Consider the following 57,671-nt stretch of genomic DNA (forward strand, 5'->3'; position numbering starts at 1 on the left):
CTTTGCGGCAATCCGCTCTGCTGCCAGCGCCTGCGCAAGATCACGGTCGCCGCTACGCAAAGCGGCCTCGATCAGCGTCAGGTCGATCACATCACGCTGGGCGTTGCTGCCCCCGAAGCGAGCCGCGATCGCCCGTACCGGCCGGATCAAGCTTATCGTCTCGGCATAATTGCCCACGCCGAACGCGGCAAAAGCCTTCATCAGGGGATAGCCCACCTCCTGTGAGAAGACGGCATTATCGCTTGCCGACAATGCTACGAAGGCCTGTGCCTCCAGCGTCGCCTGGATCAGGTCCCGGCGCCCCGCCCCGACGAAGGCCATGATCGCATGCAGGTCGTTGAAGGCATATGCGCCAGGTGCCCACATCGCTTGATAGCGCTCCGTGAGCCTGCGCCAGCGCCCCCCGAGTTCAACACCGCGTAGATGCAGCCGCCATAGCATCGCCGAGGCATCGACAAGCTCGAGCATCTGAGGTTCGGCCATGTTGGTGATTGGCCCGTCAACCAGTTCGAGCACTTCGTCGATCTGACCAAGTTCAAGATGGTAGAGCGCCAGATGCCACCAGTTGTGGACCGCAATGAAGCTGTCGATCGTCCAGCTCTGCAGGTCCTCACGCATGAAAGCGATGCCTTCATCGTGCCGGCCCTCCATTTCGAGGACATGGGCGACCGCGTGTCTGGCCCAGCCGTCGCGTGGCTCCTCAAGGATCGCCTGCCTGCCATGGCGCTCGGCCGCAGCGTACTGGCCGTTCTCTTCCAGTCCGAAGGCGTACATGGCCAGCACGGAATGACGGCCGGGCGTGCCGGGCGACCAGGCTGGCAGCGCTCTGGCTACGCGATCTCGCAGCATGCGGGCGTTGCCGGTGAAATAGTCGAGTTGGTGGCCGGCGATCAGAGCCAGCAGATCCCGCGGGTTTTCGATGGCGACGTCCTCGATTACCCGCGAGGCGTCGTGCAGGCGACCAGCGGCAAGATGATCGAGGGCCGCAAGATGACCACGTTCGCCGCGATTCATCGGCAGTGTTTTGGCGGCCTCGATCGTCTGCCTGGCGGCAGGGACTGCCGCCGGGGCCGATCCAAGCAGGTAGAGCCAGGCTTTCAACGCATGGCCCATGACGAGGCCGGGCTGCTGCTGAATCAAACCTTCAGCTGCGCTCACGGGATCTCCGGCGAAGATGGCGAACTGGTGGACCGCGTTCGAGTAAAGAAGTGCGGTGTCGGCCGTCGCACCCGTCAGGGCTTGGCCGCGAATGTCGTTGATGCACATGACGATCGACTTTTTGGATTGAGTGAGGTGGTGTGTGGCGGTCCCATCTCGAGAATGGGCCGCCGTCTTGGTGTTCAGTTGAGACCAGCCCGGCTCAGACAGCCCTTGGCCGCGAACGCGATGTCGAGGCGTGTCAGTCCGATGTCCTTCAGCATCCGGTCGTCGAGCCGGGACATTTCATGAACCGCGCGGCGCGCGTGTTGGCGTTGCACGAACGTGGTCAGCGCGGCGACCACGGGCGCGATCAGGCGGCGCGACGACCGCCGCGCTCGGTCCGGGACGACATACGGACCGTGAACCTCGTAGACGTACTGGTCGCCCCAGATCTGGCCTGCCGCCAGGCGGCCGATCAGGCGATCGAGCAATGTCTTCCGGCGCGGCCTGATGAGCTCCGACAGGTTGCCGGTTTCGAGGAGAAGGGGATGGGTGTGGGCGTTCATGATGGGGCTCCGCTCGTTATGGCCGCGTCGTGGGAAGCGCTTTCGCTGCGGCTTGAGAGGGATTTACGGGGGAGCCGTCCTTTCACCGTGGAACGCGCGTGAAACTTGCGTTAAATCGATGAGAATTCGTGCAGGGAGATCGTTTACCGGTGAGGGGCACGGCAGCGACCATCTTCCCGGGATATACGCTGGACCTTCTAGGCGGCTTCCAACTGCGGTCCTGCGATGGCCGGCTATTCGTACTGCCGACGCGCAAGGCACAGCTTCTGCTGGCCTATCTCGCGCTCCCGATCGGGCGAGCTCATTCGCGCGAGAAGCTTGCCCAGCTGCTTTGGGGAGATAGGCTCGACCAGCAGGCGCGTGGCAGCCTCCGCAACGCGGTGGCTGCGATCCGCGGTGCGCTTGGCACGGGGATACTGGCAGCCGAGCGCGATACGCTTGCCCTCGTAAGCGGGAGCCTGACGACGGACGTCGATCGGCTCGCAGCAGCGGCGCCGGACTGCATCTCGGACGAGGAGCTGGAAGCGATGCTTCGATCGCAACTCCTCGACGGCATCGCGTCGCCGTCGGAAGCCTTCGATGAATGGCTTGCTTTCGAAAGAGCCCGGTGCCGCACCCTGGCCCAGAGCGCCGCGCAGAAGGCGATCACCGCGCACGAGAAGGCCGGTCGCCTCGGCGCAGCAATCCTGCTCGCGCAGCGGCTGGTCGCGTACGATCCGCTGCGCGAGCAGAGTCATAGGCTTCTGATCCGCCTGCTAGCCATGTCCGGCGAGCGGTCCCAGGCCATGGCACAGTACAAGGCGTGTTGCGACATCCTGAAGCGCGAACTCGGTGTAGAGCCTTCTGCCGAGACGAATGAGACCGCCCGTCATATTGCATCCGAGGGCGACGCGGCGCTGACGCAGTCCTTGCTGCCGGTCGAAGCAGACGGACAGGCGCCAAGGGTGGCGCCACAGACAAGGGGCTTCGCCATCGCCGTACTGCCGTTCGCCAGCATGGCTGGTGAGCTCGACCGTACCTTTCTGGCGGAAGGGTTCACGGAGGACCTGATCACAGAACTGGCGCGCCATCGCGATTTTATGGTGATCGCGAAACAGTCGAGCGGCCTCTTCTCCGGCGCGCCGGCGACGGCCGCCGTCGCGGCCGCAGAGCTTTCGGTTCGCTACGCCCTGGCCGGCAGCTTGCGGCTTGCCTCCGGGCGACTGCGCGTTACGGTCCAACTCATCGACGCTCTCGGCAATCGCTGCATCTGGGCCGATCGCTACGACCGCGAACTGGCCGATATCTTCGCGCTGCAGGACGAGATTGTCGCAAGCATCGTCGGAAGCCTCGACGCCGAGGTCCGGCACGAGGAGCGAGAGCGCGCTGCCCGCAAGCTGCCGAGCGAGCTCGATGCGTGGGAGCTGTTTCACCGGGGGCTCTGGCATGCCTACCGCTTCACACGAGAGGACATCGAAACGGCGGAAGGTCTGTTCCGCCAGGCTATGCTTCGTGCTCCCGAGTTCGCCTTGCCGTATGCTGGGCTCGGCTATGCTGCCTTCGTCAAGGCCGTGTGGTATTTTGCGCCCGATCCTGCCGGCGCCATAGCAGACGGCCTTTCCTGCGCGCGCAGGGCGCTCCAGCTGGATGATGGCAATGTGTTCTGCCACGTCGTGCTCGGCCGTCTGCTGATCCTCACCGGAGACCTCGACGGTTCTCTCGTTCATCTGCGTCTCGCGACGGACCTGAACCCGAGCTACGCGCCGGCCCACTTCGGCATGGCCCAGGCGCTGATCTACTCGGGGCGATCGGCCGAAGCCCTCGCTGAGATTGAACTGGCGCTCCGCTTGAGTCCCAAAGATCCTCTGCTCAGCATGTTTCTCACATTACAATCATTCTGCCATTTCAGCCTCGGCAACTACGTCGAAGCCTGCAAAGCGGCACGTCTCGCAACGCAGCTTCAGGCAAGTGAGACATGGTCGCAGATTGCGCTGATCGCTTCTCTGGTAGAGCTTGGCCAGCTCGATGATGCGCGAGCTGCCGCACGAAGCATGCGCAGGGTGGAAAGCGGCTTTTCGACCAGCCGCTTCGCACAACTCGTCGCCCATGTGCCGTCGGCGCTCAGAGAACGGGTTAGCTCGCACCTGAAATCAGCCGGGGTTGCGGCGGGAAACTAGTGGTAGTGCAACATCGGCATGGCAGAAAATCTCAAATGCCAACTTCTCCGGTATCTCAATGCTGGCGATGGACACAGGCACCCGAGGTCCGAGGTCCTCGTGCAAGGTCCGGTCTCAGGCTGCCTATCAAAGTCCGCTTATGGCGCGTGGCCGCCTTCCATTCGATACGGCAGGCGAGTTCGTAATTGCGCCAGGAGCCGACATTCGCGGTATGGCCGCAAGCAGACCCTCATTGCTGGAGAACGCAATGTTGTGCAGCATTGGATTGCTCCAGCTCAACTATCGCAGTAGGCAGGAGGCTCAGTAAGACTTTGGTTGACCAAGCACTTTCTCAGCGATGAATGACAGGATCAGTTGCTCGCTGACCGGCGCGATGCGAGTCACGAGCACTTCGCGCAACAGCCGCTCGACCTGGTATTCCTTCGCGTAGCCCATGCCGCCATGGGTGAGCACGGCCTGTAGACAGGCATCATAGCCAGCGCGAGCGCCGAGGAACTTCGCACCATTCGCCTCCGCGCCGCAGGGTTGTCCAGCGTCGTAGAGCGCGGCGGCCTTCATCGTCATCAGCCAGGCGGCCTCCAAGGCCAGCCAGCGCTCGGCCAGGGGATGCTGGATACCCTGGTTCTGGCCGATCGGGCGGCCGAAGACCGTACGCTCGCGTGCATACCGGGCGGCGCGGGCGAGGGCGTCCTGACCGATTGCAATTGCCTCCACCGCAACGAGAATGCGCTCCGGATTCAGGCTGTCCAGCATATAGGAGAAGCCTTTGCCCTCCTCGCCGATCCTGTCCTCGTCGGGAATGAAGACATCGTCGATAAAGACCATGTTGGAATCGACAGCGGCGCGGCCATGCTTCTCGATGCTCTTGACCTCGAACTTGCTGCGGTCGAGATCGGTATAGAACACCGTCATGCCGTCGACCGGGCGCTTGCCCTCGTTCTTGGCGGTGGTCCGGGTCAGCAGCAGGATCTTGTTGGCGACCTGGGCGGTCGAGGTCCAGATCTTGCGGCCGGAGACCCGGTAGCCGCCTTCGACCTTCCTGGCGAAGGTGGTGATGCTGGTGGTGTCGAGGCCGGCATTGGGTTCGGTCACGCCGAAACAGACCTGGTCCTCTCCCGAAACCAGCCGCGGCAGCCAACGCTGCTTCTGCTCCGCGCTGCCGTGGACCACGATGGGGTGGGGGCCGAACATGTTGATGTGGATCGAGGAAGCGGCAGCCATCGCTCCGCCGCAGCCGGCGACGGTGTGCATCACCAGGGCGGCATCGGTGACGCCGAGGCCGGCTCCGCCATAGGCCTCGGGCATGGTCACGCCGAGCCAGCCATCGGCCGCCATAGCCTGGTGGAACTCGCGCGGGAAGCGGGCCTCGCGCTCGCATTGCGACCAGTATTCATCGCCGAAGCGCTTGCAGACCGAGGCAACTCCGTCGCAAAGCGCTCTCTGGTCGTCATTGAGCTCGATCATGGCAGGGACAGGCTCCGTTTCCGATCAGAAGGCGGTCTGGTCCGCGCCCTTCAGGCCCAGCATGGCGCGGGCGTCGGCGGGCGTGGCAACCTTGAGCGACAATTCTCCGAGAATGCGCCTGATCTTGGCGACCTGCTCCGCATTGGAGCGCGCCAGCACGCCCTTGCCGAGATGGATCGAATCCTCAAGCCCGACGCGCACGCAGCCGCCGAGGATCGCCCCCATGGTGACCAGGTTCATCTGGTGACGTCCGGCACCCAGCACGGACAGAATATAGTCGTTGCCGAACAGCCCGTCGGCAATGCGCTTCATATGCATCAGGTTTTCGGCGTCCGGGCCGATGCCGCCGAGAATGCCGAAAATCGACTGCACCAGGAAGGGCGGCTCGATCAGCTTCCGGTCCACGCACCAGGCGAGATTGTAGAGATGGCCGACATCATAGCACTCGAATTCGAAGCGCGTGCCATGGGCGCTGAGCTCAGCGATTCCCCGCTCGATCTGGGCGAAGGTGTTGGAGAGGATGAAATCCCGGGTCATGCCGAGATAGGCCGGCTCCCACGCATGTTTGAAGCTCTTGATCTTATCGAGCGCCGGGAAGAGCCCGAAATTGAGCGATCCCATGTTCATCGAGGCGAGTTCAGGTTTCAGCGTGTTGGCAGCCAGCAGGCGCTGGTCCAGGCTCATCCCCAGACCGCCGCCGGTGGTGATGTTGACCACGGCATCGCAGCCCTGGCTGATCCGCGGCAGGAAACGCATGTAATCGGCCGGGTCGGAGGAGGGCTGGCCATCCTCCTCCTTGCGGGCGTGGAGATGCAGGATCGCGGCGCCGGCCGTCGCCGCGTCCAGCGCCTGCCCAGCGATCGTCTCGGCCGTGACCGGCAGCGCCTCCGACATGGTCGGCGTGTGGATCGAGCCGGTGACGGCGCAGCTGATGATGACCTTGTCCAGATGTTTCACGGCGCATGCTCCCGGCAGGCCAGTGCGATGGCCTGCGCCATGTCGTCGACCGCCCGCTCGGCAAGGTCGACATGGTTGTGCAGCCGCGCGAAGCCATGGGTGAGGCTGTCCGCCCGCAGCAGCCGGACGGGCACGCCCGCCTGCTCGAGCGCCTTCGCATAGGCTTCGCCCTCGTCGCGCAGCACGTCATATTCGGCGGTGATCACCAAAGCGGGCGGCAGCCCGGCGAGATCGGCATGGAGCGGCGCGATATCAGGGTCGCGCCGCTGGTCGCGCGGCGCATACTGATCGAAGAACCAGATCATGTCCTCGCGGCTGAGCGGCATGCCCGCGCTGTGCGCGTGATAGCTCGGCCGCTCGAAATCACTATCGGTGACCGGGTAGAACAGGCCCTGGAAGATCGGCTCGACCCGGCCCTTCAGGCGACGCGTGGCGACGGTGGCGAGGTTGGCGCCGGCGCTGTCCCCTGCGATGGCGAGCGGCACGCGCGCCCCGCACAGCGCCTCGATTTGGGATGCGGCGAACGCCAGGCAATCCTCGCTATCCTCCAGCCCCGCCGGAAAGCAATGCTCGGGGGCGAGACGGTAATCCGGCAGCAGCACCGCGCAGCCGCTGCGGGCAACGATCAGCCTGGCCAGCGCCTCGAAATCCCGCGGCGAGCCCAACACCCAGCCGCCGCCATGCAGATAGACGACGAGCCCGGCCGGTCTGCCCGCCGGTTTCAGCAGCAGCGCGCCGATCGCGCCGCCGCGCGTCGGCACCAGGATCTCCGTGACGGCGCCGATGGCGGGCCCGTCTCCAAGGGCGGCGCGCGAGGCGGCGACGAGGGCGCGGCCCTGCTCCGGGGTGCCCGCCGACAGAGCGGGCCGGCCAGCCGCCGCGAGCTGCTTCAGCATGGTCTCGATGACGGGATGCAGCGGCATGATCGGGCTCAGGGCGTGAGCACGACGCGGCCGACGACCCGGCCGAGGCGCAGATCGGTGAGCGCCGCGGCGGCCTCGGCGAGCGGGCGCCGATCGATCGGGGTCGCGGGCAGGCCATGGCTGCGGACGAGATCCACGAGCTCGCGCAATTCGGCCGGGCTGCCGATATAGCTGCCCTGGATCGTCAGCGCCTTCATCGGGACCAGGGGCACGGGCAGCGTCATGGCGCCGCCGAACAGACCGACGATGACCAGCCGCCCGCCCTTGTCCAGGGTTTCGACCGCGAGCGTCGCGGTCTCGCCGCTGCCGACGAGATCCAGCACGCCGAGAACGCTGCCGCCGAGAGCCTGGCGCAGCGTCGCCCCGGCGTCGGGCGCCTTCGGATCGACCGTCGCGAGCGCCCCGGCGGCCATCGCAGCCTCCCGCTTGCGCGGATCGATCTCGACGACCACCGCGCCTTGGCCGCCGAGCATCTTCAGCACGCCGAGCGCGATCAGGCCGAGCCCGCCCGCACCGATGATGGCGATGGGCTGGCGCGCCAGCAAAGCTCCGAATTTCTTGAGGGCGCTGTAGGTCGTCAGGCCGGAGCAGACGAGCGGCGCCGCGGCGACCGGGTCGAGATCGCCGATCTCCACGATATAGCGGGGATGGGGCACCAGCACGTAATCCGCGTAGCCGCCATCGCGATTGACGCCGAGAAAACGCGGCGCTGTGCAGAGATGTTCGTCGCCGGTCTCGCAGGCGGCGCATTCGCGGCAGCCGATCCAGGAACAGACGATGCAGGTTGCCCCCTCCGTGACGTCATCGACCTCGGGGCCCAGAGCGACGATCTCGCCGGCGGATTCATGGCCAAGCGTCAGCGGCAGTTTGAGACGATCCGCGAAGGACAGCTTGCGGTCCCCGCCGAGATCGTAATGCCCCTCCCAGAGATGCACGTCGCTGTGGCAGACGCCGGCGCCGCCGATCTTGACCAGAACCTCAGTGCCAGTCGGCACGGGCCGCGGCTGCTCCCGGGCCGCAAGATCTTGGCCGAAGCCGGTCAGCTGATAGCAGCGCATCATTGGACGCATCGCGCTTCCTCCCGGTCGAGATCCCTGGCGTGGCGGCAGGCGGGGATCCCCGCTCCACGACCCCAGGGGTAAACGGGCCATGTTCAATCGTCAAATGGTTTGACCATTTAATCCGGCGTGTTACCACTGACGCCAGAAGCAGGTTCCCGCGGCCCGCAAGACCGGCTCCCGCGGCGAAAATCACCACGCAAAGGGAGCGAAGCATCATGTCGACCGAGGGCTCACAGCTGGATGTCTTCAAGAGGTTGCGACCTGCGCGGCTGCTGCCGGCCGTCGCGCTCCTGTCCTACGCCGCCGGTATGCCGGCGCTGGCGCAGGAGCCGTTCAAGATCGGCGCGCTCAGCGACATGTCCGGCGTCGTGGTCGATCTCTCGGGCCCGGGCACCGTCACAGCGATGAAGCTCGCGGTCGAGGATTTCGGCGGCAAGGTTCTCGGCCGGCCGATTCAGGTGCTCGAAGCCGACCATCTCAACAAGCCCGATGTCGGGATCGCCGCCGCCCGCAAATGGTATGATGAGGGCGTCAGCGCGATCTTCGACATCGGCATCACCTCGGTGGCGCTCGGCGTCCAGCAGCTCACCCGCGACAAGAACAAGATGGCGATCTATCTGAGCTCGGCATCCAGCGACCTGACGGGCAAGGCCTGCAGCCCCTATGGCATCCACTGGACTTACAATAATTACAGCCAGGCTCTCGGCGTCACCAAATTCTACAATGATGCCGGTGAGAAGAACTGGTACTTCATGACCGTCGACTATGCCTATGGCCACAACGTCCAGCGCGACACGGCGGCGATCATCGAGGGCGCCGGCGGCAAGGTGGTCGGCTCGACGCGCCACCCCTTCGACACCACGGACTTCGCCTCCGACCTGCTCAAGGCGCAAGGCTCCGGCGCCAGCGTGATCGCTCTGGCGACGACCACGGCGCATGTCGCCAACATCGTCAAACAGGCCGATGAGTTCGGCATCCGGCCGAAGCAGAAGCTGGCGGCGCTCAGCCTCACGCTGCACGACGTCAAGGGCATCGGCCTGCCCTCGGCGCAGGGGCTGCTCGTCACCGCGCCCTTCTACTGGGACCAGACCGACGAGACCCGCGCCTTCGCCAAACGCTATTTCGAACGCTTCAAGAAGATGCCCAATATGGTCCAGGGCAGCGCCTATGGCGCCGTGATGCATTACCTCAAGGCGGTCGAGGCGGTCGGGGCGGATGATACGGCGAAAATCGCCGCCAAGATGAAGGAAACGCCGATCAACGACTTCATGACCAGGAACGGCAAGATCCGCGAGGACGGCCGTGTCGTCCGCGACATGTATGTCTTCAGGGTCAAGGCGCCCGCCGCCTCCAAGGGGGAATGGGATCTCTACGAGCAGCTCTCGGTAATTCCCGGCGAGCAGGCCTTCCAGAAGGCCGACCCCGCCGCGTGCCAACTCGTCAAGGGCTGAGCGTCGGGCGCGTTCCGTCGCCCGGCCCGGCCGGGCGGCGGCACCGGCGCCCTTTCTCATCGACGGATCGCGTGCCAAGGATCAAACGCCGAAAATCACGGGCCGAGGATCGCGTTTGAACGATCGCGTTTCGGATCCCCGGCGATCGCCCGAAGCCAGGAGCCCCCATGATGAATCGCCAATGGCGCCTCGCCGCCCATCCGCAGGGAGCCGCCCAGCTCGACACCTGGAGCCTGCACGAGGCGCCAATGCCTGAGCCGGGACCGGGCCAGATCCTGATCAGGACGCAATGGCTCTCGCTCGATCCCTATATGCGCGGCCGCATCAGCCCGGCCGCCAATTATGCCAAGGGAGTCGGCATCGGCGAGGTGATGCAGGGCGGTGGGGTCGGCGAGGTCGTGAGCTCGAACCATCCCGACTGGAAGCCCGGCGACATAGCCGAGGCGATGGGCGTGGGTTGGCAGGAATATGCGGTCCTCACGCCGGACCTGCCCGGTGCGGCCAAGGTCAACAAGGTCGATCCCGAGCTCGCGCCGCCGCAGGCTACCCTGTCTTGGCTGGGCATGCCCGGGCTCACCGCCTATATCGGCACGCTGGAGATAGGCAGGCCGAAACCCAGCGACACCATGATCGTCTCGGCCGCATCAGGCGCGGTCGGCCAGATCGCTGGGCAGATCGGCAAGCTCTGCGGCGCGCGCGTGATCGGCATCGCCGGCTCCGACGAAAAGCTGGACTGGTGCCGCTCGGTCGGGTTCGACGCGACGATCAACTACAAGACCACCAACGACATGACCGCGGCCATCGCGGCGCTCGCGCCCAACGGCGTCGACGTCTTCTTCGACAATACCGGCGGCCCGATCCACGACGCGGTGCTGCGCAACCTCGCCGTCGCGGCCCGCGTCGTGATCTGCGGGCGCATCGCGCTCGCCAATGATTTCGAGCAGGAGGATATAGGCCTGCGCGCCTCGTCGCGGCTGGTGGTGACGCGTGCCATGCTGCAGGGCCTCGTCGTCTTCGACTGGTGGCATCGCCGTGACGAGGCCGGCGAACGCCTGCGCCTGTGGCATCGCGAGGGCAGGCTGCAGGCTAGAGAGGATGTGCTGGACGGGTTCGAACGCGTGCCTGAGGCCTTTTTGCGGATGATGGCAGGCCGCAATTTCGGCAAGCAGCTCGTGCGCGTCGGCTCGTGAGCCTGGATCCACAAGCTGATCGCGCGCCGATGGCCGGCGTGCGCGTGCTCGATCTGACCGCGATCGTGATGGGCCCGCTCGCCACCCAGCTCCTGGCCGATCTCGGCGCGGACGTCATCAAGATCGAACCGCCGGAGGGCGATGTGCTGCGAAAGGTCGGGGCGCCGCCGGGCTCCGATCGCGGACCCCTGTTTCTTCACCTCAACCGCAACAAGCGCAGCGTCGTCCTTGACCTCAAGGCGGCCGCGGATCGCGACGCCCTGCTGCGGCTGGCCGGGCAGGCCGACATCCTGGTGCATTCCATGCGGCCGCAGGCGATGGCGCGGCTCGGGCTGGATCATGCCGTGCTGGCCGCGCTCAATCCGAGGCTGATCTATGCCGGGCTGTTCGGCTTCGGCCAGAGCGGCCCCTATGCCGAGGATGGCGCGTTCGACGACCTCATCCAAGCGATTTCCGGTCTGGCGGATCTGATGGGCCGCAGCACCGATGGGCGCCCGCGCTATGTGCCCGCCAATCTCGCGGACCGCACGGTCGGGCTCTACGCTTTCGGCCTGATCAGCGCCGCCCTGTTCCGTCGCGAGCGGACCGGGCTTGGTTGCGAACTCGGCGTGCCCATGTTCGAAACGCTGGCAGGCCTGCTGTTCGGCGATCATCTCTTCGGCAACAGCTTCGTTCCTGCGCGCGGCCCGATGGGCTATCCGCGCCTGATGGTCCGCGACCGGGGGCCGTTCCCGACGCGGGACGGCCATATCTGCTGCATGATCTATACCGATGCGCAATGGCGCGCCTTTCTCAAGGCGATCGGCCGAGACGGCGATCTCGCTGCCGATGTGAGACTGACCGATATGGCGGCGCGGACCCGCCACAGCGAGGAACTCTTCGCGCTTATCGCCGCCGCCACTAGCGAGCATCCGACCGCGCATTGGCTCGGCTTGCTGCGCGGGGCCGGCCTGACCGTGGTGGCGATGCGCAGCCTCGACGCGCTGCTCGACGACCCGCATCTCGGCGCTACGGGCTTTTTCCAAGAGACGGTATTACCCGGGGGCGAAACCCTGCGCCTGTTGCGGCCGGCCGGGGATTGGAGCGATTGGCGCCACGTCACCCGCCGGGCGCCGCCGCATCTCGGCGAGCACACCCGGGACGTGCTGGGCGAGGGCAGGGGCCGAGGCTGGTCATGAGTGGGAATGATTTGCTCTTACCATTACCGCATTGTAGCTGTCTTGGCTGCTTAACCGAACGAGGATGGCGATGACGAAGCCCGAGAACGCCCCGGAGCCTGTGCTGGGACGGATTTCGGTCCAGAAATCCTATGAGATCCTCGCCGATCGGCTGCGCCAGACCATTCTGGACGGCGCCATGGTCGAAGGCTCGCGCCTGCCGACGGAGCGCGAACTGGTCAGCCAGACCGGGCTCAGCCGCGGCTCGGTCCGAGAGGCGCTGCGCAAGCTCGAGGTCGAGGGGCTCGTCAAAACCCGGCTCGGGCGTCTCGGCGGCAATATCGTCAGCCGTCCCGGCAATGAGGCGATGGCGCATTTCATCACCCAATTCGTGCGCGGACGCAGGCTGTCCTTGCGAGCCCTGCAGGAAACCCGCGAGACGCTGGAGCCGGCGCTGGCGCAATTGGCGGCGGAGCGGCGCAGCGAGGCGGATGTGCTGCGCCTGCGCGAGCTCAACGAGGAAATGGCGAACGCGCTCGGCGACCGCCAGCAATTCGCGGCGATCAACATCGAATGGCACAATGCCGTGGCCGCGGCGAGCCGCAACGACCTGCTCGCGGCCTTCCTCTATTCGATCTCCTATGGCGTCATGGTCTCGACCGTGATCGAGGAATACGACACGCCGAGCCTGCGCGGCGAGGTCGTCAAGGCGCATGAGAAGATCATCGCCGCGATCGAGGCCGGCGACGGCGCCGCTGCCTTCCGCCGCATGCAGCGCCATGTCCAGGCGACGCGCGCCATGTCGAAGGCCCGCGAGGACACCGAGCTTCCGCTGGAATAATCCGCTACGCCCCCGCCGCCGCCACGATCCGGCGTGCCAGTTTCAGATGCGGGATGTCGTACATCTTGCCGTCGATGCCGATGGTGCCGATGCCGGGATCAGCGTCGAACGCCTCCACTATGCGCTTGGCCTGGGCGAGATCTTCCGCAGAGGGCGAGAAGCAGCGATTGATCGTCTCGACCTGATCGGGGTGGATCGCGATCCGGCCGGTGAAACCGTCGCGCTGCGAGGCGAGGCAACTCTCCGCCAGGCCCTTGGGGTCGCGAAAATCGGCATAGAGCGTGTCGATGCGCGCGACCTCCGCGGCCGCGGCGGCGAACAGGCAGAGCGAGCGCACCACGCGATAGGGCTGGGTCCAATCGCCGTCCGGCTGCTTGTTGACGCTGGAGCCGACGATCGCGCCTAGATCCTCCGCGCCCCAGGTCAGCCCCGCCAGTCGCTCATGCGCCGGGGCGTAGCTGCCGAGATTGAACATGGCGGTAGCCGTTTCGGTGGCGACGACGATGATCTTGACGGTGCCGCGCGCCATGCCGCTGCGGGTTTCGAAGGCGTCGAGATAATGCCCGATGCGGAAGATGTCGGCGGCGCCATTGGCCTTGGGCACCATGATTCCGTCGAGCCCCGGCCGCACCACCGCAGAGAGGTCGTCCAGCGTCAGCCCGGTGTCGAGGGCGTTGACGCGGACCCAGAAGCTCCAGGGCCGTTCGCTGCCGGAACCCAGCATGTCCTGCACCATGGCGCGCGCCTGCGCCTTGCGCGGTGGGGCCACAGCATCCTCCAGATCGAGGATCAGCCCATCGGCGCCGCTGGCCTGGGCCTTGGCGAATTTCCGCTCGCTGTCAGCGGGGACGAAAAGCATGGACCGCAGCTTCATGATCTCGATCTCCCAGGTAGTCACAGGAACCGGCAGGCCGAGAGGGTTAGCGCGTTGCGAGACTAATCGTCAAATGGTTTGACCATTTCTGGATTTGCGCTAGCCTGCAGGTAACGACGACGCGACAGGCGTCGCATGGCCAGGGAGAAGCGGCCCATGACCCAGCCGAGCGAAGCCCCAGCGCGGCGCCCCGCCGACGCAGAGCAACTCGACGTTGCCATCGTTGGGGCGGGCTTTGCCGGCCTCTATATGCTGCACAGGCTCCGCAAGCTTGGCTTCAGGACGCGCGTCTTCGAGGCGGCGTCAGATGTTGGCGGCACATGGTTCTGGAACCGCTATCCCGGGGCGCGCTGCGATGTTGAAAGCATGCAGTATTCCTATTCCTTCGACGAGGAACTGCAGCAGGAATGGCGCTGGAGCGAGCGCTTCGCCGCCCAGCCGGAAATCCTGCGTTACATCAACCACGTCGCCGACCGCTTCGATCTGCGCCGCGATGTCGTGTTGGACACGCGCATCGCTTCGGCGCGCTTCGACGAGGCCACTGCGTGCTGGACGCTGCAGACGCAGGGCGGCGAAAGGATAGTCGCGCCGTTCTGCATCATGGCGACGGGCTGCCTCTCGGCGGCTCGCCTGCCGGATTTTCCTGGTATGGCCGATTATCGCGGAAAAATTTTGCATACAGGGCAATGGCCGCATGAGGGCGTCGCATTCGACGGGCTGAACGTCGCAGTGGTCGGAACAGGCTCTTCGGCCATCCAGTCCATTCCGCCTATCGCGGCGCAGGCGCGCCATCTCACGGTATTCCAGCGAACGCCGAATTTCAGCGTGCCGGCGCGCAACTGGGCGATGACTCCGGAGTATGAGGAGAGATGGAAGCGCGACTACGCCGCCCTGCGCCAGCGCGCCCGCGCCGAAACCCGCTCGGGCACGATCTACGAGTTCAGCGACAAGGGCGCGCTCCAGGTCGATGCGCAGGCCCGCAAGGCGGAATATGAGCGCCGCTGGCAGAAGGGCGGCGCCAATTTCATGCACGCCTTCAACGATATCTTGGTCGACCGCCAGGCCAACGACACCGCTGCCGACTTCGTCCGCGACAAGATCCGCGAAACCGTCGCCGACCCCGAACGGGCCGAAGCGCTACTGCCCCATGATCATCCGCTAGGGACAAAGCGGATCTGCGTCGACACCGATTATTACGAGACCTTCAACCGCGACAATGTCAGCCTCGTCGATATCCGCGCAACGCCGATCGAGACGCTGACGGAGGCGGGCCTGCGCGTCGGCGGGCGCGACTACGCCTTCGATGCGATCGTCTTCGCCACAGGCTTCGACGCGATGACGGGCGCGCTGGCCGCGATCGACATCCGGGGCCGCGATGGCCTTGCTTTGAAACAGGCCTGGGCTTCGGGCCCACGCACCTATCTCGGGCTGATGAGTGAGGGCTTCCCCAATCTCTTCACCATCACCGGGCCAGGCAGCCCGTCGGTGCTGAGCAACGTCATCGTCTCGATCGAACAGCATGTCGACTGGATCGCTGATTGCCTTGACCATCTCCGGCAGGCCGGCATCCGCACAATCGAGCCCGAGCCGGAGGCGCAGGAGGAGTGGGTCGCCCATGTCAACGAGGTCGCCCACCGGACGCTCTATCCGCAGGCGAACTCCTGGTACATGGGGGCCAATATCCCCGGCAAGACGCGAGTCTTCATGCCGTATATCGGCGGTGTCGGCGCCTATCGGCAGATCTGCGAACAGGTCGCGGCGAATGGCTATCGCGGCTTCCGGCTGATGCCCGCGCCGGGCGCCGACAGGCTCGAGAGCCTATCCGTCGCGAGCTGACCAGCGACAAGTCGACAATCAAAAAACCCGGGAGACATGCAGCATGATCACCGACATCACCAGGCGGCTCTGCATCGCGGCCCTCATAGCGGCCGCATCGACAGCGGCCTTCGCCCAAGGCGGCGCCTATCCGCAATCGCCTGTAACGATCATCGTGCCGTTCCCGGCCGGCAGCGCGACCGATGCGGTGGCGCGGAAGGTCGGGGAGGGGCTGCAGAAGCAGCTCGGCCAGAATTTCGTGATCGAGAACAAGGCCGGCGCCGACGGAATCCTGGCGGCGCGGGCGGTCGCCTCGGCGCAGCCGGACGGATACACCCTGTTCATCACCACCAACACGACCCATTCCGCCAATCCGGCGATCTACCGGCAATTGCCCTACGATCCCAGGAAGGATTTTGCCCCGGTCGGGGGCATCATCCGCATCCCTTTCATGGTCGCGACGCGGCTCGATTTCCCCGCCGACGACTTCGCCGGCTTCGTCAGCGCGGCCAAGGCGGCGAAACCAGCCCTGACCTATGGCAGCGGCAATACGGGCAGTCGCGCTTCGGGCGAGCTGCTCAAGGCGCGGCTCGGCTTCGACATGGTGCATGTGCCCTATCGCGGGTCGCCACAGGCACTGACCGACCTGATCGGCGGGCGGATCGACGTCTTCTTTCCCGATCCGGCCAGCGCGCTCGGCATGCTGCAAGAAAAGAAGTTCAAGGTCATGGCCGTGACCGGCCCAAAGCGCATCCCGACCCTACCGGCAATCCCGACCGTGATCGAGCTCGGCGTGCCTGATTTCAACATCGTCGCCTGGGTCGCGGCCTTCGCCCCGGCGGGCACGCCCTCGGCCGTCGTTCAGCGTCTCAACACGGCGCTGAACACGCTGCTGCGCGATCCGGAGATGGTCGCCTTCATCGACAGGATCGGCTCGGAAATCCTCTCCACCACCCCGCCCGAACTCGCCGCCTATGTCGATGAGGACGCCAAGCGCTGGGTCGATCTCGTCGAGATCGCCAAGATCGAGAAGAAGTGAGGCCCCCTCGGCCCGCGCCGGTCGTCGGGATAGGCGGCGCCGCATCACGCAGCAGGAGAATAATCGTGCCTAAGCCGTTGAAGGGAGTCAGGGTTCTCGACCTGACAAAGGTTCTGGCCGGGCCCCTCTGCTGCCAGTATCTCGGCGAAATGGGCGCCGAGGTGATCAAGGTCGAGCCGCTCGGCGGCGACGAGACTCGCGGCTGGCCGCCGTTCCGCGGCCCCGGGCTGGGTGCCGTCTTCCTCAGCGCCAACCGCAACAAGCGCAGCATCGCTGTCGACTTAAAGACGCAGGCCGGGCGCGACATCGTCCACCGGCTCGCGGAACGCGCCGACATCGCGATCGAGAGCTTTGGCACCGGCGTGGTCGAGCGGCTTGGTATCGACGCGCAGACTCTGCGCCAGCTCAACCCGCGGCTGATCTATTGCAGCATCTCCGGCTTCGGACGAACCGGCCCGATGCGCGATGCGCCGGGCTACGACGTCATCCTCCAGGCCTTCTGCGGGGTGATGGCGCTGACCGGCGACGCGGCGGGCGGGCATATCCGCAGCCCGATCTCGCCGATCGACCAGATGACCGGCACCCATGCGCTGAGCGGCATCCTTGCGCTGCTCTACCAGCGCGCAATGACCGGTAAGGCCGGCACCGTCAATGTCTCGCTCTATGACACGGCGATGGGGCTGCTCGGATACAATCTGCAGACCTATTGGGAGAAGGGCGTCCAGCCGCCCAAATGCGGCTCGAGCCATGAGGCGCTGTGCCCCTACCAGGCGTTCGAGGCGCAGGACGGGCCGATCATGATAGGCGTCGCCAATGATCATCTTTGGCGCAAATTCTGCGCGGCGGCGGGGCTGGAGGCGATCGTCGATCACCCACATTTCCGCAGCAATGCCGACCGGGTCCGGAACCGATCAGCGACGCTCGTCCATGTCCAGACCGCGCTCGCGGCACGAACGGTGGCGCATTGGCACGAGGCCCTGTCGCGAGCCGGTATCCCATGCTCGCCGATCAACTCGCTGGCGCAATTGCTCGCGCACCCCCACACCGCCGCGAGCGGCATCGTTTTGGATTACGAGCACCCAACCGGCGGCCGGCTGAAGGGCATCGGCCAGCCGGTGCGCTTCGACGGGGAGCCGGCGCAGCCGGGCCTGCCGCCACCCGATCTCGGTGCGCATACCGACGCCGTGCTCGCCGAAATCGGATTCTCGGCCGCCGACATCGCCTCGCTGCGCGATGAGCGGGCGGTCGCCTGAGCCCCCACGCTTGACGGAGTGCGCTCATGTCGATCGACCTGACCCGGGACGGATCGGTCGCGATCATCACGATAAACCGGCCGGAGCGGCGTAATGCCATGGATGCGGCGCATTACCGGGCCTTGTCCGAGGCTTGGATCGAGATCCGTGACGATGCGCGCATCCGTGCCGCCATCGTCACCGGCGCCGGCGACCAAGCCTTCACCGCCGGCGCCGACATCAAGAGCTTCACCGCGGCCGCGCCGCCGCTCGCCGAGCTGATGCTGACGCAGCAGGGCCAGCTCTTGAACCGGGGGCTCGAACTGTGGAAACCAGTGATCGCTGCCGTTAATGGCGATTGCCTCGGCGGCGGCATGACCTTGATGCTGGCGACCGACATCCGGATCGCCGCACCCCATGCCCGCTTCGGCGTGACGGAGGTCAAGCGCGGGCTGTTCCCAGCGAATGGCGGCACCCAGAGGCTGATCCGGCAATTGCCGCATGCGCTCGCGATGGAGCTGCTGCTGACCGGCGACAGCGTCGACGCGGCCTTGGCCGAGCGCTGGGGGCTGATCAACCGAATCGTCCCGGCTGACACGGTGATGAGCGTGGCGCGCAATTATGCCGACCGCATCTGCGCGAATGCGCCGCTCGCCGTGCAGGCGGCCAAGGAGCTGGCCCTGCGCAGCTGGGATGTCGACCTGCCGACCGGCCTGCGGCTCGAACAGCTCATGCTGCGCCTGCTCCAGACCAGCGAGGACATCCAGGAGGGGTCGCTGGCCTTTTCCGAGAAGCGGCCGCCGCGCTTCACCGGCTCCTGAGCCGCGATCCGCCACCGTCACATCAGAGAGGACGCCCGCCATGGCTGGCTTGTATTTCGACGACTTGTCCATTGGCCAGGTCTTCCGCCACGAGATCCGGCGGACGATCACCGAGGCCGACAACGTCTGGTTCAGCGCGCTGACGCATAACCCGGCCTATCTGCATCTCGACGAGGAGTATTGTCGGACGCAGACCGAATTCGGCCAGCGCATCGTCAACAGCGCCTTTACTCTGGGCCTGATGGTCGGAATATCGGTCGGCGACACTACGCTGGGAACCGCGATCGCCAATCTCGGCTGGGACGAGGTGCGTTTTCCCAAGCCGCTTTTCCACGGCGATACGATCCGCGTCGAGTCGGAGGTCGTGGAACTACGCGACAGTCGCTCGCGCCCGGATGCGGGCATCGTGACGTTCCTGCACCGGGCTTATAACCAGCAAGGCGATCTGGTTGCCCATTGCCGCCGCTCTGGTCTGCAGAAGAAGCGGCCGGCCGTGTGATCGCTGCAGGGAAAGCTAATTCTATCGGTCCGGACCATTCTGCTCATGGCCTGGCGTTCCAGCATGCCAACCATTACGGTGATTATACCTGCTGCACCGCGGATGCCGCGGCGACCAGGCACTCTCAATGTCAGCTAGGGGCCAACAGGAGTCAGTCCGCCACCCGGCAATGTCTGCTCCAGGGCAACGGCCCAATGGCAGCAGTTGGCGCAATAGCGACGAATTGCCGTGCAATTGCTGAGTCACGCCATCCAGCAGCTGCTTGCGAAGGGCCGCCTCTAATCGCGGAACTTGTATGAAATCCAGAGGTTTGGTCCATCAGCGACCCAACCAAGGATTACCGATGACCGTGTTTCCCACCACGCTGCGAAGCGTCTCTCTCGCCATGCTAATGGCAACGAGCGCGATGACCCCGGTCCCCGCGCAGACCGCGACGCCAACGCCGGCGGCGGCGACCGCAGTGGCGCCGCAACCCGACGCCGACATGGCCGAGGTCCTGGCGGTCCTGGGCGGCATGAACGGCAAGCCGATCGAGTCGGTGGAGCCGAGCGAGGCGCGCAAGCAGCCGACGCCAACCGACTCCGTGATGAAGATCATCAAGGATAAGAAGCTCGACGTGAAGCCGCACGAGGGTTTGAAGGTCTCCAACCAGCGCTTCGCCGACATGGGGAATCTCAAGCTGCGCTGGTACGTGCCAGAGAACGCCACAAAGGACTCGAACCTCCCGGTCATAGTCTATTTCCGTGGTGGCGGATGGGTGATCGCCGACCTCGACGTCTATGACGCGACGCCCTCCGCGCTCGCGAGGAAGACCGGCGCCGCCGTGGTTTCCGTGGATTACCCGATGGGTCCGGAGAGCAAGTTCCCCGCTGCCCATGACGAGGCGATCGAGGCCTATAAATACGTGCTGAAGAACGCGCAGGGCTGGGGCTACAACCCAAACAAGATCGCGCTGGTCGGCGAGAGCGCCGGCGGCAACCTGGCGATCAACACCGCCATCGCCGCCCGCGACCAGAACCTAACCAAGCCGGTCGCGGTCGTGTCGGTGTATCCGGTCGCGACGACCAGCATGGACACCCCGTCGAAGAAGGAGCAGGCGGCCGCTAAGCCGCTCAACACGCCGATGATGGCCTGGTTCGTCCAGCACGCTACCAATGGCGGCAGCGACACCCAGGATCCGCGGCTGAACCTCGTGGCCGCCAATCTGAAGGACCTTCCGCCGACGACGGTGATCAATGCCGAGATCGACCCGCTCAAGTCTGACGGCGACATGATCGTCGAGAAGCTGAAGGCTGCCGGCGTCGCGACGGAGCACAAGCTCTACACCGGCGTGACGCACGAGTTCTTTGGCATGGACGCCGTCGTCGCCAAGGCCAAGGAAGCGCAGGACTTCGCGGTAATGCAGATCAAGAAGGGTTTTGGTGGGATGTGACCCCATCGCCTTTCCGGGCCTTGGAGCCGACAAGGAGACGGCCCCCGCCAGATTAGGGCGCCGTTTTCAGTTGGTCAGGTCCATCCGGTTATAGCCCCCGGCGCATGTTCGGTGATATCGCCGACAACGGCAGCCTCTATCGATCAAGTCAGCCAATGTATCGTTCGAGAAACGTGGCCGTTCGGCTCGCCGCGTCGGTAAAGGCCGCGCCGCCGAAGCCGTGTCCCTGGCCAGGGTAGATCTGCCGCTCGACAACGCCGCCCCTGGCTTGCAACAAGGTCTCGATGGCAAAGGCGTTGGAGACCGGAACGATCCGGTCGGCATCGCCATGCAGGATCAACGTCGGCGGGAATCGGCGAGCAGCCCTGAGCTGTCCCGGCAGATAGCCGAAATAATTTACGATCGCCTTCACGCGTGCGTCCTGCGCCGAGAGCGCCAGTGCGAGCGCGCCACCGAGCGAGATGCCGACGACGCCGATGCGGTTGCGGGCGACGCCAGGTGCGGCGACGACCTGATCGAGGGCAGCGGAATTGGCCGCAAGCCAAGCCGGAAACTTCGATCCAATTTCACCATAGGCCGCACGACGGTCCCCCGTGCTCTCGAAGTAATGCGGCAGGAAAACGGTAAAACCGGCAGCCGCGATCGACCGCGCCGCGGTCGCGTAGCGGCCGGGATAGGACAGGCCGTCCGAGCCGTGCAACAGCATGACGACGGGATGGGGACCAGAACCCGGCGCATCGAAGCGCTCGATGGTGATACGGCTCGTTGGCGAACCTCGACGGGCCTGGGCATGAGCCGCCACGGGCATCATCGCGCAAGCAGTTCCAACGATGAACATTCGACGATGTATGTGACGCCTCCGTTCCATGTCGATGGCGCCATGCCCGTATTCGGCATGGCGCCGGTCATTCCGCAATCAGGCGTCGATGAAAGGCGTCACCGCCGCCATTACCTGCTGCTTGGTCATCGCCTTGTCGTAGGCGCCCTTCCAGGGCTTCACGCCGCGAACGAGTCGGACCTCGGCGGCGTGCCGCGCCTCGACCGAGTGGATGCGAAGCGCGGTCGTCAGGGCGGCGTTCGATCCCATCAGGGCGGGAGCCTGGCCGGCATAAGCCGCCACACCGGTGTCCTCAAAAGTCTGCGCCAAGGTGGCGAAGGTCTTGAAGTCGCGGAACACGTTTGCGTACTTGCCGCCTGCCGTAAAATCGAACTGCGGCTTGGCGACGGCACCGGCACCGAGCGTCGAGCTCAGCAGGGTGACGTGCGCGGCCTCATGCTCACTGATCTGTCGGAAAACCACCGAGAAGCGATCCGGCACGACGCCGGCTCGCAGACCCTGGCGATAGAACTCGTCCTCCAGGTATTCGAGCGTCAGCGCGAAGTTGAGAACCTCCGCGACCTGGGCGGGCATGCCCTGGCCGAACGCCTGGGTGGAGACGGCCGCCAGGACGACCGGAGCCGAGGCGACCGCGCCGAGCTTCATCGCCGTAGAGCGAAACAGGTCCCTTCTCGACGCAAGCGCGCCGGCGAGATCGGGATCGAGGGTGGAGAGCAGCATATCGTTGTTCATGGTGGGTGCCTTTCGAATGAGAGGTCGAACCGAGGAGCGCGCTCAGGGGAGCTGCGTCGCGGTGACCGGTGTTACGATGAATGGACCGGCGGCGCGAAGGACGGCCGAGGGCGGGTTCGAGACATCGACCCCGCCGCGCGAGACTACGTCGTCGCCGGCAAAGTATTCGGTGAAGGGGCGCAGCATGTCGCGGATCGTGGCCGCATGGCGCGCCTCGACCGAGACGATCGAGCCGGCCGCCGCCAGATACCTCGGGCTTTGGATCGCCGCGCCACCGCCATTATAGGCCGACACGCCAAGGTCCTCGAAGGTCATCGCCGTCTTCAGCACGCTCATACGGTCGCCGAAGTTGACCGCCGAGAAGTTGACCTCAAGGTCCGGGATGCGGTTTGCGCCGAGAGCCTTCTTGAAGAACTCGCGATGCGAGACTTCATGGGCGCGGATATCGTTCAACAGCGTCCGCTCATAAGCGTTCATGCCGGCGTAGGGGCTGGCGATGACCTGGGTGTAGAAGGCCGCTTCCAGCTGCTCCAGCGCATAGGCGTAGTTCAGGACGCCGAGATCGCCGCCGCCAAGATCCACAGCGCGGGACTGGGCGAAGGCTTCCCCGAGCTTGAGGCCGGGAACGTTCACGCCGAATGCGACGGCGGCCGCCGCGGCCACGCCGGACCACCGCAGGAACGCGCGGCGCCCTTCGACTGGCCTATGCTTCGCAATGGAAGGGTTTTGCTGTTCAGTCATTGTGCATCTCGACGGTTGGGTATTGATGCCGAACTGATTACGCTCTGTAATGTTCCTGATCTGAAAAGTATTTAGAGAATAATCTGAATAAATCCATTTTCAGTTTCAAGAAAATATCCGCCGCACAAAAAGTGCAGCGAAATTATATATCGACATGAATGCGACTACGCGCCTTTTCAAATTTTGGATGCAATCAGGATTTGCGACGCCTCTGTCGTGTGGGCGCCAGGGATAATTTTTGAGATATTGGAGAGGGCAAACATATGGATAGATGGCCAGATGCGGATGGTGCTATCGGCGTCCGCCTTCGCGAACGAGGCCGGGTCGATCATAGTCGGCTGGGCGATCGAGACGAACTTGACGACGATCGGCTGATCATTCGCTGGCAGGAGAGGGACGGGCCGCCGGTGTCGCAGCCGACCCGCAACGGGTTCGGTTCGAAGGTGATCACGCGTGGCCTGGCCCACGAACTTGAAGGCACGGTCGATCTGGACTACCGCGCGGACGGCGTCGTCTGCACGATCGACATTCCCGCGCCTAGAGCCCTGTCATGACCGACACGCTGCTATGGGGCGTCCGCGTGCTTGTCGTCGATGACGATATGATGCTGCTCATGATGATCGAGGGCATGCTGGAGGACATGGGTTGCGAGTCCGTCGTCGCGGTGGCGACCGTCAAGCAGGCCCTGGCCGTTCTCGACACCGGCACCTTCGACGTCGCGATGCTCGACCTCAACCTGAACGGCGACAGGAGCTATCCGATCGCCGACGCATTGGCGGCGCTCAACGTGCCCTTCCTGTTCTCGACGGGCTACGGCAGCGGCGTTGTGGGCGAGGGTTACCGAGATCGTCCCGTGCTGATGAAGCCCTACAGCTTTGATCAGTTGGTTGCGACCCTGGGCCGGCTCCTGCCAAGCGATAGATTGCTGCCGGAAGTCACTTAAGCCCGCGAATGTCCGATGATCTGCAGTCGGCCAGTCCCTTTTGGCGTTACGTCGCTGTGAATTTTGGCCGAAGGCTCTTTCCGGCTTTATGAAAGCTGATCCTGACGTCTATGAAACTGGGAGCAGGCCAGTGCCCGTCGTCTCTAGGATGAGTTGCACCGTCTCGTCTGTGCGGTCCCACATCGGGAAGTGACCACACTTTGAGAACCAGTGCATCTTGGCAGATGGAAATGCCTCTTGAGCGCGAGCAGCCTGTCGCGGCAGACACAGACGGTCTTGGCGGCCCCAGCCAATGACGAGAGGACGGGTAGAATCAGCCGCGGGACCTTTTTGTTCGGGCCCTGTCGCAAGATCGCGCACAAGGGCATCGAAGGATTTCGTGCTGGCAAAGCTTTGCAGTTCCGTTGCGACAACCTCGCCATCCAGGCGCCAGGGTCTCGCTGAGAGCTGCGCCAAAAGCGCGCTGCGCATCACCGCTGAGCGTGAGAGAGTTGGCAGTGCCGGACGCACTCCTCGGAGAAGACGGATTGATGCCGCGAGCGTCGTCCGGAAGTAGGTTCGCTCCCAGCCTCTCCAGAAACCGCCAGGGTCCAAAGCGACAGTAGCACCGACCCTGCCGCGGCGCGCCATCTCCAGGACGATCCGCGCCCCAAGCGAACTGCCGACGATGTCGATGCCGTCCAGCCCCTGCTCCAGGATGAAGCGCTCCACGCTGTCAGCAAGGCCGGCGAAGGTGCCGCTGTCTGCCGCCGCTGGTGTTTGGCCATGACCCGGTAGATCGATGGCGGTCACCTCACGCGCCTCCGCCAGCGGCGGGAGGATCGTGCTCCAGGACCGCCACGTCCCACCCAAGCCATGAACCAGCAGAAGGCGGGGGCCTTCGCCATGACGAACGAAGTGCAAAGTCACCGGCGTGTCCTTCTGGCTTGGCGCAATCGCGGAGCAGCCATCAGACTGAGCCGCTTCCACCTGAGGCAACGCATTGGTCAGTGTTTGGGTCCGAACTGTCTTGATGTTGCGATGGCTTGGCAACGTACCAAGGTCAACGAAGCGCTCTAGTCGACTGAGTGCTTCCAGCGTCCGCTTTTTGGCGATCGCCTTGAGTCAGCTTATGGCGCCGCCCGGCCGCCGTTCCTCCACTCAGTTGAGGTGGCCGGATCGGGCCGGGAAGCGTCTAATCAGGTGCCGGCTGCACGTGCCTCGTACCTTGCTCACGGGGAGACGGCGTGCCCGATACGCGAGCGCTTACGATGGCGCAAGAACGTCGGTGGCTAGGTGATCGCCCAAGACCCCGTCGATGATGATTACGGCTCCGCAAGCGTTGCGCGTACGAAGCCCGATGATGGCTTGGTACTCTCTCGACGCGTACCAGGCCCGGGCTGCGGCTCTGTCCGGGAAGGCGATAGCGATAAGATCGCCCGACCATTGTCCCTCCAATAGTCATTGCGGCGCGGCGCGGCGAACCGAGGCCGAAGACCGGATCGCGCGAGGATTCATAGCGCGCCCTGAACTCGCCGCCCGGCGTCAGATACACCGACCCGTCGCCGTTCAGCGGAATCCATTTGACCGGGTCGAACGGGTCGGTCCGCAGAGCTGGGTCGCGCACGGGCGACCAATCCTCGTTGAAGCGGTGGCTTTCATAAGCAGGGCGGCTGGTGGAGGTCTGTGCAAAGCGCGCGGTCTCGCTCAGTCCGAGGATCGCGACCAGCGCGGCGCCTACGACATCGTGGAGGCGAAAATTCGAACACGAAGCCGACCATGCCCAGCTCATGATACGTGATGCGCCGCACCGGTCTTGCGGCCCTCCCGTTGCGTTGAAAGCCCGAGCAGATGCGTGACGATCGGTGCCTCAGGCCCGGCATGGAAGCGCCTCACCTCGGCTTGCACGTCGGCATCGGCCTGCGACACGCGCTTGTGCTGGCGCAGGTGCTCGGCCCAGGACTCGACCATGAACCATTCCACGATGCGCTCGGGAGAGGCCGCATCCTCGCTGACGCCCCAGGCGAAGGCGCCGTCGCGGCGCCGCTCGGGGGCGAGCCGGGCGATGGCCGCCAGAAAGGCTGCGCGGCTCTCGCGGGGGATACGGTATTCGATCGTGATCGTCACCGGGCCGCGATCATGCTCGACCGGCACGGCGATGGCGGGCTCCGGCCAATGCGACGAGGGGGTCAGGTCGGCTTCGCCCTCCGGCAGTGGCAGACGCAGCGATGCAAAGGCGACGACGATCAGTGCCAAAGCCGCCGCGACCAATGCGCCCTGGAGGCCGATCGCTTCCGCAACCAGGCCCCAGAGGAGGCTGCCGGCAGCCGAGGCGCCGTTGAACACCGTCAGGTAGATCGCCAGACCCCGGCCGCGCACCCAGTTCGGAAGGATTGCCTGGATCGTGCCGTTGAAGGTGGTCAGGGCCGCAATCCAGGCGCCGCCAAGAATGAGGAGCAGGATGACCGCGAGCCATTGCGGTGGCGCGGCCGCAAGCGCCGCGCTGATGGCAGCGGTCACGAGCGCCGCACCGAGCATGATGCGATCGACGCCGGTGCGCGCCCGGATACGCGGTAGCACGATCGCGCCGATGATGGCCCCTGTGCCGACCGCGCCCAGCAGAAGGCCATAGAAGCCGGCGCCTCCTTCGAGCAGCCGGCGCGCCACAAGCGGCAACAGAGCCCAGATCGCGCTGGCGCAGATGAAGAAAAGTGTCGCGCGCAGCAACACCCGGTGCAGTTCGCGGCTGGCGCGGGCATAGCGCAGCCCGGCCCGGAAGGCGCCGCCGAAATGCTCGCGCAGGTCGTCATCGGCCCCGGCGGGACGCCGCCACCAGATCAAAGCAGCGATGACAAGGACATAGCTGATCACGTCCGCGCCATAGGTCGCGGCCGCTCCGAAGGTGACGAGCAGCACCCCGCCGAGCGCCGGTCCGATCGAGCGGGCGATATTGAAGCCAAGTGAATTAAGCGCGATCGCGTTGCGCAAGTCGGATCTCGGTACGAGCTCGGGCACGATCGACTGCCAGGTTGGCCCCATCAGCGCTGCGCCGACGCCGCCAACAAAAGTCAGCCCGACCAAGATCTCGACGGTCAGGCTGTTGGTGAGCGCCAGAGCCAACAGAGACGCGCTGACCAGACCGAGCAGGATCTGGACGCCAATGAGGAGCTTGCGACGATCGACGATGTCAGAGAGCACGCCGGCGGGAATCGCCAGCAGGAAGATCGGCAGGGTACCGGCAACCTGGATCATCGCCACCGCAGAGGGTGAGCCGGACAAATCCGTCACCAGCCACGCGCTGGCGACATCGCGCATGAAGGTGCCGATGTTTCCCAGAATGGTCGCCGCCCAGAGCACGGCAAAGACCGGCTGCTGTAACGGCGAGAATGCCGATGAAGAGGTCGGCGCTTTCGCGGCGGTGTGAGGCGCTTGCGTCATCGGGCTCGCGCACCTCTGCTGGAGCGGGCCGCTAGGATCGCCAGCAGGACGAGGCCGCCGATGATCGAGACATGCTCGAAGAAGATATTCTGGTGCAGGAAGCGCTCAGCCGCCGGTTTCAACCAGAAGGCATGGGCGAAGAGCGTCGCGATGGCGGTGAAGCCGGCGAGCGCCACGGCGCCGATCCAGGCATAGCGCCCACCAGCGATCAGCAGGGCCGAGCCGCCGAGCTGGGTCATGATGACCAAGACGGCGAGGAGTTCCGCCGGCTCGAACCCGGTCAGGCCGCGCACCTCGGACGTCGCGCCGCCGAAATCAGCGAGCTTCGCGACGCCGCTGAGCAGGAAGGGCAGGGCGACCGCGATCCGCGCGAGCGTGGTCAGCCAGGACTGCCCGAGCAGGTTTTCGGCGGCCGACTGGACGGCGGAGAGCGGCGAAGCCGACATGACGCAAATCCTTCGCTGAGAGGTACTGCTCAGAAGGCCCAGCAGGAGCAGCCGAGCGCTCCCCAGAAGGCGCCCTCGTCGCGGGCTGGCGTCGCAGCGGCGAGCGCGGCGGCGTGCGCATGGCCATGGACGCCGCAGGCGCTGGCGCAGCCGCACGACGCCGCAAAGGCGTATTTGCGGTCGTCCAGCGCGGCGCGCTTCTGGTAGCCGCCGAAGCTCCTGACCGGCGACCAGTCCGGCATAGCCGGCGGCAGCGGTGGCGCCATGCCAGCATAATCGCCTGTGCCATGGACCGGCTTGCCGCCGAGCAGGGTCAGCACGCTCTCGATGTCCTGGATCTCGTCCTCCGGCACCGACATGTAGTCGCGGTCGAGTACGACGAGATCGGCAAGCTGGCCGGCTTTGATCTGGCCCTTCTTGCCTTCCTCGGTCGAGAACCAGGTATTGGCCTGCGTCCAGAGCCGGAGCGCGCTCTCGCGGTCGAGCAGGTTGCGCTGTGGATAGAGCTTGAGGCCGCCCAGCGTCTTGCCGGTGACAAGCCAGGCCAGCGAGACCCAAGGGTTGTAGCTGGCGACACGGGTCGCATCAGTACCGGCGCCGACCGGTACGCCCGCCTCCAGCATGCGCGCGATCGGAGGCGTACGCTCAGCGGCCTTCGCGCCGTAGCGCTCGACGAAATCCTCGCCCTGAAACATCATCCGGTGTTGCACGGCGATGCCGCCGCCCAGCGCCGCGATGCGGTCGATATTGCGGTCGCTAATGGTTTCGCAATGGTCGAAGAACCAGTGCAGGCCCTGCAGCGGCACGTCACGGTTGACCTTTTCGAAGACGTCGAGCGCCCGCGTGATCGTCTCGTTATAGGTGGCATGAAGACGCCAGGGCCAGCGGTTCTCGGCCAGCAGCCGAACCACGGGCTCGAGATCGCCCTCCATCGACGGCGGCATCTCCGGCCGTTCGAACCTGAAGTCCTCAAAATCGGCGGCCGAGTAGACCAGCATCTCCCCGGCGCCGTTATGGCGATAGAGATCGTCACCCTGTCCGGGCTTGACCTGCTTGGCCCAGCCAGCAAAGTCGGCCAACTCCTCCTTCGGTTTCTGGGTGAAGAGATTGTAGGCGATCCGAAGGGTAAGCTGTCCTTCGGCGTGCAACTTCTCGATGATGGCGTAATCGTCAGGATAGTTCTGGAAGCCGCCGCCGGCGTCGATGACCGTGGTGACGCCGAGCCGGTTCATCTCACGCATAAAGTGCCGGGTGGAGTTGAGCTGGTATTCAGGCGGCAGCTTGGGGCCCTTGGCCAGGGTCGAATAGAGGATCGTGGCGTTGGGCTTGGCCAGCAGCAGGCCGGTCGGGTTGCCGGCATTGTCGCGCTGGATCTCGCCGCCCGGCGGATTGGGCGTGTCTTTGGTATAGCCGGCTGCGCGCAGGGCGGCCCCGTTGAGCAAAGCTCGGTCGTAAAGATGCAAGATGAAGACCGGCGTGTCCGGCGCGATCGCGTTGATCTCGTCCAGCGTCGGCAGACGCTTCTCGGCGAATTGGTGTTCGGTGAAGCCGCCAACGACGCGCACCCATTGCGGCGGCGGCGTCACGGCAACCTGCTTCTTGAGCATCTCCATGGCCTGGGCGAGCGTGCGCACGCCGTCCCACCGCAGTTCCATATTGAAGTTCAGCCCGCCGCGAATGATGTGCATGTGGCTGTCGATCAGCCCTGGCACGGCGCGGCGACCGCCGAGATCGACCACCTGCGTCGCGGGACCGGCAAGCGCCCGCATTTCCGCTTCGGCACCGGCTCCGATGAAACGCCCTCCCGCGATGGCGACGGCCTGCGGGTTTGGGTTGGTCTGGTCGAGGGTGGTGAAGCGGCCGTTCACCAGAATGAGGTCTGCGATCATGGCACTCGCTCCTGAACCGGATGTCTGTGCGGCAGTCGATCCGCTGAAAAGGGCCGACAATGCGCCGGCTGCGCCACCAAGCGCCGTCTGTCGGCGTGTCGGGTTCATGATGGTGTGCCTCCGGAGCCGCTCGTGCAATCCTTGACGGCGGAGCGAGCGGGCAAGGCCCCGAAGACATGCTCGCCGCATTCGCTTCTCAGCCAGCCGAGACTGAGCTTTTCCCCGGCCATGATGCGCTTCGCGACAGGGACAATCTGCTCGCCGGCGAGAATGCCGAGAAGGCCGATCAGCGCCACGACCGGTGGCGCCGGCGAGCGAATGTTGAGCACACTGTAGATCACGCCGACCAGCAGGCCTGCACCGAGAGCCATCAGGTAGAGTTTCATTCCGCCCTCCAGTTTCCGACATACTGGGCCGGCCAAAACGGGCCCCCTTCCTTTCAGCTTTCGATAAAGGCCAGGATGTCTGCGTTCATCAGATCTGCGTGGGTGGTCAGCATGCCGTGCGAGAGGTTCGGATAGGTCCTGAGCGTGCCGTTCTTGAGCAGCTTGACCGAGAGATGGGCCGAAGCTGCAATCGGCACGATCTGGTCGTCCTCGCCGTGCATCACCAGGGTCGGCACGCCGATGGCCCTCAGGTCATCGCTCTGGTCGGTCTCGGAAAAGGCCTTGATGCCGTCGTAGTGTGCCTTGGCGCCGCCCATCATGCCCTGGCGCCACCAATTCTGGATGGCTCCTTGGGAGACCGCCGCGCCCGGCCGGTTGAAGCCGTAGAATGGACCGGTCGGCAGATCGAGAAAAAACTGGGCGCGGTTGTCGGCGAGTGCCTTGCGCAATCCATCGAAGACCGCGATCGGCAGCCCGCCCGGGTTGGATTCGGCTTTCGCCATCAGCGGTGGGATGGCGCTGACAAGCACCGCCTTGGCGACCCGTCCCTGCGGTTCGCCATGCCTGGCGTCATAGCGGGCGACCTCTCCGCCGCCGGTGGAGTGGCCGATATGGACTGATCCACGCAGGTCGAGATGCTCGACGATCGCGGAGGCGTCGGCGGCGTAATGGTCCATGTCATGTCCATCGGCAACCTGTGCCGAGCGCCCGTGGCCGCGCCGGTCATGGGCGATGACGCGATAGCCCTTCGAGAGGAAGAAGAGCATCTGGTTGTCCCATTCATCGGCGCTCAGCGGCCAGCCGTGATGGAACATGATCGGCTTGGCATCCTTCGGACCCCAGTCCTTGAAGAAGATCGCGACGCCGTCCTTCGCGGTGATCGTCGGCATGGCTCAGTGACCTTCCTGCGCGCCGAACATGGTCTTGGCGTAGACGATGCCGAGCCCGTAGGCGCCGCCGAGCTTTTTGGCGATGCCGGTGGTCATGTCATAGGTCTCGGTGCGGGCCCAGTCGCGCTGCAGTTCGAGCAGGTATTGCAAGGCGGTCATCGGCTGTGCGCCGGCCTGAACCATGCGTTCCATGGCGCGCTCATGCGCCTCGTCGGAGACGTCGCCACAGGCATCGGCGATGACGTAGACATCATAGCCCTGATCCAGCGCCGACAGGGCAGGGCCGACGATGCAGACGCTGGTCCAGAGCCCGGCCAGGACGATGCGCGCCTTGCCGATCTCGTTGACCTTGGCGATGACGCCGGCATCCTCCCAGGTGTTCATCGAGGTCCGGTCGAGCAGCGCCTGGCCCGGAAAGGCCTCGGTGATCTCGCTGAACATCGGGCCGGAGAAGCTCTTCTCGGCAACCGTGGTGAGAATCGTCGAGACGCCGAACCCGGCGGCGGCCTGCGAGATCAGAGCGGCGTTGTTTCTCAGCGCGGTCGCGTCGATCGACTTGGTCGCGAAGGACATCTGTGACTGGAAGTCGATCAGGATCAGCGTGTGGTCCTGCGGCGAGAGCAGAGTCTTGCCGGGTGCGGCGACAGCGGTTGGCATCTGAATGGCTCCGGTTGAAGGATATGAGAGATGCGGTGTCGCAGGCGTCAGGTCGTCATGACGCCGGCTTCGGGAATTCGTTCGCCTCACGCATCGAGGTTATACTCGTGCATGATGAGTACGGGTTCGACGGCGCGCGCGGTCTCGTCCTTCGACACCCCACGAACAGCGATGCGGTTCTACGAAAGGCCGTTACGTCGAGACAATTGTCCTCAGGTGTCCCGTACCTTGTGCGTTGGGATATGGGCTTGCGCCAATATTAGCGGGCAAGGGCCGAGCGGATCGCTTGCAGCAACTCGTCGGGATTGCACGGCTTGGTCAGATAAAATCTGACCCCGATCTCCTGCGCCAACATGCGGGTCGCATGATCGGGATATGCCGTCATCAGAATGGTGGGAAGCGTTCTGCCGGAGGCGGCGATGCGCCGGCAGAGTTCGAGGCCACCCATTCCGGCCATGCGCATGTCCGCGATTAGGCAGCACACATGGATGAATTGATCGGAGCCGAGGAAGGCGGCCGCGCTCGGAAAGCCGATCGCCGTAAAGCCCATGGCCATGATCAGATCGACCATCGCCACGCGGGCCGAGGCATCGTCGTCGACCACCGCGATCGGGAGAATTGCAGGCATCCGTTACGGCTTAGCCTCAGCGCATCCGGCTGGATCGTGATCCACCGCCGGGTTCAACTGCGCCAAGCATGGGCGATGCAGATGTGCTGGAGCAATTATACGCTGGTGTCGTCCATCTGAGCCTCGGGTTCAAGAGCAGCAAGCCTGTCTGCGATCCGGACAAGGTCTGCCACCGAGTTCGCCCTGAGCTTTTGCATCACCTGCGCGCGATGGACCTTGACCGTGACCTCGCTGAGCTGGAGCGTCTGGGCGATCTGCTTGTTCATCCGGCCGGCCGCGACGAGCGGCAGGATCTCGCGCTCGCGCGGCGTCATCGTCGCGACGCGCTCGCGCAGCTCCGCCAGCATTGCCGCCTTGGCGCGCCGGCGCCGGTCGAGCTCGATGGCGCGGTGCACGCCGTCGATCAGATCCTGATCGCGGAAAGGCTTGGTCAGGAACTCGACCGCACCCGCCTTCATCGCGGCGACCGACATCGGCACATCGCCATGCCCGGTGATGAAGACGATGGGGGGCGGACTGTCGGTGCGGCCGATTTCGCGCTGGAATTCCAGCCCGCTCTGACCCGGCAGCCTGACGTCGAGCACCAGGCAACTCGGCAAGTCCGGACGCGGAGCCAAGCGAAAGTCGCGCGCGGTTTCGAAGGCCGCAACCGTGTGGCCAACGGACTGCAGCAGGCTTTCGAGCGAGATCCGCATGGCGGGATCGTCATCGACGACGAAGACGATGGAGCCATTCTTGCTCATCGGACCAGCTCCGCATCGTTTGGCTTCGTTAAAGCGGCAGGCAGCGTAAACTGGAAGACGGCTCCATGCGGCGTGTTGTCAGACGCCCAGAGTCGTCCGCCATGTGCCTCGATAGCAGTTCGGCAGAACATCAAGCCCATGCCCATCCCATCCGGCTTGGTCGTGTAGAACGGATCAAATATACGATCCTTATCGATCGCAGCCAAACCCGCCCCATTGTCGGCGATCATGACGAGCACCTCGCCGAACTCATGGCACTGTGTGGTAACGCGCATTTGGCGCGGGTCCGGGATGCCGCGCATGGCATCGATGGCATTATCAACCAGATTGGTGATGACCTGCTGCAACTGCAGCGGGTTGCCGACAACGTGCGGCAAGTCATTCGCCAAAGCTGTCGAGACGGTGATGCGACCAAGGCGGGCTTCCGTCTCACACTGCGCCAGCACAGTTTCGATGAGATCGTTGAGATTGAGCGGCTCACGCTCTTGGGCACCCTTGAGGAACATGGTGCGGATGCCGGTGACGACCTTGCTGGCGCGGTGACCTTCCGAAACGATCCGGCCCAAAGCCGCCTTTGCCTCGTCGATACGCGGCTGATCGCGCTCGAGCCAGCGCAACCCGGCCGAAGCGTTCGTCACCATGCTGGCTAGCGGCTGGTTGACCTCATGCGCGATCGAGGCCGAAAGCGCTTCCATCGCCGTCAGCCGGTTCTGGCGGGCTCGCCGTTCGGCCAGGACCGAGAGCGCGAGCCGGGCATGGACCGTGGTCGCCTCCGACAATAGAACGAGTAGCACGAGGCTGGCGGAAGCCAATCCATAGAATCGCCCCGCCCACCAGCCGACGCTCAAACGGATGGCTCCGCTGATATAGGAGATCAGCATGATCTCGATCATGAGTGTGAAGAGGACGACCATCAGCCAAATGTCGAGCATCGAGCGTCGGCGCAGGCCCAGCAATATCAGGCCGATTAAATAAAGCCCGATGGCCGTCGCCGGCACGAAGCGCCAAAGCCCACTGACATTGCGTGCATCGATCATGAATTTCGGGAGTGCATCGTCGTTCGAGACGATGACCCATGTGAGGAGGCTCACGATTGTCAGGACGCCGGAGACGCTGAGAAGGATGATCCTTCGCGCGGAGCCCGGCGGAAATTTACGATCGGACAGCACCGCATAGCCGATGACGAAGAGCGGAAAACCCAGGCGCCTGATCGCCGCAATTGAAGCTGTGCTCTGCAGGGCGTCTCCAAGCACCGGCTCATCGAACACGCCGGGAAAGGTCAGCGCCCACGGCACCGCCATGATCCCCGAGAACAGATAACCGACCGCGAGCAGCAGAATCGGCCGGGAACGATGGACGGAGAACAGTGCCATCAGCAGCGCCGACGTCAGCAACTCGATGACCAACACGGCTGAAGCATAGGCGGGCAGCAGAGCCTCGGTGTTGACGGTGGGCTGGCGCGCATAGGGCGCGGCCACGAGCAGCGCGCCGATCAGCAGGGCCGACAGGCACGCCGCCAGCCGCAACTGGCTTCTGGCTGGTGGCGATACCAGCGGCGAGAGCCCGCCGGGCGTCAGTTCGTTCGCGCTCACAAAACCTCGCACAACGCCATGCAAGACCGGCCGGAAATGGCGCCTATCCGTTAATTGGGTAGCACAAATCGAAGCGAATCTGACGCTTGATGTGTTGGAGCCTGCTCGTCTGGTTCCTCTCGGGCCCGGGCTTGGAACACGGACGTTTCTCAAGGGCACAAATTCGCTTGCCGACGGCAGCTCACCTTCGTTCCTGTCGCGCCGGACCGGATTAAAGCGCCTCGTTCGTCCCCGGCGATGAGGCGGCTGCGAACGGATTTGGCACTCGTCGTTGGCGTTGAGGGCATCCAAGGCAAGCGCTGCGTCTCAGCGCGCCGCCTGCGCCGCTTCGGTCGCGTCCATGATCACGGCTCGCGCGGTCCGTTGCATCGTCTCCGTATCGTCGAAGACCGTGATCAGCAGTGTTGCGCCCTCCAATCGAATGAGCGCATCGGCAGCAACTGTGTCGGCGACTTCCCGAGGCATGGCTCTGTTGAGAATGTCGCTCAAGAGAGTTCGCAGCGACTGGAAGAAGTCCCGGACGGCCTCCTTCGCGACGGGAGTGCCGTCACCGATGCCATAGGCGAGGTGCAAGCCTGCCGATGTCGGGCATGGCGTCCTATACGCCCGGCATGGAGATGTCCGGTGGCTCGCTCGGCATCGGGCTTTCGATCGCGGTCGGCCGTTGCCTCGGGCTCAAGCGCAGGGGCTCGGACGCGAGGGTCTACACCCTGTTCTCGGATGGCGAACTCGACGAGGGCTCGGTCTGGGAAGCCATTCTGTCTGCCACGCATCACCGGCTCGACAATCTCATCGCCATCGTCGACGTCAACAACCAGCAGGCGGACGGTCCCTCGACCAAGGTGATGGGCTTCGAGCCGCTCACAAACAAGCTCGAAGCCTTCGGCTGGTTCGTCGTGCGCGTCGACGGCAACGATCTCGACGCCGTGCGCGACGCCTTCGACGCCTGCAAAGCGCAAGCCGGACAGGGGCGGCCCGCCATGATCGTCGCCGACACGCTGATGGGGAAGGGTGTACCGTTCCTCGAGGCGCGCGAGAAGAACCACTTCATTCGCGTCGAGGCGCATGAGTGGCGGCTCGCGCTGGACGCGCTCGACGAGCGGAGGCCCGCATGAAACCCGCTCCGCCGCCAGTGACGGGCAAGCCGCGCCTGACCACCTCCGCAATGATCGCCTCGATCGCAGGAGAAGGGCAGCGAACCAAGCCTGCGCCATTCGGCCATGCGTTGGTCGAACTGGGCAAGCGCGACGAGCGCGTGCTCGGCATGACGGCCGACCTTGGCAAATACACCGATCTGCACATCTTCGCGCAGGCCTTTCCCAAGCGGCACTACCAGATGGGCATGGCCGAGCAGTTGCTCTTCGGAGCAGCGTCGGGGTTGGCGGCCGAGGGGTTCACGCCGTTCGCAACAACCTATGCCGTCTTTGCCGCGCGGCGCTCCTACGACTTCATTCACTAGACGATCGCGGAGGAAGACCGCAATGTGAAGATCGTCTGTGCGCTGCCGGGGCTGACTTCGGGCTATGGCCCGTCGCATCAGTGAACTGCGCCGGGTTTGTCGGAGGCTCTAACTCCTGAGAAGGTGGAGCCATGACGAGCAAAACGACGAACAAGTTTTCGCCTGAGGTGCGGGCCCGCGCGGTGGATGCTGCTGGACCATGAGGGCGAGCATCCGTTCCGCTGGGCGGCTATCATGTCGATTTCAGGGAAGATCGGCTGCACGGCGCAGACGCTGAACGAGTGGGTCAAGAAGGCCGAGGTCGACAGTGGCCGAAAGCCCGGTCTGACGACGGACATGGCGGCTTAGCTCAAGATGCTGGAGCGCGAGAACCGAGAGCTTCGGCAGGCGAACGAGATCCTGCGGAAGGCGTCGGCGTATTTTGCCCAGGCCCCTTTCGGCGAATGTATGCATTCGCCTGTCGGGTGAGAGGAGCTCGACCGCCCGTTCAAGCGAGGATCGCGTTCATCGACGATCACCGCCAGGTCCATGGGGTCGAGCCGATCTGCAAAGTGCTGCCGATCGCCCCCTCGACCTATCATGCCCATGTCGCCAAGCGCGCCGATCCCGAGAAGCGGTCAGTGAGGGCGAAGCGGGATATCGCCCTGCAGCCCGAGATCGCCCGCGTCTTCGCCGAGAACTTCGAGGTTTACGGCGTGAGGAAGGTCTGGCGGCAGATGGTGCGCGAACGCTTCGACGTGGCGCGCTGCACCGTGGCGCGACTGATGCGCGGCATAGGCCTGCAAGGCGTCATCCGTGGCAAGCCCGTGCGCACCACGGTGCCGGACAAGACGGCGCCGTGCCCGCTCGACCATGTGAACCGGGTCTTCCATGCTCCTGCGCCCAACAGGCTTCGGCTCTCCGACTTCACCTATGTCAGCACCTGGTCGGGCTTCGTATACGTCGCCTTCGTCATCGACGCCTACGCCCGCCGTATCGTCGGCTGGCGCGTATCGCGGACTGCGCATGCCGGCTTCGTGCTCGACGCGCTGGAGCAGGCCCTGCATGAGCGACGGCCCATCCATCGAGGGGGCCTCGTCCATCATTCCGACAGGGGATCGCAATACGTCAGCATTCGATACACCGAGCGCCTTGCCGAAGCCGGCATCGAGCCCTCCGTCGGCAGCGTCGGCGACAGCTATGACAACGCTCTCGCCGAGACGATCAACGGCCTCTACAAGGCGGAACTCATCCACCGGCGTGGACCCTGGCGAAGCTTCGAGGCCGTCGAGTTCGCCACGCTGACCTGGGTCGACTGGTTCAACAATCGCCGGCTGCTGGAGCCCATCGGCAACATCCCGCCGGCCGAGGCCGAGGAACGCTACTACGCCATGCTGGACGTGCCCGCCATGGCGGCGTGACTCAAACGAAATGGCCTCCGGGAAACCCGGCGCGGTTCACTGCCGGCTTTCGGCTGCGGGCCACTACGGTCTCGCTACGGGGCAGCAAGCGTCGGAGCATTCGACGCAACGCACGCTTTCCGCTCAGATTTAACGACGAGCTTATGGTGCACCGCGACTAACCGGCGCCTCTCCGAGAATGATCAGCTCGGGTCATGAGCGGTCGCTCTGGGTCGGAACTGTGAACGTCCGCCTGCCGGCAATGTCTCAATGGCCGGTCCTGGCGCGGGCCCGAAATCAGCAAGGCGATAACCCGCGGTATCGCTCTTTCGATGAAAAGTTGGTTTCACGGAAGCGTTCGGCGCGATGCGTCATCCGGTACTCGCCCCCGCACATCGTGCGCTACGGGCTGCTTTCAAGCGACCTGATCAGTCCCGTTTCAAAGCAGATCGAGTAGCGGGGTTCGACAGATCGACCGCCCGGTTTAGGCTCTCCAGTCAATCGGTAGTCCGGAGAAAGACAGGTTATCGCCCACCGCGAGGGATCAAGATCAACCCAGCTTTCATGAACCTCTACATCAATGAACCATCCCGGCCCTTCTGGCGGCGGTGGGTTCGGTGGTGCTCGTAGCGGCGAGCCCTTTACGCACTCGAACTCGTACGAAACTGAGCAGCCTTCCATCGTGACCGAAGCGCCCCTTCCTAAAGATGGTACTTCGTCGGATAGAAGTAGATGAAGTCGAGCGCGTTCCCCGTGTTTAGGCGTCAGGAATCTGCGTGCGATCACGCGGCTGCGGTCATGTCTCGGAATGCCCATGTCGTCGCAGCCGTCTCTCATCCACGTGCATTCACCCGCATTGAGGCATGCGAAACCTCTTGTTACCGTATCGCCATCGATAGTCTTGCGATAAGGCACAACTGGCTCGACGCGATATTGAGGAGATGCCTGAGAAAGTGCGATCATCCTTCCTGATGCGAACGGGATAAGAACCGCGATCCCTAACCCAATCATATCGAGTTGCCCGATCCGCTACTGCTTTGCACTTGCCGTCGCCCTATCAGCAGCTTCAACTTTCAAGGCCACGCGCAATATTCTGTTCAGAGTGCGAAGCTAGATTTGCAACATGCGACGCCGCTTTCCTATCTCCCTGATCTTCTTCGCGCTGATCGGGGTGCCGTTCGTGCTCGGCCTATTCCCTCTTCCGATCATCCACTTGTTGATTTTGCTGTCTCCAATCTGGTCTGCTGTCCTCATCAATACGGGGTTCATTGGCATAGCAGCCGAAGCATCGCTCGGGCGCATCTCACCCCGTTGGCTTGTCGTCCCCCTGGCGTTCTTTGGCGGCTACTGGAGTGTCTTCATTTCAGAGCGCTTCGCCCTCTACATGCTCGGCACCTCGTTTGAAGCTGCCAATGAACGGGTGGCCGTTGAGCTCGATGTAGAGCGACAAGCTATCGCAGTTAGGTGGCCGGATCATGGCTCAGGCCCTGGCGGTTGGCTAACCGCGAACTACGCATTACCGGTCGTATACTCGATCGCTTCTGATGTGCCCGACAGCTACTTCTCCACGCGACTGTTGGATCGAGATGACTGCGCAAAGGTTCGAGAGTTCATACGGGACGGGGCACCACACGTGATCCTCTCCCAGGTTTCGGACGGCAATTCATTTGGGCAACGAAGAGGCACGAACCATTTTTGTACCCTAACAATGCCTGAGAGACCGGACCTTCCACTGGCTAGAGTCTCATACGACAGGCAGGCACGTTACAACGGAACGCTTCCCCTGGAACAGGTTACGGCAACCGTGGCGATGCCAGACGGGCGCAACTTGCAATTGTTGACCGGCTACGCCTCACCCCTGCAGTTGATTCCGATGCCGGTGGTAGGATGCAACTTGCTTTCGAGCAGGCCAGAATGGCTGTGCGTTGAATTTTGGCGCGAAACAAAAACCCCCATTACGTCGGGGATCACTGAATATCGCCGAGAGGAGGAAACCCTGGCTCTGGCGCTAGGCTTCAAGCCTGTAGCCGCGGCCCAGCGGCGCGGGGCTGATCTGGAGCAAGTGCTGAGGAAGCTTGCTGCGAATCGAGACATCTCGCGAGCTCGCTAGCTTATGGCGCTAGGCAGCAACGAGTCTTAACGGCGGGGAAGCTGGATCTGGCGGTCCGCCGGCCAACGTACACGGTAGCCTGTCCTGATCTCTTTCTCACCACCAGGTGTAAGATTGATCTTCCACGCGACCACACCGCGCTTTTCTTCCGAGACCGGTTCCGACCCTGGTGTCATCGTCGAGAGCCGCTCGACTTCCACACTGGCTTCCTCCGAGATTGGTATCCGATCGATCACCGTTACGGACACCGGTGCTGACCTGAAATTGCGCAAGGTTGCCTTGAAATCGCGAGTATCGGATTTGTTCGAGCCCATGAAACTGGGGCCGGCCTCCGTTCGAGCGATGCTTGCGTAAGAGACCTGAACCCGATCTTCGACACCAAATCCTAGTCTAACCACGCCGCCTCCAGGCGTGTGTGGGATATGGCCCTGGCCTATCATTTCGGAATCTCGCGTGAGCAACACGAGCCCCGGGGAGAGCGGAGAGCCGCCAGGAGAAATAAAGCTAGCTTCAATGTAGACGGCTGGATCAAGCGCCGGCGCTGTTTGCAGCGTGACTTCCGGATTCACCGTGCTCTGCTGGAGCAGGATGGTCCTGCTCATGCCGTCCCTCGCTATACTGACGCGGCCAGGAACCTCGAACACAACCCTAAATCCCGCCGCGTCCATCGCTGCTTGTTGCTCGGTCGCTGCTATGGGCGCGTCAGCCGGTTCTCGACTAACGCGGTCTTCCAACGACACTGTCCCTCTAAAGCCGCCAGTTGCTGGGGCCGGTCGCGGGGGTTCGATCGTTCTCACGACAAGCTACGCGACAGTCGGGATCGCTGTGCGCCGTTGGGTTGGAGTTGTGGACACGCTCAACACCACATTCGTCCAGTCTTCGCTCGTAGACTGGGTAATACGCGCCCTTCGACCAAAAGTGAGCTTCGCCGGTTCACTGGCGGTCGCAGAGATAAGCTTAGCGTCATAAGCGGCCGACCAACGTGCCGATCCCACTTTATAAGAGATGTTGAAATCAAAAGTACCCGCGCGAGGATTCTCGACGGCGATCGAAATATCGCGCAGGGGCCTACCCTTTCCCGGCTGCCGCACAATAGCAGGCGTCGCTTCGGATCCGAGCAATTCGAGAACTGCAATTTCCGCGGCGGTCGAATGAAGACCTGCTTCGATTGCCTTGGCATCTTCTGCAACCTTGGCGAGCCCGCTCTCCAGCACAGCCCAGCGCTCCTCCCAACGGAGGGGATCAGCTTGATCGTCCGGTAGCCCTGCCAACGGCGCTTCGGCAAACTTGGTAATGAAGGCACGACGCCGGTCCAGTAGAGCCTTAGCCGCTGAATACTCCACCTGCTTTGCTTTCAGACTTACGAGTTTCGCCTCCTGTTCTTTAGTCAGGCCGGGACGAGCCTGTGCGACTGCGGGCGCATCGTCGATCGCCAAGATCTGCATCTCACCAGTTCCGGCGGCTTCAACCCTGATTGTTGAGATGTCGATTTCTGATGGGAGCCCGCGCAGCACGATTTGGTTTGATCCAGCTCCAACGTCGGCTTTTGCTACTCGCGTCACAATAGCAGCGTCAGGGTGAACGGTAACTCTATCAATGCGCGAGCTGATGTCGATTACCGCTCCTCCCGCTGTGATCGAGGACAAGACCGTGAAGGCTAATGACAAGCCGAGTGGTCGCTGCATCATCATCGTGATTTCCCCCGCTAAGCGGTATTATAGTCAAAATGCGTAACTAATTTGATCTCAGTCTGTCCTCATTAGAAATATGCGGATCATGGCGTCGGAGGGGCCAAAATGAGGCGGCACAAAAGGCTGCTAGAACCAGACAGTTCTGCTACTTACTCAGATTCCTAGACCTGTCAAAGCTGAAAAACTCGAGTTTATCAGCACTAGCTGCAGCCGGAGTGCCAAATGGGCGAAATCTCGCCAATTGATTGGAGTGCTCAGGCCCGTGCGAGTTCGTTTCAGCATTAACGGAAGCCGGCGGCGCTGGATAAGCTGAGGTAGGCGCTCGGCGGCCAGCGCAGCTTGATACTGCGCCAAACGCGAGCCATCGTGCGTCTCATGTGGCGAACGTCTGCTGCGGTAGACTGCCGACTTTGCATTTGGTCGTAAGCCGAAGTTAAGGAGCGGTCGTCACAGTCGGAAAATGAAGCAGCGGACCTTCGAGATCACGTGCCAAGCGTTAGGTTGGTCTTCCTTTGTCGCTCTAGTCTCGTCGTTGACAGCATGTCATAATTTCGGCGGCCGAGAGCCGCCAAGCGCGATGGAGAACTTCGCAGCGCTGGTCGCATGGCCGGCCACGTTCACAATGGTGGTTTGCCTAGTTTGCTGATCGCTGACTGGATCGGCGACATGTTGAAAAAGCTTTAAGCACTCTGACGGCAGAAGTGCGCAACGGGTCGCTAGCTGACCTCTACTCGCAGTGTCCGCTTCCTGGCAGGACGTGAACGCCAGCTAGTGGCGCGTCTCGTCGGGCGAACGGCTAGCGGTTTGTGGCCCATTCCGGGCTTTAACACGATCAAAGAGCTGCGGTAGATGTTGGGCCATCGGGAATCATGTGGCGCATTAGACCGATACTGATGTCAGCGCTCGCTGTGCTCGGCTTAAGCGGGTGCGGCGGGGGGCTGCGGTGTTCCTGGCACCGCTTTTGACGCATGCTTCTATTACTACACAGATGACATGACGCCTGTGTCGGTATTATTCTTCAGGTACAAAAACACAAAGCAGTACAATCCCGCTACCGCAACGATTCCACGTGCATACATTCATTTCGCCGCACCAGGATATGACCAAACCAAGCAGCCCGTACTGCCGACGCGGATCGAAGTCGAGGAAGTGATGCTTGGAATGGCCTATCCCAGCGGGCAGCCGATCAAGATTGCACGGTCCGCGCTCACGAAGGAAGGGCGATTCCCTCGGGATGTCGGTATAGTCCGCCTAATGAACACGGCAAAAAATTTTGATTTCTTGAATGTCCCAGAAGAATACGGAAATCAGAGCAAGAATTCATTCTATGCGGGCCAGCTCGGGCCATTCCGACGCTATGTTGACTACGCGGCTGCTGATGCATATTACAAGATCGGAGCGAGAGGAATTCGCAGAATTACTTGTATGACAGCACCGGATCAGGCCATTGCTGTGCAGAAATGTAGCTATTCGGTTGTACTTAATGAGGCTGTCTGGGCCGAGATGTCCTTCCCCGACTTTAGGGTCAATGGCGGCTTGTCATTTGCCGAAGATCGTGTCCGTGCTATCACCGAGACACTTTGCAAATTTGTGAAGTGTGATTAAATTAAATCGTAATCCCTATTCGGAGAGCTATAATGTCTCTGGCTATGCAAGATATTGAATAACTCTGAGCGATACTTATAACGACTGCGAATTGGGAACTTGGAGATAGAGCGGGATTTTATGTCCGATACTATGAGTTGTCCAAAAATATAATCCGGATGGTGCGCGCCAAGCTTTATTGCAAGCGCATATTTCCTCTTATTCAGGCTTCCTGGGTGGGGGCGCGCTTATCGGAAATGCTTTAGCGAAGTATGCAAATCCAACGCTTTATAATGTGTCTTTAGATCGATTCTCATGGGAAATTGCTAACAACCTATTATTGAACATCGAGGCAAACGTCGCTCTCGGCGAAACAGGCGCGCTTTCTCAGCTGCAAATTCAGAATAGCGATCGATTTGTATGGCAAAATTAGCAATTACTAGAGTATTTTCCTAGTTTAAATCTCGAGGTCTCTCTCGCCAGCATTGGGAATTTGTTTGCCGACGGCACAATGTCGTCAATTATGGCGGCTTTCCAGTTGATATTTGGCGCGCAGGTTGGCTTTCAGGCATCCGATCGCGCGTGGTCTTCTATACCATCCGCGTCACGGTTCCCGCCGCCGAGATCGCCCGCCTCGCGCCCCTGCGCATCGCGGCCGGCATGCAGGCCGACGTCTTCGTCCAGACCGAGGCGCGCACCCCTCTGCAGTTCATCGTCAAGCCGCTCAGGGACCAGATCGAGAAGGCGTTCAGGGAGCGGTGATCGCTTTGTGCCGGCGGGCGAATTCCCCGCAAGGGGGCTTCCCTTTCTCCGTACGGCTAGCATTGCTGTCAGCGTCAGGTCGGCCCGCATCGTCCTGCGGTTCGAGCCTGACCTGCCCCCGATTTCCTGGACCGGTTAAAGTTGGAAAATTCCAGTTTAGCGGTGCGACTTCCTTTCTCAGCATTGGCGGAAGCCTGCGGCGCTGGATAAGCTGAGGCAGGCGCTCGGCCGCCAGCGCATCTCGATACTGCGCCGAACGCGTGTCATCGTGCGTCTCATGTGGCGAATGTCTGGTTCGCGGTAGACTGCCAACTTCGGCTTTTGGCGCATTGATGCGCGACGCCGCAGGTCGGGACCGGTTTCGACCCGGGCCGAGCGACGCCGTATCCGACGACCGACGCCCACTTGCGGACGCCGGGACCCGCCCCGTACATTACAACCTGAGAAACGATGACCTGGAAATCAGGCTTGGCGAGGAAACGGCATGTCGGATGCCTTGCGCATCGCGCACGGAGCCTTTGGACGGGTGGCGCTGCTGGACATGGACCGAAGTCTGGTCCGGCACGCGCATCCCCATTGCCATGTCCTGCTCAAGGTCGATGGCGACGACACCCAGTTTCTCGTCGGCGACCATGTCGCCCCGCTGACCGATGATCTCGCCGTGCTGGTCAACGCCTGGGAGCCGCACGCCTATATTCATGATCCAAGGCGCAGGAACGCCCTCATTCTGGCGCTCTATATCGAGCCCGAATGGCTGCGCAGCTTCCGGCCGAACTGGGCCGCCAGCGGCGCGCCCGGCTTCTTCGAGCAGTCGGCCGGCGTGGTAACCGCCCATATCCGCCAGACCGCGCTCGATCTCGCGGCCGAGATGGTGCATGAGCCCGGCGCCTCGCGCCGGCAGGAGCATCTGCTGTCCGAACTGATGATTGCCGTGATCGAGCGCTTCACGCCCTGGCGGACGATCGGCGCCTCCCTGCGCGAAATCGCCCGTTCGAACGCGATCGACTGGCGGGTGGGGCGCGCGATCTCGCTGATGCGGACGAACCCAGCCGCCCCGCTCAGCATCGAGAAGCTGGCGAAATCGGCCGGTCTGTCGCGGGCGCATTTCTTCCGCCTGTTCGAGGAGTCCACCGGCGTCACGCCGCATGTCTTCCTGAACGTGCTCAAGGTCGAGATCGCCGTCGGCGCGATCGTCGAGGGCGACGAGACCTTCGCGGTGCTGAGCGACCGGCTCGGCTTCAGTGCGCCCGCCCATTTTACCCGCTTCTTCCGCGACCATTGCAGCGTCGCACCCAGCGAGTTCCGCCAGGTGGCGCGGCTGGGCCGGTAAGGTCGGCAGTCGCTCGCGGAACCGCGATCGCCCTCATGCGACCGCAGACCGCCCATCATTTTGAGACTTTTCGGTAAGATGCGAGACCCAGCGGGATCGCGCCCCGTCCCCTGATCGCAGAGCCTCCCGCCCCAGACGCCCGTCAGAGCGCGTCGCCGGGAGCAAGCGTCAGGTGAAGATCGAAACCATCTCGTGGACGGGACAGTCGCTGGAGCGCGTCGAGGACGCGGCCCTGCTGACCGGCCGCGGGCGGTTCATCGACGACCTCGGCGTCAGGCCCGGCACGCTCCATGCCGCCATCCTGCGTTCGCCGCATGCCCACGCCGACATTCTGTCCGTCGATGTCGCGGCGGCAGCCGTCATGCCGGGCGTCGCGGCGGTCATCACCGGCCGTGATCTGGCGAGGCTGACGACGCCGATGGTCGCGGGCCTCAAGGTTGCGGTCGAGAACTGGCCGATGGCGGTCGAGCGCGTGCGCTATGTCGGCGAGCCGGTCGCCATCGTCGTCGCGGCTGACCGCTACCTCGCCGAGGACGGGCTGGACGCCATCGAGGTCGAATACCGCCCGCTGCCATGCGTCGTCGATCCGCTTGCGAGCCTCGAACCCGATGCGCCGGTACTGCACGACAGGGCTGGCGGCAACCTCGTCAGCGACCGCCGCTTTCGCTACGGCGATCCCAAGGCCGCCTTCGCCAAAGCCGCGCACCGGGTCGAGGTTACGATCGCCTATCCGCGCAACACCGGCGCGCCGATGGAGACGTTCGGCGTCGTCGCCGAATACGATCCCCATGAGGACGCCTACGACGTCCTCGCCAATTTCCAAGGCCCGTTCAGTATCCATGCGGTGCTGGCGCGCTGCCTGAAGGTGCCCGGCAACCGGCTGCGGCTGCGCATGCCGCCGGAATCGGGTGGCAGCTTCGGCGTCAAGCAGGGCGTCGCGCCCTATGCGGTGCTGATCGGCGTCGCCGCGCGCATCGCAGGCGCGCCGGTCAAATGGATCGAGGACAGGCTCGAACATCTGGGCGCGGCGGTGGCCGCGACCAACCGCGTCACCACGCTCAAGGCCGCCGTGACCGCGGAAGGGCGTATCACCGCGCTGGACTGGGATCAGCTCGAGGATTGCGGAGCCTATCCGCGCGCGCCGGAGCCCGCCACGCTCTACCGCATGCACGGCAACATGACCGGGGCCTACGACATCGCGAATATCGCGATCCGCAATCGCGTCGTGCTGACCAACAAGGCCCCGACCGGCCTCGTGCGCGGCTTCGGCGGCCCGCAGGTCTATTATGCGCTCGAACGGCTGATGCAGCGCATAGCGGCCGAGCTCGGGCTCGATCCGCTCGCGGTGATCCGGACCAACCTGATCCCGGGCGGGGCGTTCCCCTATCGGACCGCCTCGGGCGCGCTCTACGATTCAGGCGATTACGTCAAAGCCTTCGATCTGGCTCTGGCCGAGGGCCGTCTCGCCGATGTCCAAGCCCGGCGCGACGCCGCCCGCGCGGCAGGCAGGCGATACGGCATCGGCTTCGCGGCCGTCGTCGAGCCGAGCGTCTCGAATATGGGCTATATCACCACGGTCCTGACCGCAGCCGAGCGGCAGAAGGCCGGGCCCAAGAACGGCGCGCAGGCGACCGCGACGATTGCGCTCGATCCGGTCGGATCGGTCGGCGTCCATGTCGCCTCGGTGCCGCAAGGCCAGGGCCACCGCACGGTGCTGGCGCAGGTCGTTGCTGACGTGTTCGGCATGCCCTGCGAGGCGATCCGGGTCGTCGTCGATCTCGACACGGGCAAGGACGCCTGGTCGATCGCATCGGGCAATTATTCCAGCCGCTTCGCCGCCGCCGTCGCCGGCGCCGCCCATCTGGCGGCGACGCGACTGCGCGACAAACTGGCGATGATCGCGGCCGCACAGCTCGGCGTCGCGCCCGCACAGATCGGCTTTGCCGGCGGCGCGGTCTTTGCCAAGGGCAATCCCGCCAGCACGCTGCCCTTCGCCCGTGTGGCGGCGCTCTCGCACTGGTCGCCGGCCCTGCTGCCCGCAGGCGTCGACCAGGCGATCCGCGAAACGGCCTTCTGGACGCCGCCCGAGCTGTCCGCGCCGGACGAGGAAGACCACGTCAACTCGTCGCTCTGTCACGGCTTCATCTTCGACATGGCCGGCGTCGAGGTCGATGCCGAAACCGGCAAAGTGCGGATCGACCGATACGTCACCATGCATGACTGCGGGCGAGTGCTGCATCCCGGCATGGTCGAGGGCCAGATCAGGGGTGGATTCGCGCAGGCGCTGGGCGCCACCTTCTACGAGGAACTGGCCTATGCAGACGACGGCGCGTTCCTGACCGGAACTTTCGCCGACTATTTGCTGCCGACGGCGACCGAAACGCCCGACATCGAAATCCTGCATATCGAGACGCCCTCGCCCTTCACGCCGCTCGGCGCCAAGGGCGTCGGCGAAGGCAACTGCATGTCAACTCCGGTCTGCCTCGCCAATGCGGTCGCCGACGCGCTCGGGGTGGCGCAGCTCGACCTGCCGTTGACGCCGGCCCGCATCGCCGCCCTCGTCGCCGCGCCCGAGCCGGCCCTGCCCGAGTCCCATCGCGAACGCGCAGTTGGGCCGGGTGCGGCCAAGCCCGGAGATAGAACCCTGCGCGGGCAAGGGCAGGCTAGGGTCGCCGCGCCGCCCGACGTGGTCTGGGCGATGCTGCTCGATGTCGATGCGCTCGCCTCGATCATCCCCGGCTGCCACGGCGTCGAGAAGCTGTCGGAGACCCATTTCAAGGCGGATGTGACGATCGGCGTCGGCCCCGTCAAGGGCCGCTACAAGGCGCAGATCATGCTGTCGGATCTCGATGCGCCGCGCGCCGCGACCCTGTCCGGCTCGGTCTCGGGCGCGCTCGGCACCGGAGGCGGATCGGGCCGCGTGACGCTGACGACGGCAGGCGAGGGCGGCACGCTGATCGCCTACACCTATGAGGCCGCAGTCGGCGGCAAGGTTGCCGCGATCGGCGGACGCCTGCTCGACGGCGCGGCCAAGGCCATCATCGGGCAGTTCTTCGCAGCGCTTTCGCGCCGGGCGGCGCCTGCCCGGCCCGGCTTCATCGCCCGCCTGCTCGGGAGGCGGCCATGAAGCCCGCAGCCTTCGACTATATCCGCGCCCGCGAACTTCCCGAGGCGCTGGAGGCGCTGGCCCGGCACGGCGCCGACGCCCGCGTCATTGCAGGCGGCCAGTCGCTGCTGCCGATGCTGAACATGCGGCTGGCGAGGCCGGCGGTGCTGATCGACATCATGGGCATCGCAGGGCTCGACCGGGTCGAGCGCGACGGTGACCTGATCGTCGTTCCGGCCGTTGTGCGCCAAGCGGCGCTGATGAAGCGGCCGGGGCTCTCCGGCGAACAGCCGCTGCTGGCAGCCGCGCTGCCCTGGCTCGGCCACTACCAGACGCGGGCCCGCGGAACCGTCTGCGGCTCGGCCGCCCATGCCGATCCGAGCGCCGAAATCCCGCTCTGCCTCGTCGCACTCGATGGCGAGGTCAGACTGCGTTCGCGCCGCAGGTGGCGCAGCGTCAGAGCTGCCGACTTCTTCGGCGGCATGATGGTGACGGACAAGGCCGATGACGAACTGATCGAGGCCGTCGCCTTTCCCGCCGCCATGACCGGAACCGGCTACGCCTTCCGCGAGGTCGCGCGCCGCCACGGCGACTTCGCCATCGTCGGCTGCGCAGCGGTGGTGACGCGCGACGCCATTCATCTCGCGGTCGCCGGCGTTGCCGACAAGCCGCAGCGCCGCAGCTTCCCGCCCCTGAAGGGCTCGGCCCTAACGGATGCGCTAAACGGCTTCGCCTGGGATCTCGAAGCCCGCGACGATTTCCACGCGACCGCCCGGTTGCGGCGCGACCTCGTGCGCTCGCTTGGCCTGTCCACGATCGGGGAGGCCCAGCGATGCCTCGCCTAAACGCCGCGACGCGCCACCGCGTCGCCTTCACCCTGAACGGCCGGCCGGTCTCGCTGGAGGCCGAACCGCGCCTGCTCGCCACCGACGCACTGCGCCACGGGCTCGGCGCGACCGGAACACATGTCGGCTGCGAGCATGGCGTGTGCGGCGCCTGCACGATCCAGATCGACGGCCAACCGGCGCGCGCCTGCCTGACGCTTGCCGTCCAGCTCGAAGGGGCCGCCGTCACCACGGTCGAGGGTCTCGCGCCGGAGCGCGACCGGCTTTCGGTCATGCAGGCCGCCTTCCGGCGGAATCACGCGCTGCAATGCGGCTTCTGCACGGCCGGCATCCTGGTCTCGCTCGATGCCTATCTGCGCGAGCAGCCCGCGCCGAGCGAGCAGGATCTGCGCGAGGTCGTGGGCGGGCATCTGTGCCGCTGCACTGGCTACACGCCGATCATCAGGGCGGCGCTCGAAGCGGCCGCCTGTCTGCGGGGCGAGCCCTTATCGCAGCCATCGGACCGGGAACCCGCCCATGTTTGACCTTGGCACCAGCTTCGTCGCGAGCGTGGCGCGCGACCCCGGCGCGCTCGCGATCGTCGATGGCGACACCCGCCTGACCTATGCGCAATGGCTGGACAGAATCTCGTCGCTCGTCGCCGCCTTCGACGGCATGGGCCTGAAGCCCGGCGACCGTCTCGTCACCGTGCTGCAGAATCGCTGGGAGGCGGCGAGCCTGCACTGGGCCTGCCAGCTCGCCGGTCTGACGATCGTCCCGATCAACTGGCGCGCCAAGCCCGACGAGATCGATTTCGTCATCGCCGACTGCGGCGCCAAGGCGACCGCCTTCGAGCAGGTCGCGGGCCAGTCGATCGCCGGGAGCGAGCTGGCGCCGACGATCCCGCGCATCGCGGTCGGTCCCGACGCCGGCGCGGCCGAACTCACCTTTGCGGAAATGGTCGCGACGCCGGCCCATGTCGCGACGCCGCGCGCGGCCGCCGACGCCTGGTCCCTGATGCTCTACACCTCGGGCACCACGGCCAAGCCCAAGGGCGTGCCGCGCCGCCACCAGGCCGAGCGCATGGCCGCGCTCGCCCATGTCGCACAGAACCTCTACGGACAGGGCGAACGCACGCTCGGCGTGATGCCGCTCTATCATACGATGGGCGTGCGCTCGCTGCTGGCGATGTCGCTGATCGGCGGGGCCTTCATCTGCCTGCCGCGCTTCGACGTGGCGCGCGCGCTCGAGCTGATCGCGGCCGAAAAGGTCAGCAATCTCTATCTCGTGCCGACGCTCTATCACGACGTCGTCCACCACCCCGATTTCGCGCGAACCGACGTCTCCAGCGTCCGCAAGCTCGGCTTCGCCGGCGCGCCGATGACGGACGGTCTGCTGGGCAAGCTGACCGAGGCCTTCAAGCCGGAGCTTTTCGTCAATCACTACGGCTCTTCGGAGATCTACACCTTCACGGTCAACCAGAAGGCGGCCCTCAAGCCCGGCTGCGCCGGCAAGGCCGGCCTCAACCAGCTCATTCGCGTCGTCAGGCTCGGAGCGGCCTCTGCGCATGATCTCGCCGCCCCGGGCGAGGAGGGTGAGATCGTCGCGCTCGCATCGAGCGACGAGGCGTTCGAGGGCTATTGGAAACGTCCCGAAGCCGACGCCAGATCGCTGCGCGACGGCTGGTACTTCACCGGCGACACCGGGTATTTCGATCCGGACGGTGAGCTCTTCGTCTCCGGGCGGGTCGACGACATGATCATCACCGGCGGCGAGAACGTCTCGCCGGTCGAGATCGAGAGCTGCCTGTCCCTGCATCCCGGCGTCTTCGAGGTCGCCGTCGTCGGCCTGCCCGACGAACGTTGGGGCAAGATCGTCGTCGCCTTCGTTCAGCGCACAGGCGCGGTGACCGCGCAGGAGCTCGACGCCCATTGCAAGGCGACGGGCCTCGCCAACTTCAAGCGCCCGCGCCGCTTCGAATTCGTCAAGGCCATCCCGAAATCGCCCGTCGGCAAGCTGCTGCGCCGCCAGCTCGTGGCCGGCGAGTACGAGCCCGAACGGCCCGACATCGCAGCCGAATGACCAGCCGCATCACCCATTCCCGACTGAAAGGCCAGAGCCGATGAACGCCACTGCCCCGATCCACCCCGCGCTCACCGGGCTCGACGGATTCAGCGTCGAGATCGACGCCGCCCGCGAGCGCGCCGACATCATCCTGAACCGCCCGCCGATGAACGTGATCTCGATGCCGCAGCGCGACCAGCTGCGGAAGGTCTTCGAGGCGCTCGACGAGGACGACCGGGTCCGCGTCATCGTGCTGCGCGCCGTCGGCGAGCACTTCTCCTCCGGCGGCTACATCAAGGGCTTCCTCGAGGCCTCGCCAGAGCATGTCTCGAAACTCGCCTGGAACATCGCTGCGCCAGCGCGCTGCGCCAAGCCGGTCATCGTCGCCAATCGCGGTTACACCTTCGGCGTCGGCTTCGAGATTTCGCTCGCCTGCGACTTCCGCATCGTCTCGGAGACGGCACAATATGCTCTGCCCGAGCAGAAGCTCGGTCAGATCCCGGGCTCGGGCGGCTCGGCGCGCCTGCAGAAGATCGTCGGGATCACTCGCACCAAGGACATCGTGATGCGCTCGAAGCGCATCCCGGGCCGGCAGGCGCTGGACTGGGGCATCGCCACCGAATGCGTGCCCGATGCCGAGCTCGAGGCCGCGACCGACCGGCTGGTCGACGAGTTGCGGGGCTTCTCGCCGATGGCGCAGCGCACCGCCAAGAAGCTGCTCAACGACACCGAGGACGCCTCGCTCTCGATCGCGATCGAGCTGGAGGGGCATTGCTACAGCCGCCTGCGCCAGTCGGACGATTTCCGAGAGGGCGTCGAGGCGTTTCATGCCAAGCGCGCGCCGAAATTCGTCGGGAGCTGAGCCCACCCGCGCGGCGACGGACAAAGCCGCGCGGCTGACTGACGCCGTCCACCCAGAAAAAACCAACCCGGAGGGAAACGACCATGACGACCGCGACCATCACGACATTCGCCGCAGGCCTGCTAGCCGCCACCGCGCTCGCAGCGGGCGCGTTAGCCCAGAGCGGCCCGATCAAGATCGGCGTCGTCACGCCGCTCTCGGGCACCTACACGCCCATCGGCCAGCAGGTCCGCTGGGGCCTCGAACTGGCGGCGAAGGAGATCAACGCGGCCGGCGGCGTCGCGGGCCGCCAGGTCGCGCTGGTCTTCGAGGACGAGGAGGCAAACCCCGCCGTCGCCGTGCAGAAGGCCGAGAAGCTGTTCCAGGTCGAGAAGGTCGATTTCCTGACCGGAACCGTGAACTCCGGCTCGACGCTCGCCGTCGCCCAGCTCGCCGAGCGCAACAACAAGCTGGCGGCGACGACCGTCTCCTTCGCCGACTCCATCACCGGCGACAAATGCTCGCCCAACATGTTCCGGGTGAACGCGCGCGCCGAACAGCAGTCGGTCGCACTCGCGGCATGGCTCGCCAAGGAGAAGCCCAAGGCCAAGGTCTATTATCTCGGGCCCGACTACGAGATGGGCCGCTCGACCGTCGCGGCGTTCAAGAGCAGCGCCGAGAAAACCGGCTCGGCGACCGGCGGCGAGGTCTTCGCGCCGCTCGATTCCAAGGACTACACGCAGTATTTCGGCCAGATCCGCGCGACGCGCCCGCAGGTGCTTTACACCTCGGTCGCCGGTAACGACACGGTGCGGCTGCTGACGCAGCTCCAGGATTTCGGCCTTCTCTCGGGCCTCACCGTGGTCGGCGCGTCCGGCACCGTGACCTCGCAGAACATCACCGCGATCGGCGCGGCGGCCGAGGGCTTCGCCACCGGCGTCGGCTATTCGCCGCAGATCGACCGACCCGAGAACAAAAAGTTCGTCGAGGCCTTCCGCGCGGCCAACAAGGCCGATCCCGATCTCTACGGCGCCGACAGCTATGGCGTGCTCTTCGCCTACAAGGCGGCCGTCGAGAAAGCGGGCTCGACCGAGACCGACAAGGTCCGCGAGGCGCTGCGCGGCCTGACCTGGCAGACCCCGCAGGGGGCCAAGACGATCCGCGCCGGCGACCACCAGGCGATGCAGCCGATGTATGTGGTGCGCGTCACCAAGGGCAAGTTCGACATCATCGACAATGTCTCCGCCGAGAATGCGATCGGGCCCGACGCCTGCACGCGCTTCTGAACGCCGCGACCCGTCCCCCTCTCCTTGACGGAAAGGGGGCTCCTGCGCCGTCCCGCGGAGAGGCACCCATGACACCCATCGACTACCTTCAATTCGTCCTCGCACCGCAGGTCGTGAACGGGCTCGCGCTCGGGGTCGCGGTCGTGCTGGTGGCGCTGGGGCTGACCATCATCTTCGGCATGCTCGACGTCATCAACATGAGCCATGGCGAGTTCTACGCGATCGGGGCCTATGCAGCGCTGGCGCTGGCTGCGGCCGGCATCGGCTTCTGGTTCCTGCTCGTGCTGGTGCCGATCCTGATGATCCCGCTCGGCATGGCGGCAGAGCGGCTGCTGATTCGGCCGGTCTTCGGCAGCAAGGACCGGCACGTCACGACGCTGCTCGTGACCTTCGGCCTCGGGCTGATCGTCGAGGACGTGCTGAAGATCATCTTCGGCGCCAACACGCAGCGCCCGCCGACGCCGATCTCGGGCGCAAGCGAGATCTTCGGCATCATCCTGCCGAACTACCGGCTGTTCCTCATCCTCGTCGGCGCGGCGATCGTGCTCGCGGTGGCCTATGTCGTCTATCGGACGCGGCTCGGCGCGATGGTCCGCGCGGCGGCGTTCGACCGCAACATGGCGGCCTCGCTCGGCGTGCCGGTCTCGCTGGTCTATGCCGGCACATTCGCCTTCGGCGTCGGCCTCGCCGGCCTCGCCGGCGTGCTGCTCGCGCCGATCTATTCGGTATTCCCGACCATGGGGCGTGACTTCATCCTCCTCGCCTTCACCGTCGTCATCGTCGGCGGCATGGGCTCGATCTGGGGCGCGGTCGTCGCGGGGCTTCTGCTGACTCAGGTGCAGGCGCTGGCGAGCCTCGTGATCTCGCCGGTCTGGACCGACCCGATCGTCTTCGGGACCATGGTCGCCTTTCTGGTTTTTCGCCCGCAGGGCCTGTTCGGGAGGCTCGGCCATGCATGACCGGCTGACGCAATCCATGCGGGCGAGCCATCTGCTCGCGCTGCTCTTCGTCCTCGCCTCGCTGGGGCTTGCCGCGATCGGCGCCGCCACCGGCGACACCTTCTATCTGCGGCTCGGGACCGAGGCGCTGATCTTCGCCGGGCTCGCGCTCTCTGTCGATCTGCTCCTGGGATATTCCGGTGCGCTCTCGCTCGGACAGGCGCTGTATTTCGGCATCGGCGCCTATGTCTCGGCGCTGACGTTGATGAAGGTCCCGTCTTTCTGGCTCGCCATGGCCGCGGCCTTCGCCGCCACGCTGATCGCAGCTATCATCGGCGGGCTGATCGCCAACCGGGTCCGCGGCGTCTATTTCGCGCTGATCACCTTTGGCCTCGCGCAGGTCTTCGCCAAGGTCGTCTATAACACCCGTGAACTGGGCGCCTCGGACGGCATGATCGGCATCCCGGTGATCGAGATCGGGTTCGGACCGCTCTCGGTCTCCGCCGGCAGTCCGGTCGGTTTCTTCCTCGTCGTGCTCGCCATCATCATGGGGCTCTACGCGCTGACCGCCTACCTGCTCGACACTCCGTTCGGCCGCGTGCTGACGGCGCTCAAGGCCAATGAGAGGCGCGTGCCCTTCCTCGGTTATTCAGTCTGGCGCGCGCGCATGGCGGCCTATGTGCTGGCCGGGCTGATCGCGGGGCTGTCGGGCGCGCTCTACCCGATGCTGCGCGGCTTCGTCTCGCCGGAGCTGATGTTCTTCGCGACCTCGGGCAACGCCGTGATCTCGGTCATTCTCGGCGGCGTCGGCACGCTGATCGGCGCGATCTACGGCTCGGTGCTGCTGGTGATCCTGAAGTCGATCATCGGGAGCTGGACGGAGCACCACCTCATCGTGATCGGCGCCCTCTTCATGGTCTGCGTGATGTTCCTGCCCAAGGGTCTGATCGGCTTCGTCAGGCCGCGCATCGAGGCGCTACTGATGCGCCGACCGCAGGCCGGACCGGTCCTCGCCGAGCCCGCCACCCTGACGCCCATCGCCGTCAAATCCGGGAGCGCATCATGATGACGCCCGTCCTCGACATTCGCAACCTTGGCATCGCCTTCGGCGGCCTCAAGGCCGTCGATCAGGTCAGCTTCCAGGCGCAGCGCCACAAGATCACGACCGTGATCGGCCCCAACGGCGCCGGCAAGTCGACGCTGTTCAACCTGATCAGCGGCGCGCTCAGGCCGCATCGCGGTCAGGTCATGATCGACGGCGTCGACATGACCGGCGCGGCCCCCGAGCGCACCAAGGCGGCTGGCCTCTCACGCTCCTTCCAGATCACCAGCCTGTTTCCCGACCTCACCGTCGCCGAAAATCTCAGGCTCGCCGCGCAGGTGCTGGAGCCGGCCGGGCGCGCCTTCCTGCCGATCCGCCGCTCGCAGCGCGCGATGGCGAAGACCGACCAGATGCTGGAGCGCTTCCAGCTTGGCCACAAGCGCGACGAACTGGCTGGCAACCTCTCCCATGGTGACCAGCGCCGGCTCGAGATCGCCGTCTGCCTCGCCTCGGAACCCAAGATCCTGCTGCTCGACGAGCCGACGCAGGGGATGAGCCATGGCGACACAGCCGATACGGCTAAGCTCGTCCGCAGCCTGACAGACGATGTCACCGTGCTGCTGATCGAGCACGATATCGGCCTCGTCATGAGCCTGTCAGACCATGTCGTCGTGATGCATCAGGGACGCAAGCTGGCCGAGGGTCCGCCCGACGTCGTGCGCGCCGACCCGGCCGTCCAGGCCGCCTATTTCGGACATCACTGACATGCTCCAGATCAGCGCACTGCACAGCCATTACGGCCTGAGCCACGTCATCCAGGGCATCGACATAGAGGCCGCGCCCGGCGAGGTCATCGGCATCTTCGGCCGCAACGGCGTCGGCAAGACGACGCTGCTGAAGACGATCGCGGGCTGGGTCAAACCGAGCCAGGGGGCGATTCGGCTCGGCGGCGCGGCGCTCGATGGCCTGACGCCCGACCGCATCTGCCATGCCGGCGTCGGCTTCGTGCCGGAAGACCGGCGCATCTTTCCTGGGCTCACCGTCGAGGAGAACCTCTCGCTCGGGCTGTTGCAGGTGAAAGGCCGCTCCTCCCGCGACGAGAAGCGCGCGGTCGAGGGGATCTACGACCGCTTTCACAAGCTGGGCGAACGCCGGCACCAGCTCGGCACCACCCTGTCTGGCGGCGAGCAGCAGATGCTCGCCATGGCCCGCGTCATGGTCGGCAAGCCACGCCTGGTCCTGATCGACGAGCCCAGCGAAGGCCTCGCGCCGATGATCGTCGCGGAAATCTTCGCGATCGTGCGGGAGCTGCGCGAGCAGGGAGCGATTATTCTGCTCGTCGAACAGAACATCCATGAGGCGCTCTCGGTCGCCGATCGGTTTCACGTCGTCGAGCGCGGCCAGATCGTCTTCAGCGGCGAAGCCGAGAACGCGGGCGATCGGGAACGCCTGCTGAAGCTGATCGCCGTCTGAACCCGATGCCGCGGCGCTTCATTCTGGGTGGCTGGCTCCACTATCGGGTGTTCGGCCAACTTGGGACCGGAGCGCCGCCGATCATTCTGCTGCATCACGGCTTCGGTCATGCCGATGGCTGGGAGCGCTTTCCGCAGGCGCTGCGGCAGGCGACGGGACGCACCGTGCTGGCCTATTCTCGCGCTGGCTGCGGCCGCTCGGAGCCCGGTCGGGCGGTGAGGGGCGTCGATTATCTGGAGCGCGAGGCCTGCGATACGCTGCCGGCGCTGATGGCTTCGCTGGGGCTCGAACGGGCCTGCCTCTACGGACACAGCGACGGGGCGACGATCGCCCTGATCGCAGCCGCGCGCCGTCCATGTCTGGTCGAGGCCGTCATTGCCGAGGCCCCTCATGTCTTTGCCGAGCCGAAGACCCTGGAGGGCGTGAGCGCAATGACGCAGCGCTTCGAGACCGACCCCGCCTTTCGCCGCAAGCTCGCCCGCGGCCACAACGATCCGTGTGGGGCATTCCGGTCATGGAGCGACGTCTGGCTCTCGCCCGCCTTCGCGCACTGGTCGATCGCGTCGCTGTTGCCGGCGATCTTCGCGTCACTCCTGCTTCTGCAGGGCGATTCCGATCCGTTCGGCAGCGCTCGTCACGTCAAGCTGGCGCATGATGCGGCGGCAGGCTCCGTAACGACGCGTCTTCTGCCTGGCTGCGGGCATGCGCCTCACCGGGCGGAGCCCCGCATTCCAGGCTGGGTCTCAACCTTGCTGCGACGGCGGCCAGGCCGGACGGGTAAGCGCTGGTTCGATGCAGTGTTTTGATCAGGTGGAACTCTATCGAGACGTCAGCTGAACATCTTCCAGGGTTTCGGCTGGAAGGCGGGAGGGCTTATCTGGCTCAAAGCCCTGGTCGGAACCTGGTTGCTGTTAGGTAATGCTTGGCCTGTCTCGAGAATGCGGAGCCGGTGGGCATCGGTTCCAACGTCTGCTCATCGGCAGAGTGCCAATGTCGGCTTTTGGCGCATCGCGTCGAAGGTGGAACGTCAGCTTTCCGGCGGCGGCGTATCGTCCTCTCCCGACCCATCGCTGACTTCTGCCGTGGGCGTGCTTAAACCTATTGAAACGTGTCGCCGCCGGTCGGCGCTTAGCAATACCAGGCGAATTGCCATTATGACTTCGGCCGGCAAGGTCATCAGCCCTGCGAAGGCCTCCACCGCGTTCGGCAGCTCTCGGCCGCCGAAATTCCAGAATGCTGTCAACGAAGACACAAAAGCGATC

General features: G+C 64.6%; 50 protein-coding genes, 4 pseudogenes and 1 other annotated feature (1 of these 55 only partly in view). Of the genes and pseudogenes, 31 read left to right on the forward strand and 23 right to left on the reverse strand.

Annotated elements, in window-relative coordinates; genetic code table 11:
- Nucleotides 1–1,266 carry the 5' portion of a tetratricopeptide repeat protein gene (locus ASG72_RS12295; protein ID WP_056712704.1) on the reverse strand. It extends 96 nt beyond the left edge of the window, so only the first 1,266 of its 1,362 coding nucleotides appear in the window; it begins with the start codon at nt 1,264–1,266; the stop codon falls past the left edge of the window.
- A 74-nt stretch (nt 1,267–1,340) separates the two neighbouring features.
- The gene (locus ASG72_RS12300) at nt 1,341–1,706 is read right to left on the reverse strand and encodes a DUF1127 domain-containing protein (RefSeq protein ID WP_056712707.1); all 366 of its coding nucleotides are present in this window, start codon (nt 1,704–1,706) and stop codon (nt 1,341–1,343) included.
- Nucleotides 1,707–1,834: 128 nt separating this feature from the next.
- Between ASG72_RS12300 and ASG72_RS12305 the strand changes: the two genes are divergently transcribed.
- On the forward strand, nt 1,835–3,862 hold the full coding sequence (locus ASG72_RS12305; RefSeq protein WP_156395937.1) for a BTAD domain-containing putative transcriptional regulator: 2,028 nt from the start codon (nt 1,835–1,837) through the stop codon (nt 3,860–3,862).
- A gap of 300 nt (nt 3,863–4,162) precedes the next feature.
- Here ASG72_RS12305 and ASG72_RS12310 read toward each other — a convergent pair whose 3' ends face one another.
- From ASG72_RS12310 to ASG72_RS12325, 4 genes are read right to left on the reverse strand one after another with little or no spacing between them, the layout of a single operon-like run.
- A complete protein-coding gene (locus ASG72_RS12310; RefSeq protein ID WP_056712710.1) occupies nt 4,163–5,326 on the reverse strand; it encodes an acyl-CoA dehydrogenase family protein in 1,164 nt (387 codons plus the stop codon).
- 24 nt (nt 5,327–5,350) lie between these two features.
- Entirely contained in the window at nt 5,351–6,283 is a 933-nt protein-coding gene (locus ASG72_RS12315) for a 3-keto-5-aminohexanoate cleavage protein (RefSeq protein ID WP_056712713.1), read from the reverse strand.
- Entirely contained in the window at nt 6,280–7,206 is a 927-nt protein-coding gene (locus tag ASG72_RS12320) for an alpha/beta hydrolase (protein ID WP_056712714.1), read from the reverse strand. Before ASG72_RS12320 ends, ASG72_RS12315 begins: the two co-directional genes overlap by 4 nt.
- 8 nt (nt 7,207–7,214) lie before the next feature.
- Entirely contained in the window at nt 7,215–8,264 is a 1,050-nt protein-coding gene (locus tag ASG72_RS12325) for an alcohol dehydrogenase (protein ID WP_056714553.1), read from the reverse strand.
- A gap of 218 nt (nt 8,265–8,482) precedes the next feature.
- On the opposite strand from ASG72_RS12325, the gene ASG72_RS12330 reads away from it, so the two are divergent.
- The 4 genes from ASG72_RS12330 (at nt 8,483) to ASG72_RS12345 (ending at nt 12,906) form a co-directional block, all read left to right on the forward strand.
- Entirely contained in the window at nt 8,483–9,718 is a 1,236-nt protein-coding gene (locus tag ASG72_RS12330; RefSeq protein ID WP_082540303.1) for an ABC transporter substrate-binding protein, read from the forward strand.
- 167 nt (nt 9,719–9,885) lie between these two features.
- A complete protein-coding gene (locus ASG72_RS12335) occupies nt 9,886–10,908 on the forward strand; it encodes an NADP-dependent oxidoreductase (protein ID WP_056712716.1) in 1,023 nt (340 codons plus the stop codon).
- 29 nt (nt 10,909–10,937) lie between these two features.
- Nucleotides 10,938–12,086: a CoA transferase gene (locus ASG72_RS12340; RefSeq protein WP_056712717.1), complete on the forward strand. Its 1,149-nt coding sequence runs from the start codon at nt 10,938–10,940 to the stop codon at nt 12,084–12,086.
- Nucleotides 12,087–12,156: 70 nt separating this feature from the next.
- A complete protein-coding gene (locus tag ASG72_RS12345) occupies nt 12,157–12,906 on the forward strand; it encodes a FadR/GntR family transcriptional regulator (protein ID WP_162246245.1) in 750 nt (249 codons plus the stop codon).
- 4 nt (nt 12,907–12,910) lie between these two features.
- Here ASG72_RS12345 and ASG72_RS12350 read toward each other — a convergent pair whose 3' ends face one another.
- Nucleotides 12,911–13,780, reverse strand: a complete 870-nt coding sequence (locus tag ASG72_RS12350; protein ID WP_082540304.1) for a CoA ester lyase — start codon at nt 13,778–13,780, stop codon at nt 12,911–12,913.
- A 156-nt stretch (nt 13,781–13,936) separates the two neighbouring features.
- Here ASG72_RS12350 and ASG72_RS12355 point away from each other — a divergent pair, with 156 nt between their 5' ends.
- From ASG72_RS12355 to ASG72_RS12380, 6 genes are all read left to right on the forward strand, one after another.
- Nucleotides 13,937–15,616 (forward strand): NAD(P)/FAD-dependent oxidoreductase, encoded by a 1,680-nt coding sequence (locus ASG72_RS12355; protein ID WP_056712721.1) that lies wholly within the window; start codon nt 13,937–13,939, stop codon nt 15,614–15,616.
- Between the two features lie 43 nt (nt 15,617–15,659).
- Nucleotides 15,660–16,634 (forward strand): tripartite tricarboxylate transporter substrate binding protein, encoded by a 975-nt coding sequence (locus tag ASG72_RS12360; protein WP_056712723.1) that lies wholly within the window; start codon nt 15,660–15,662, stop codon nt 16,632–16,634.
- A gap of 65 nt (nt 16,635–16,699) precedes the next feature.
- Complete coding sequence (locus tag ASG72_RS12365) at nt 16,700–17,887, forward strand: CoA transferase (protein WP_156395938.1); 1,188 nt, start codon at nt 16,700–16,702, stop codon at nt 17,885–17,887.
- 26 nt (nt 17,888–17,913) lie between these two features.
- Nucleotides 17,914–18,687: an enoyl-CoA hydratase/isomerase family protein gene (locus tag ASG72_RS12370; protein ID WP_056712725.1), complete on the forward strand. Its 774-nt coding sequence runs from the start codon at nt 17,914–17,916 to the stop codon at nt 18,685–18,687.
- 40 nt (nt 18,688–18,727) lie between these two features.
- Entirely contained in the window at nt 18,728–19,186 is a 459-nt protein-coding gene (locus ASG72_RS12375) for a MaoC family dehydratase (protein ID WP_056712727.1), read from the forward strand.
- Nucleotides 19,187–19,529: 343 nt separating this feature from the next.
- Nucleotides 19,530–20,618, forward strand: a complete 1,089-nt coding sequence (locus ASG72_RS12380; RefSeq protein WP_156395939.1) for an alpha/beta hydrolase — start codon at nt 19,530–19,532, stop codon at nt 20,616–20,618.
- A gap of 148 nt (nt 20,619–20,766) precedes the next feature.
- Here the strand turns inward: ASG72_RS12380 and ASG72_RS12385 are convergent, their stop codons facing one another.
- The 3 genes from ASG72_RS12385 to ASG72_RS12395 form a co-directional block, all read right to left on the reverse strand.
- Nucleotides 20,767–21,420 (reverse strand): dienelactone hydrolase family protein, encoded by a 654-nt coding sequence (locus ASG72_RS12385; RefSeq protein ID WP_162246246.1) that lies wholly within the window; start codon nt 21,418–21,420, stop codon nt 20,767–20,769.
- A gap of 114 nt (nt 21,421–21,534) precedes the next feature.
- Entirely contained in the window at nt 21,535–22,188 is a 654-nt protein-coding gene (locus ASG72_RS12390) for a ferritin-like domain-containing protein (protein WP_056712730.1), read from the reverse strand.
- Between the two features lie 42 nt (nt 22,189–22,230).
- A complete protein-coding gene (locus tag ASG72_RS12395; RefSeq protein WP_056712732.1) occupies nt 22,231–22,929 on the reverse strand; it encodes a ferritin-like domain-containing protein in 699 nt (232 codons plus the stop codon).
- 407 nt (nt 22,930–23,336) lie between these two features.
- Between ASG72_RS12395 and ASG72_RS20775 the strand changes: the two genes are divergently transcribed.
- Nucleotides 23,337–23,483 (forward strand): hypothetical protein, encoded by a 147-nt coding sequence (locus ASG72_RS20775; protein ID WP_156395941.1) that lies wholly within the window; start codon nt 23,337–23,339, stop codon nt 23,481–23,483.
- Nucleotides 23,480–23,872, forward strand: coding sequence for a response regulator (locus ASG72_RS12405; RefSeq protein WP_056712735.1), 393 nt, complete (start codon nt 23,480–23,482; stop codon nt 23,870–23,872). The genes ASG72_RS20775 and ASG72_RS12405 overlap by 4 nt, the downstream gene beginning before the upstream one ends.
- A 108-nt stretch (nt 23,873–23,980) precedes the next feature.
- Here the strand turns inward: ASG72_RS12405 and ASG72_RS12410 are convergent, their stop codons facing one another.
- The 12 genes from ASG72_RS12410 to ASG72_RS12460 all read right to left on the reverse strand — a co-directional run bounded on the left by ASG72_RS12410 (nt 23,981) and on the right by ASG72_RS12460 (nt 35,093).
- Nucleotides 23,981–24,841 carry an alpha/beta fold hydrolase gene (locus ASG72_RS12410; RefSeq protein ID WP_348271599.1) on the reverse strand — a complete coding sequence of 287 codons (861 nt, stop codon included), beginning with the start codon at nt 24,839–24,841 and terminating at the stop codon, nt 23,981–23,983.
- A gap of 276 nt (nt 24,842–25,117) precedes the next feature.
- Nucleotides 25,118–25,309, reverse strand: a complete 192-nt coding sequence (locus ASG72_RS20340; protein WP_082540306.1) for a DUF1330 domain-containing protein — start codon at nt 25,307–25,309, stop codon at nt 25,118–25,120.
- A gap of 330 nt (nt 25,310–25,639) precedes the next feature.
- Nucleotides 25,640–27,289 (reverse strand): MFS transporter, encoded by a 1,650-nt coding sequence (locus ASG72_RS12415; protein WP_056712736.1) that lies wholly within the window; start codon nt 27,287–27,289, stop codon nt 25,640–25,642.
- On the reverse strand, nt 27,286–27,735 hold the full coding sequence (locus ASG72_RS12420; RefSeq protein ID WP_056712737.1) for a DoxX family protein: 450 nt from the start codon (nt 27,733–27,735) through the stop codon (nt 27,286–27,288). The genes ASG72_RS12415 and ASG72_RS12420 overlap by 4 nt, the downstream gene beginning before the upstream one ends.
- A 29-nt stretch (nt 27,736–27,764) precedes the next feature.
- Nucleotides 27,765–29,732 (reverse strand): amidohydrolase, encoded by a 1,968-nt coding sequence (locus tag ASG72_RS12425; protein ID WP_082540307.1) that lies wholly within the window; start codon nt 29,730–29,732, stop codon nt 27,765–27,767.
- Nucleotides 29,729–30,010, reverse strand: coding sequence for a XapX domain-containing protein (locus ASG72_RS12430; protein WP_056712739.1), 282 nt, complete (start codon nt 30,008–30,010; stop codon nt 29,729–29,731). The genes ASG72_RS12425 and ASG72_RS12430 overlap by 4 nt, the downstream gene beginning before the upstream one ends.
- Before the next feature lie 53 nt (nt 30,011–30,063).
- Nucleotides 30,064–30,900, reverse strand: a complete 837-nt coding sequence (locus ASG72_RS12435; RefSeq protein WP_056712740.1) for an alpha/beta hydrolase — start codon at nt 30,898–30,900, stop codon at nt 30,064–30,066.
- A 3-nt stretch (nt 30,901–30,903) separates the two neighbouring features.
- Complete coding sequence (locus ASG72_RS12440; RefSeq protein ID WP_056712741.1) at nt 30,904–31,557, reverse strand: hydrolase; 654 nt, start codon at nt 31,555–31,557, stop codon at nt 30,904–30,906.
- A 259-nt stretch (nt 31,558–31,816) separates the two neighbouring features.
- On the reverse strand, nt 31,817–32,185 hold the full coding sequence (locus tag ASG72_RS12445) for a response regulator (RefSeq protein ID WP_056712742.1): 369 nt from the start codon (nt 32,183–32,185) through the stop codon (nt 31,817–31,819).
- Between the two features lie 95 nt (nt 32,186–32,280).
- Nucleotides 32,281–32,928, reverse strand: coding sequence for a response regulator (locus ASG72_RS12450; protein WP_056712744.1), 648 nt, complete (start codon nt 32,926–32,928; stop codon nt 32,281–32,283).
- The gene (locus tag ASG72_RS12455; RefSeq protein ID WP_056712745.1) at nt 32,925–34,520 is read right to left on the reverse strand and encodes an ATP-binding protein; all 1,596 of its coding nucleotides are present in this window, start codon (nt 34,518–34,520) and stop codon (nt 32,925–32,927) included. Before ASG72_RS12455 ends, ASG72_RS12450 begins: the two co-directional genes overlap by 4 nt.
- Nucleotides 34,521–34,826: 306 nt before the next feature.
- Complete coding sequence (locus tag ASG72_RS12460) at nt 34,827–35,093, reverse strand: hypothetical protein (RefSeq protein ID WP_056712747.1); 267 nt, start codon at nt 35,091–35,093, stop codon at nt 34,827–34,829.
- A 2-nt stretch (nt 35,094–35,095) separates the two neighbouring features.
- Here ASG72_RS12460 and ASG72_RS12465 point away from each other — a divergent pair.
- The 4 genes and pseudogenes from ASG72_RS12465 to ASG72_RS20780 all read left to right on the forward strand — a co-directional run.
- A pseudogene (locus tag ASG72_RS12465) lies at nt 35,096–35,635 on the forward strand (thiamine pyrophosphate-dependent enzyme); the annotation flags it as partial.
- Nucleotides 35,632–36,060: pseudogene (locus ASG72_RS12470) on the forward strand (transketolase family protein); the annotation flags it as partial. The pseudogenes ASG72_RS12465 and ASG72_RS12470, both read left to right, overlap by 4 nt.
- Nucleotides 36,061–36,110: 50 nt before the next feature.
- Nucleotides 36,111–37,379 (forward strand): annotated as a pseudogene (locus ASG72_RS12480) (IS3 family transposase).
- Nucleotides 36,393–36,548, forward strand: a sequence feature (AL1L pseudoknot). Its footprint overlaps the pseudogene before it by 156 nt.
- Before the next feature lie 1,102 nt (nt 37,380–38,481).
- Nucleotides 38,482–39,468: a hypothetical protein gene (locus ASG72_RS20780; protein ID WP_156395942.1), complete on the forward strand. Its 987-nt coding sequence runs from the start codon at nt 38,482–38,484 to the stop codon at nt 39,466–39,468.
- A gap of 26 nt (nt 39,469–39,494) precedes the next feature.
- Here ASG72_RS20780 and ASG72_RS21275 read toward each other — a convergent pair.
- Nucleotides 39,495–41,159, reverse strand: a pseudogene (locus ASG72_RS21275) (DUF4139 domain-containing protein).
- 993 nt (nt 41,160–42,152) lie between these two features.
- On the opposite strand from ASG72_RS21275, the gene ASG72_RS20785 reads away from it, so the two are divergent.
- From ASG72_RS20785 to ASG72_RS12545, 14 genes are all read left to right on the forward strand, one after another.
- Nucleotides 42,153–42,764, forward strand: coding sequence for a hypothetical protein (locus tag ASG72_RS20785; RefSeq protein ID WP_156395943.1), 612 nt, complete (start codon nt 42,153–42,155; stop codon nt 42,762–42,764).
- Nucleotides 42,765–43,325: 561 nt separating this feature from the next.
- A complete protein-coding gene (locus ASG72_RS12485) occupies nt 43,326–43,505 on the forward strand; it encodes a hypothetical protein (protein WP_056712752.1) in 180 nt (59 codons plus the stop codon).
- A gap of 484 nt (nt 43,506–43,989) precedes the next feature.
- Nucleotides 43,990–44,835 (forward strand): AraC family transcriptional regulator, encoded by an 846-nt coding sequence (locus ASG72_RS12490; protein ID WP_056712754.1) that lies wholly within the window; start codon nt 43,990–43,992, stop codon nt 44,833–44,835.
- 172 nt (nt 44,836–45,007) lie between these two features.
- Nucleotides 45,008–47,962: a molybdopterin cofactor-binding domain-containing protein gene (locus tag ASG72_RS12495; protein WP_056712757.1), complete on the forward strand. Its 2,955-nt coding sequence runs from the start codon at nt 45,008–45,010 to the stop codon at nt 47,960–47,962.
- The gene (locus ASG72_RS12500) at nt 47,959–48,786 is read left to right on the forward strand and encodes an FAD binding domain-containing protein (RefSeq protein WP_056712759.1); all 828 of its coding nucleotides are present in this window, start codon (nt 47,959–47,961) and stop codon (nt 48,784–48,786) included. Before ASG72_RS12495 ends, ASG72_RS12500 begins: the two co-directional genes overlap by 4 nt.
- Nucleotides 48,774–49,310, forward strand: coding sequence for a (2Fe-2S)-binding protein (locus ASG72_RS12505; protein ID WP_056712761.1), 537 nt, complete (start codon nt 48,774–48,776; stop codon nt 49,308–49,310). The genes ASG72_RS12500 and ASG72_RS12505 overlap by 13 nt, the downstream gene beginning before the upstream one ends.
- On the forward strand, nt 49,303–50,847 hold the full coding sequence (locus ASG72_RS12510; RefSeq protein ID WP_056712763.1) for an AMP-binding protein: 1,545 nt from the start codon (nt 49,303–49,305) through the stop codon (nt 50,845–50,847). The genes ASG72_RS12505 and ASG72_RS12510 overlap by 8 nt, the downstream gene beginning before the upstream one ends.
- A gap of 40 nt (nt 50,848–50,887) precedes the next feature.
- Entirely contained in the window at nt 50,888–51,691 is an 804-nt protein-coding gene (locus tag ASG72_RS12515; RefSeq protein WP_056712764.1) for an enoyl-CoA hydratase-related protein, read from the forward strand.
- Between the two features lie 83 nt (nt 51,692–51,774).
- Nucleotides 51,775–52,956 carry an ABC transporter substrate-binding protein gene (locus ASG72_RS12520; RefSeq protein WP_056712767.1) on the forward strand — a complete coding sequence of 394 codons (1,182 nt, stop codon included), beginning with the start codon at nt 51,775–51,777 and terminating at the stop codon, nt 52,954–52,956.
- A 68-nt stretch (nt 52,957–53,024) separates the two neighbouring features.
- Nucleotides 53,025–53,915 (forward strand): branched-chain amino acid ABC transporter permease, encoded by an 891-nt coding sequence (locus ASG72_RS12525; RefSeq protein ID WP_056712768.1) that lies wholly within the window; start codon nt 53,025–53,027, stop codon nt 53,913–53,915.
- The gene (locus ASG72_RS12530; protein WP_082540310.1) at nt 53,908–54,960 is read left to right on the forward strand and encodes a branched-chain amino acid ABC transporter permease; all 1,053 of its coding nucleotides are present in this window, start codon (nt 53,908–53,910) and stop codon (nt 54,958–54,960) included. Before ASG72_RS12525 ends, ASG72_RS12530 begins: the two co-directional genes overlap by 8 nt.
- Nucleotides 54,957–55,700 carry an ABC transporter ATP-binding protein gene (locus tag ASG72_RS12535; protein ID WP_082540311.1) on the forward strand — a complete coding sequence of 248 codons (744 nt, stop codon included), beginning with the start codon at nt 54,957–54,959 and terminating at the stop codon, nt 55,698–55,700. Before ASG72_RS12530 ends, ASG72_RS12535 begins: the two co-directional genes overlap by 4 nt.
- 1 nt (nt 55,701) lies before the next feature.
- Nucleotides 55,702–56,409 carry an ABC transporter ATP-binding protein gene (locus ASG72_RS12540; protein WP_056712771.1) on the forward strand — a complete coding sequence of 236 codons (708 nt, stop codon included), beginning with the start codon at nt 55,702–55,704 and terminating at the stop codon, nt 56,407–56,409.
- Nucleotides 56,410–56,414: 5 nt separating this feature from the next.
- Entirely contained in the window at nt 56,415–57,215 is an 801-nt protein-coding gene (locus ASG72_RS12545) for an alpha/beta hydrolase (RefSeq protein ID WP_056712772.1), read from the forward strand.
- The last annotated feature ends 456 nt before the right edge of the window (nt 57,216–57,671 follow it).

The organism is Allobosea sp. Leaf344 (genome assembly GCF_001426225.1).
GTDB lineage: Bacteria > Pseudomonadota > Alphaproteobacteria > Rhizobiales > Beijerinckiaceae > Allobosea.

Bases quoted from the DNA above. Each gene is read 5' to 3' on its own strand.
- ASG72_RS12540 (WP_056712771.1), top strand. From the start codon at position 55,702: ATGCTCCAGATCAGCGCACTGCACAGCCATTACGGCCTGAGCCACGTC.
- ASG72_RS12420 (WP_056712737.1), bottom strand. From the start codon at position 27,735: ATGTCGGCTTCGCCGCTCTCCGCCGTCCAGTCGGCCGCCGAAAACCTG.
- ASG72_RS12535 (WP_082540311.1), top strand. From the start codon at position 54,957: ATGATGACGCCCGTCCTCGACATTCGCAACCTTGGCATCGCCTTCGGC.
- ASG72_RS12350 (WP_082540304.1), bottom strand. From the start codon at position 13,780: ATGAAGCTGCGGTCCATGCTTTTCGTCCCCGCTGACAGCGAGCGGAAA.
- ASG72_RS12335 (WP_056712716.1), top strand. From the start codon at position 9,886: ATGATGAATCGCCAATGGCGCCTCGCCGCCCATCCGCAGGGAGCCGCC.
- ASG72_RS12375 (WP_056712727.1), top strand. From the start codon at position 18,728: ATGGCTGGCTTGTATTTCGACGACTTGTCCATTGGCCAGGTCTTCCGC.
- ASG72_RS12415 (WP_056712736.1), bottom strand. From the start codon at position 27,289: ATGACGCAAGCGCCTCACACCGCCGCGAAAGCGCCGACCTCTTCATCG.
- ASG72_RS20780 (WP_156395942.1), top strand. From the start codon at position 38,482: ATGCGACGCCGCTTTCCTATCTCCCTGATCTTCTTCGCGCTGATCGGG.
- ASG72_RS12425 (WP_082540307.1), bottom strand. From the start codon at position 29,732: ATGAACCCGACACGCCGACAGACGGCGCTTGGTGGCGCAGCCGGCGCA.
- ASG72_RS12430 (WP_056712739.1), bottom strand. From the start codon at position 30,010: ATGAAACTCTACCTGATGGCTCTCGGTGCAGGCCTGCTGGTCGGCGTG.
- ASG72_RS20785 (WP_156395943.1), top strand. From the start codon at position 42,153: ATGACGCCTGTGTCGGTATTATTCTTCAGGTACAAAAACACAAAGCAG.
- ASG72_RS12505 (WP_056712761.1), top strand. From the start codon at position 48,774: ATGCCTCGCCTAAACGCCGCGACGCGCCACCGCGTCGCCTTCACCCTG.
- ASG72_RS12355 (WP_056712721.1), top strand. From the start codon at position 13,937: ATGACCCAGCCGAGCGAAGCCCCAGCGCGGCGCCCCGCCGACGCAGAG.
- ASG72_RS12300 (WP_056712707.1), bottom strand. From the start codon at position 1,706: ATGAACGCCCACACCCATCCCCTTCTCCTCGAAACCGGCAACCTGTCG.
- ASG72_RS12310 (WP_056712710.1), bottom strand. From the start codon at position 5,326: ATGATCGAGCTCAATGACGACCAGAGAGCGCTTTGCGACGGAGTTGCC.
- ASG72_RS12405 (WP_056712735.1), top strand. From the start codon at position 23,480: ATGACCGACACGCTGCTATGGGGCGTCCGCGTGCTTGTCGTCGATGAC.
- ASG72_RS12445 (WP_056712742.1), bottom strand. From the start codon at position 32,185: ATGCCTGCAATTCTCCCGATCGCGGTGGTCGACGACGATGCCTCGGCC.
- ASG72_RS12545 (WP_056712772.1), top strand. From the start codon at position 56,415: ATGCCGCGGCGCTTCATTCTGGGTGGCTGGCTCCACTATCGGGTGTTC.
- ASG72_RS12450 (WP_056712744.1), bottom strand. From the start codon at position 32,928: ATGAGCAAGAATGGCTCCATCGTCTTCGTCGTCGATGACGATCCCGCC.
- ASG72_RS12325 (WP_056714553.1), bottom strand. From the start codon at position 8,264: ATGCGCTGCTATCAGCTGACCGGCTTCGGCCAAGATCTTGCGGCCCGG.
- ASG72_RS12320 (WP_056712714.1), bottom strand. From the start codon at position 7,206: ATGCCGCTGCATCCCGTCATCGAGACCATGCTGAAGCAGCTCGCGGCG.
- ASG72_RS12520 (WP_056712767.1), top strand. From the start codon at position 51,775: ATGACGACCGCGACCATCACGACATTCGCCGCAGGCCTGCTAGCCGCC.
- ASG72_RS12530 (WP_082540310.1), top strand. From the start codon at position 53,908: ATGCATGACCGGCTGACGCAATCCATGCGGGCGAGCCATCTGCTCGCG.
- ASG72_RS12360 (WP_056712723.1), top strand. From the start codon at position 15,660: ATGATCACCGACATCACCAGGCGGCTCTGCATCGCGGCCCTCATAGCG.
- ASG72_RS12395 (WP_056712732.1), bottom strand. From the start codon at position 22,929: ATGACTGAACAGCAAAACCCTTCCATTGCGAAGCATAGGCCAGTCGAA.
- ASG72_RS12390 (WP_056712730.1), bottom strand. From the start codon at position 22,188: ATGAACAACGATATGCTGCTCTCCACCCTCGATCCCGATCTCGCCGGC.
- ASG72_RS12380 (WP_156395939.1), top strand. From the start codon at position 19,530: ATGACCGTGTTTCCCACCACGCTGCGAAGCGTCTCTCTCGCCATGCTA.
- ASG72_RS12330 (WP_082540303.1), top strand. From the start codon at position 8,483: ATGTCGACCGAGGGCTCACAGCTGGATGTCTTCAAGAGGTTGCGACCT.
- ASG72_RS12440 (WP_056712741.1), bottom strand. From the start codon at position 31,557: ATGCCAACCGCTGTCGCCGCACCCGGCAAGACTCTGCTCTCGCCGCAG.
- ASG72_RS12435 (WP_056712740.1), bottom strand. From the start codon at position 30,900: ATGCCGACGATCACCGCGAAGGACGGCGTCGCGATCTTCTTCAAGGAC.
- ASG72_RS12500 (WP_056712759.1), top strand. From the start codon at position 47,959: ATGAAGCCCGCAGCCTTCGACTATATCCGCGCCCGCGAACTTCCCGAG.
- ASG72_RS12515 (WP_056712764.1), top strand. From the start codon at position 50,888: ATGAACGCCACTGCCCCGATCCACCCCGCGCTCACCGGGCTCGACGGA.
- ASG72_RS12490 (WP_056712754.1), top strand. From the start codon at position 43,990: ATGTCGGATGCCTTGCGCATCGCGCACGGAGCCTTTGGACGGGTGGCG.
- ASG72_RS12510 (WP_056712763.1), top strand. From the start codon at position 49,303: ATGTTTGACCTTGGCACCAGCTTCGTCGCGAGCGTGGCGCGCGACCCC.
- ASG72_RS12525 (WP_056712768.1), top strand. From the start codon at position 53,025: ATGACACCCATCGACTACCTTCAATTCGTCCTCGCACCGCAGGTCGTG.
- ASG72_RS12370 (WP_056712725.1), top strand. From the start codon at position 17,914: ATGTCGATCGACCTGACCCGGGACGGATCGGTCGCGATCATCACGATA.
- ASG72_RS12340 (WP_056712717.1), top strand. From the start codon at position 10,938: ATGGCCGGCGTGCGCGTGCTCGATCTGACCGCGATCGTGATGGGCCCG.
- ASG72_RS12345 (WP_162246245.1), top strand. From the start codon at position 12,157: ATGACGAAGCCCGAGAACGCCCCGGAGCCTGTGCTGGGACGGATTTCG.